This is a genomic window from Nocardia sp. NPDC102475, from assembly GCF_055584605.1.
On record NZ_JBVJLS010000006.1, the window covers coordinates 112693 to 170363 of the forward strand.

Genomic DNA, 57671 nt, shown 5'->3' on the forward strand with positions numbered 1-57671 from the left:
CGACTTCGTCGGGTGCGGTGAAAGTGATGGTCTGGCCCGGGCCGATCTCGTGATCGAAGAGGCCGGGGCGTTTGCTGGTGATGCTGTGTTTCACCGAATCGAGGTTGACCACGGTGAGCACCGCGCCCGGCGTGATCGGGGGCGTGCCGGTGTAGTTCTGATGGTCGATGGTGATGGTGACGGCGGGTATCGGGGCCGGGCCCGATGACGTCGGCGGGGCGATTTCCTCCGACGTGCCGCACCCTGCCGCCCACGCGACGGTGAGCAAACCGATCGCGATCCGATGTCGCCATGGGGCGGTTCGAGTGCTGTTCACCTAGACCGGCTGCCCACAATTCGAGCAGTCATGCTCAAAAGCTATAACAAGTTGGCCAGGTAGCTGAAGCATGCTCGACGGTGTTTAGGCCACGGCCGAAACATGGTGGGGGTACCGCACACTGATTCCTAGGCTGCTGAACAGTGCGGATTCAGGAGTCGGCGATGGTGGACGAAGTAGTGGCGCGGCCCGTATGGCCGGTGCTGGGACGGCTGAACGTCGGTGCGGTGGTGGCCGGGCGGTGGAAACGGTGGTGGCCGAACGGGCTGCGCTGGACGGCGACATCGGCGGCCACGGATCAGCTGCTGCGCGTGGATCCGGTCCTCGCGGTGATGGTGCGAGGTCCGCGGTGATCGCGGGTACCGTGAGGTGCCTGAGCACGACGATGCGGGGCAGCGTATGAAGCGGATCCACTGCACACCAGACGATCTGACGCGGATCCGGATCGGGGCACCACTCGGTGCGATGGGCGAAACGGTGCTGGCCACCCGGGTGGTGCAGCGCACCGACGCGCCGCTGTACGACGGCTGGCGCGGGCAGGTGCGGCGCGCGATGCCGGACAACTTCGGCGTGCTCGCGGATATCTTCCCCGGCGTGCATCACTTCGTCGACCTCATCACACCGACCCGGGGTGCGCGGTCGATGTCGGCCGGAATCGAGGCATTGCATCTGGCCTCCCGAGACGAACTCCGCCGCGAGGTGGAGCATGCCGATCGCCAGCGCGCGCTGACCGAGCACCCGCTCCCCGCGTGGACGCGGAAGCTGTACGACCGCGACAACGCTGCTCGCCGCGATGTCGGGCTCGCCGTGGAGGCATTCCATGCGGTGGCATTCGCCGGTCGGTGGGCGCATATGCAGTCGTATCTCGAGGTGGCGGCCGAGCGGATGGCCCGCACCATTGCCACTGAGGGCGTCGAACGGCTCTTCGCCGGACTGGCGCCCTTCGCGCGGTGGCGGGCGCCCGCCTTGGAGGTGCTCACCCCGATCGAATGCCACGACGAACATCTCGACGGACGCGGCCTGATCATCATTCCCTCGCTATTCATCTGGCCCGGACCGAAGTTGCTGAAATCAACTATGGATAAGGACGCGCCGATGACGCTGGTGGTCCCGGTGCTGCGCGATATCACTGATTTCGCCACGGCATGGGGTCCGCGTGCGACCAACGAAGCGCTCACCGGGCTCCTCGGCCGGACGCGCGCGGCCGCACTGCAGGAGATCGCCGAGGGTTGCACGACGACCGAACTCGCACGCCGACTGGGTGTTTCACCCGCGACGGCCAGTGAACACGCATCGATACTGCGCGAGGCCGGGCTCGTCGAAAGCTGGCGGCATCGCAATTCGATGCGGCATCAGGCGACGACATTGGGTATCGCATTGCTCGACGGTGATCTCGACGGTGGCGTGCGCATCGCTTAGTCCCGCGCCAGTATCGTCGGGCGGGTGCAGCTCATAACCGACCGGAAGACAGTGCTCCGAGTGGGTGGCGGTCTGGTCGCCGGATCGGCGCTGGTCGTCGCGGGTGCCAATATCCGATTGTGGCTGGTATCGGCCGGATATCGGTCCGGACCCGCGGTCGCCCCGACGGTTCCGGTGGTGATCGTGCCGGGCGCGAAGGTCGGGCCCGATGGTGCGCCGATGGCCTATATGCGCGGACGACTCGACGTCGCGATCGAACTGCTGCGGGCCGGAAAGGTACGTGAGATTCTCGTATCCGGTGATGCGGCGGGCACATCCGGCGACGAAATCGCTTCGATGACAAAGTATCTCGCGGACCACGGCATCGATCCGGCGGTGGTGCACTGCGATGGCGAAGGCTTGTCGACCCGAGCGACGTGCGAACGAGCCAAGGATTTGTTCGGCATCGACCGCGCCATCATCGTCACGCAATACCAGCATCTGCCACGGGCGGTCGCATTGTGCCGCGGCGCGGGCATCGATGGCTACGGTGTTGTCGCATATTGTAAGTGCAGGCGAAAAACCCTTGTGCGCAACACTATTCGTGAATGGTTGGCTGCGCCCAAGGCGGTCGCCGCACTGATCTGACGCTGATCAGAGCCTACCGAGGGTCTGGAAGCGCGGGATCCATCGGATCGACCGGACCACCGGGATTCGGGATCGGCGGCGGTCGCATCGGATCCGGCTGTGGCCGAGGATCGGGGATCGGCGGTTCCGGTGTCGGTCCGGGCTGCGGTGGTCTCGGATCCGGCGAGGGGCCGGGTACCGGCTCGGGACCGGGCTCTGGTGGTATCGGATCCGGCGAGGGCCCGGGTACCGGCTCGGGTCCGGGCACCGGCGGTCTCGGATCCGGCGAGGGGCCGGGTACCGGCTCGGGACCAGGCCTCGGCGGAATCGGCTGCGGCGCCGGACCAGGGACCGGCTCCGGTTCCGGATATGGTTCGGGCCCCGGCACCGGTTCGGGCATGGGTTTCGGCGGCACCGGATCCGGGATCGGTGTCGGTGGTACCGGGTCCGGAATCGGCGTCGGCGGGATCGGACTCGGATTCGGTGGCACGGGACGAGTCATGCGCATACCTCCTCGGCACAGCGGTACCCATCCGATTGCGGGTGAATCAGCCCACGGATCCCAAGCGCGGCGACCAACCCGCGCACCGAAGTGTTCCGTTCCCCGGACCGGACGACTACGCTCGATCGGACGATCGAAACCGCTTGATGGGCTGCGGGTTTGAGGCACCAGCCCAACGGGCTGGAGGGGGTATCTCGTGCAGCAGGTTTGTCCGCACGGCGCGCAGCCGATCGCTATCGACCCGATGGTCGGTGATCTCGCGGGCGAGACCAATCGGCTACGTGCGGCCGGTCCGCTCGCACGAATCGATCTACTCGGCGTGCCTGCCTGGACCGTCACCGAATACGCCACCGCCAGGCAGTTGCTCACCGATTCTCGGCTGGTCAAAGACATCAATTCCTGGGCGCTGTGGACCTCGGGGACGGTGACACGGGAATGGCCGCTCATCGGCATGATCGATACCGGACGGTCCATGTTCACCGTGGACGGTGTCGAACATCGGCGGCTGCGCAACAAGACCATGCAGGCGCTGACGCCGCGTCGGCTGGACGCACTGCGTCCGGCGATCGTGCGGCTCACCACCGAACTACTGGACGACCTGGAGCGAACAGGCCGCGACGGCGTGGTCGACCTCGAGACCGAATTCGCCTATCCGCTGCCGATGCGGGTCATCGGTGAGCTGATGGGCGTCGACCGTGCCGATCACGCGATGCTGCTGACCTGGTACAAGGCGTTCTTCTCGGTCCTCACCCCGCAGGACGAGCGGTTGCGGGTGATCGATGAATTGGATGCCTATTTCACCGATCTGGTGCGCAAGAAGACGGTCAAGCCGACCGACGATCTCACCACCGCGCTCATCTTCGCCGCCGACGGCGGTGCGCCGCTGACCGAGAAGGAGGTCGTCGGCAATCTGAAGGCGCTCGTCGCGGCGGGACACGAGACGACCGTCGGACTTCTGCTCAACACCGTCCGCGCCCTGCTGGGCCGCCCGGAGCAATTGCGCGCAATCCGCGACGGTGACTTCGGCTGGCAGCAGGCGATCGAGGAAACGCTGCGCTGGGACACCCGGTGACCCATCTGCTCATGCGCTTCGCCACCGAGGACATCACCGTCGGCGACACCGTGATAGAGCGCGGCGAGGGTGTGGTCATGTCCTATCGCGCCATCGGCCGCGATACCGCGGTGCACGGCGGCGATGCCGACGATTTCGATATCACCCGCCCAACGGTCAATCGCCATCTGGCCTTCGGCCATGGTCCGCATATCTGCCCGGGTGCGGCACTGTCCAGGGTGGAGGCCGGGATCGGTCTGCCCGCGCTGTTCGAGCGTTTTCCCAAGCTGCGATTCGCGGTGCCGGTCGAGGAGATCCGCAATCTACCGGTGCTCACCCAGAACGACCTGGCCGCATTTCCGGTGTACCTCGCCTGATGTGCTCAGTTGGTTCGCGCGGCGTATCCGAGCGGCAGCTTATGCGGCGGACAGTTGATCACCGTATCGTCATCGAGATCCCGGGTTTCCAGGAAGGTGATGCGCCCGGACGACGCGACCAGGGTCAGCGGATAGGTCGGTCCCTTCTCTCGGTCGGCGATGATCGCGTCGAGATTGTCCTCGCATCGGGTGAGGGTGCTTTCGGGATAGTCGAGCATCCATTGCGGGTAGGAGATCGTGGTGTGCACCCGACGATCGCCGAGCCAGATGATGAGCACGGTGGTGGTTCCCGTCGGCTCCACCCAGGCGATCTTGTACAGATCGTCGTTGAGCTGGACCAGCTTCGCCGCCTGATTCTTGGACCAGCGCCCGAACATCGGCCCCATCAGACATCGCGATTCGATCGTCTGCGGACCCCGCACGTACAACTCGAATTTCCAGCCGTTCTCATAGGCGTAGATGAGATGTTTGCCGACAATTCCGGAGAGATCGCCGGTTAGTGCCGAGACCGTGATCGCTGACTGCTGCGCGCTCATCGGTAACTCCTCTCGGTCGACCAACGCGGTCGGGACCTGCGTCTTTGTCGTCAGCCTAATCACTGGCATGAGCATTGCGAGCGGTTTGCCGGGAACGGCGCAATCATGTCCGCACGGCCGCGTAGAGGACCTCGCGCATTCCGGGCAGTGATTCCTGATCCGCGCGCCACACCAGCCGCAGACTCAGATCGGGCACCGGGAAGTCCAAGCGGACGAGTGTGCCGTGCGCGAGGCCATCGGCGACCGCGAACTCCGGCAGCAGGGATATGACGAGTCCGTGTTCGGCCCAGGCCCGCATGACCGGAACCGCACCGGCCTTCACTCGCCGCGGGCCCGAGCCGAGCACCTTTTCACTAGCCATCCAGAACGAACATTCGGGCACATTGACCAGCAGTCGTTCATCGATGAGGTCGGCAGGCGTCAGACCGGACCGCGCCGTCAGCGGATGCGTCGGCGCGGCGACCAGGGCCAGCGGCACCGGATCCAGGTCGAGGAAGGCCAGCGGTTCGGCGGGGGCCGGGAAACCCAGATCACCAACGGCGCCACCGGAATCCAGCAGCAGTGCCGCATCGAGATCGCCGCCGGCCACATCGGCGAGCAGGCCGTCGCGGGCCCGATCCGAGCGCACCTCGACCTCGATATCGGGCCGTCGCTCGGCCAGTCTGGCCAGTACCTGCGGCACATACGCGCCCGCGAGAGTTTCCAGCGCCCCGAGTCGCAGCACCGGCCGATCCTCCCGCACGTCACGCACCGCCTGCTCGGCCTGTTCGAGCAGCCGCCGCGCCCAGCCGGTGAGCCGCTGACCCGCCGGCGTGAGCCGCATGCCCTTGGGGTCGCGCACGAAAAGGGCCACTCCGAGCGCGGTTTCGAGAGTGCGGATCTGCTGGGACACCGATGACGGCGCGAGCTCGAGCGCGATCGCGGCCTCGGTGACCGTGCGGTGGCGCACCACGGCCTCGAAGGTCCGCAGCTGACGTAACTCCATGGCCTGGCCAACAGCGACGCAGCATTCGGATATTCCGAATGCGGCATGCGCCGGGGCCGGTGGAGCCGTCGTGCCCGTCCGGCGAGAGTCGATCGGGTCATCAAACGAGCCGAGGAGCTGTTGCATCGGATGAGCATTCTGCAATCGCGGGCGAGTACGTCCGCCGCGTCGACCAGGGCACTGCTGGGGATATCCCTCGGGTATTTCATGGTGCTGTTGGATATGACGGTGCTTTCGGTCGCCGAGCCGAATCTGGCGGCGTCCCTGCACACCTCGGTCGCCGGTCTGCAATGGGCGACCACCGGCTATACCGTCGCCTTCGCCGCACTGCTGCTCTCGGCGGGCGCGGTCGCCGATCGCCATGGTGCGCCTCGGGTATTCCGTTTCGGCACAGTGGCTTTCGGATTGGTCTCGCTGCTGAGTGCCTTCGCGCCGAACCTGTGGGTGCTGGTCGCGCTGCGGGTGCTGTTGGGTGTCGCGGCGGCAGCGTGCGTGCCCGCATCGATGGCGATGATCACCCAGCTCTATCCGGATCCGGGGCGCCGCGCCCGTGCGATTTCGACGTGGGCGGCGATCAGTGGCGCGGCGGTCGCGGCGGGGCCGATCGTGGGTGGCGCACTGGTCGGGCTGGCCGGGTGGCGGTCGATATTCGTCGTCAATGTTCCCATCGCGATGGTCGTATTGACGCTGAGCATGGGATCCGCGGTGACCTGCGCGCGCGGTGATCGCCGCATCGACTGGGCGGCACAGTTGACCGCGGCCGTCGCTCTGGCGCTGGGCACCGATGCGCTGATCGCGGCGGGTGCGCAGTCGTTGGGGCACACGGCGTGGTCGCTGAGCGGCGCGGTGCTGGCGGCGATCATCTTCATCTATCTCGAACGACGCAGTGCCACACCGGTATTGAATCGGGAACTGTTGCGCGCGGGCCGAGTGCGGGCCGGGCTGCTGGTGGGTGCGGCGGTGAATTTCGCACTCACCGGGGCACTGTTCGTCCTGCCGTTGCTGCTGCAGCGACACCTGAATCCGCTGCAGACCGGGCTCGCCTTCCTGCCGCTCACCGTGCCGTTCGCCGTCATCCCGCCGCTCGCGGGCAAACTCGTGGCTCGCGTGGGACCGCGGCGACCGATCCTGACCGGGCTCGCCCTGCTCGCGGCGGGCGGTGTGGTGCTGGCCGCGGCGGTGTTCTCGGGCCTCGGTTATCCGATGCTGGCGGTCGGTCTGCTGTTGTCGGGATTCGGTGTCGCCTTTGCCCTTCCGGCGCTCGTGGCCGCCATTGTCAACGTGGCGCCCCCGGGAACCGCGGGCGCGGTGGGCGGTCTGCTCAACGCCGTCCGACAAGTTGGCGCGACCCTCGGTGTCGCGATCATGGGTGCGCTCGTCACCCCTGGTATCGGCTGGTCCTTGCTGACCTCCGCAGCGGTCTGTGCACTCGCCTGCATCGTCTTCGGTTACCACCGCACCGCCGAATCCTGACGTCCCGAAGCGGAGTGCGGCCACGAAGTACAGTGTCGAATGGACGCTGAGGTCTGAACGTGTTCAAGGGGGTACATGGCGCGAGCTCATGTAGGGATGGTTGACCAGGCGCGGTTCAGCGGTGCATGGTTGGCCGATGACCGGCGAAGAGGTCCGTGCGGGTGTAAAGCTGACCAATCTCGACGCACCACTGTTCGACGGTGCCGACGCGACGAAGCGTGATCTGATCGACTATCTCGAATTCGTCGGTGATCGGCTGGTCGGGCAACTGCGCGACCGTCCGCTCTCGGTGGTGCGCATCCGGCCTGGCCAGGAACCGTTCATGCAGAAGAACCTGCCGAAGTACACCCCGGACTGGGTACGTCGGGTGACGGTGTGGGCCGAGACATCCAAACGCGAAGTGACCTACGCCCTCTGCGATGACGTGCCCACATTGCTGTGGTTCGGCAATCAGCGCGCGGTCGAATATCACCCGACCCTGCTGCTGGCCGATCACACCGCGGGCCCGACCCACCTGATCCTGGATCTCGATCCACCCGAGGGCGGCCCCTTCCGGCAGGTCGTACTCGCCGCCGAACTGATCAGGCAGGCGCTCGCCGATGACGGACTCGCGGGAGCGGTGAAAACCAGCGGCGCAAAGGGTGTGCACGTCTTCGTGCCGATCCAGCCGCGCATTCCGATCGAGGATGTCGCCGCCGCCACCCGGGCGATCGCGGCCAGGGCCGAACGCATCGATCCGGATCTGGCCACCACCGCATTCATCCGCGAGGACCGCGCGGGCAAGGTTTTCCTGGATTCGACGCGCGCGGGCGGCGCGACCGTCGTCGCGGCCTACAGCCCGCGCGTGCGTCCGGGTGTGCCGGTGTCCTTCCCGATCGAATGGGCACAACTGGCCGATATCAGTCCGGGCGACTTCACCGTGCGCACCGCACCGAAGCAACTGGGCGATCGGGATCCGTGGGCGCGGGAAATGCCCGCGCCGCAGGCCTTGCCCGCTGATCTCATCGAGGAGGGGCACACCATCCCGGTGGCCCGGGTCCAAGCGATGCACGAGGGCAAGCGCCGGGCCCGGGCCCGCAGGCAGAGTTAGCTTTTCAGTGCTCGATGACGGTGCGGAAGTGCGCCGCCCCGTCGGTGATCGCGTCGACGGTGACCAGAGCCCGGAATTCGACGCCGTCATCGGTGACCGTGCAGACCTCCGTCGCGCCGATATCGGCGTCGAGGGAGTTGGGGCAATGTACGTCCTGCGCGGTGTGCCCGGTCTGGTCGGTGAAGTCGATGGCGACCCGCCGGGCGAGCTGTGAACTGGAGATCGCATACATGTCGTCGTCGTCATTGCCCCAGCCCACCGAGGTTTGGGCGAAGCTGCCGACAATGCCGACGATAAGCATGACGATCAACAGCGTCCGGCCGCCGCTGGAGAGCACCAGCGGGCGGGTCGGCGACTGAGCAGGTTCGGGCTCACCCGTCACCCGAGCACCACCCGCCATCGAATCGCCTGTATAAATCGGACCGGATGGGGGCGCCTGCTTATCGCCGAAAACGCCCTTCAGGTACGTCGGGGTCAGCAGGTACGCGTAGGCGGACACCCGCATTTCGATGCGCAGCACCGCCGAAGTGGCCTCGAAGATCGCGCGCGGCATCCGCCCGGTGATCAGGACGATCAGCCACAGAATGAACGAGATGATCCCCCAGCCGGTGGTGAACCAGCCCGACAGCACCAGGATCGGGAAGGCCAGGATGAGCCGGAACAGCACGGCGAGCCGGTTCAACGGCGTGGGCGCGGGGAACAGCAGGCGGATCGGATAGTCCGGCGCGGTCCAGGCGAACGGCGGGTAGTCGTCGACCAGCAACATAGCGTAGCCGTGCACCCGCACGGTGTATTCGTAATACCCGCGCAGGAACTCACCGCACCAGTCGGGCAATCGGCCGAGCACCAGCGCACCGAACCAGCCGCAGACGATCACCACGAAAGCGGCGATGCTCAGGAACCAGAGCACGATCAGCTGGGGTATGGCCAACAGCAGTCGCAGCAGAACGGTCCAGCGGCGGTGTTGCTCCGGCGGAAAGACATCCAGTTCGACCAATGGTTCGCTACTGGTCGGTGATCCTTCTTTCATTACCACGGCGACCCACTCACTTCCTTCGTCCAGCGGAATTGTCCAGAACTCGGATGAGTGAGATCGAATGTAGCCTGCGGATTGCCGATAGATCGGTAACCGCGCCGACCGAGCCGGACCGCGGTGCGACGAGCTCTCTGTTAAGGGATCTTAAATAACCGTATCCGGACAGGCGCAGCCGATGGGCACGGCGCACAATTCCGTTGTCGGAGAGAACAATCCACTCCCGACGGTTCGGGTCCTCAGTGGATCTGGTGAGACAGTTGTCAGCGGAGGAACCAGTGCCCCCACATGTGACCGTGATTCATAGAGTGCGCGGTGTCGACGTCCCCTACTTGGAGCGTATCGACCACAATGCCAATACCGTCACCTACGTTTGCGCGAAGGATCTGATCGACGGAATTCCGCGGCATGCGGCTGCCGCCGTCGAATTACTCGAAGATATGGCGAACGCGCCAGATGCTGTGCACGCGCTCGCGGCTCGATTCGGAAAGCCGGACCGCATTGTCGCGCTGCACGAATTCGATTTGCTGACCGCGGCCCAGTTGCGGAGGGAATTCGATATCGCGGGTGACAGTCCGGAGTATGTGCTCCCGTTTCGCGACAAACTGGTGATGGGTGCGACGGTCGCCACCGCGGGCGTGCCGACTCCCGCCTTCACCCACGTCGGCGATGTCGAATCGATCATGGACTTCGCCGCAGCACACGGCTTTCCGCTCATCGTCAAACCCCGTCTCGGTGCCGGGAGCAAGGACGTCATCCGGCTGAATTCCATCGATGATTGCCCGGCATTGCCCGACCTGAGCGCGGAACCTTTTCTCGTACAACGTTTCTGCCCGGACGAGGTCGGTGCCGTCGACGGCGTGTGGACCGGCAGTGAGCTCGGTCCGTGGCGGGCTTCACAGTATCTCGGCAACTGTCTCGAATTCGCCAATGGTGGTACAACTCTCGGTTATGTCGAGCTCGACGATCCGGAATTGCTCGAGCCGCTGGCGAGCTTCGCCGAGGCTGTGCTCACCGCGCTCAGCGCCGACGTACCGACGGTTTTCCACCTCGAATTCTTCCTCGGTCACGACGGTGCCGCGCCGCGCATCCAGTTCCTCGAAGTGGCCGCGCGGGCCACGGGTGGCGAAACCACACATCTGTGGCGCGAGGTGCACGGATACGACCTGCTCGGTGCGGCGGTCGATATCCAACTGGGCCGGATTCCCGACGCCGATCCGCTCGGTGATGAATCGGTAGTCGGTGAGTTGCTGATCCACCCGCCGGTGGCCCCACCGTGCACCGTGGTGGACATCCAGTTCCACGTACCGCAGCAGCATGCGCCGTATCATGTCTCGGCCCCGCAGCCGGGGACGACCATCACCCAGACATTCGGCTATGCCGATATCGGTGCCGCATTCCGTTTCCGGGGCAACTCCACGGTGGAGGTCATCGACTCACTGCGACGCACCGCGGCCGGATTCCGGATGGATTGCGTGGCATACGATCCGGCCGCCGACCCGGCCGTCGCCTGAGTCGCGGGAACCGATCGTGTCACGGTTCTCGGTTGCCCTGCCGCCGGTCGGCCCGCAGCGTGTGCTGACGCTGATCGCGGCGGCATCCGCCGTCTTCAGCGGAATCTATCTATCCACCGTCGTCCTCTACTTCACCCGGATCGTGCACATCTCGCCGATGCAGGTCGGCATCGGCCTCAGCGTCGCCGGGGCCGTATCCATCGCCGTCTCGATACTGGCAGGAAAGCTGTCGGATCGACGCGGCCCGCTGGGTGTGCTGCGGGTCAGTCTGATCCTTGCGGCCTGCGGCACCCTCGGCTTTCTCACGGTCGGTGAATTCGCGTGGTATCTGGTCGTCATTCCGGCCACGGCGGCCGCGCAGACCTGTGTGCAGCTGATGATCTCGACGATCATCACCCGCGTCGTCACCGATCGAGCCAATGAATTCCGCGCCTACATCCGTTCGATTCTGAATGTGGGCATCGCTATCGGCATCGGCCTATCCGCGGTTGCCGTGCAATGGGATTCGGCGAATTTCTATCACGCGGCCATCGTCATCGGCGCTGGCTGTGCTGCCGGGGCCGCCCTCATGGTCGAGCGGCTGCCGGCCTTGGGGCCGGTGGCGGTGGAGTCCGGTGCGCCAGGACAGCGCTGGGCGGTGCTGCGTGATCGGCCGTATCTGCTGCTCACCGTGTTGGATGGGGTGCTGTCGCTGCAGTACCGGATTCAGTCGGTCGCCATTCCACTGTGGATCATCGGTGCGACGACGGCGCCGCGGTGGTCGATCGCCGCGATCGACATGCTCAATATCTTCATCGTGGTGTTCTTCCAGGTCCGCGCGAGCCGCAGCATCGATACCGCCCGCGCGGGCGGTGCCGCGCTGCGGCGCGCCGGGTGGGCATTCCTGCTGGCCTGCATTGTGCTGGCGGCGGCCGAAGGCCAGTCCGGCTGGCTCGCGGTGCTTATCCTCGCCAGTGGCGCGGCGGTCTTGAGCGTCGGTGAATTGTGGCAGACGGCTGGCGGTTTCGAGGTCTCGAATGCCTTGGCGCCGCCGGCGGCCATCGGTGAGTATCTCGGCGTATTCGGCACCGGGCTCCGATTGGCCGATGCGCTCGGTCCGGTCTTGCTGACCTGGTTGTGCATCGGGATCGGAGTCGCGGGCTGGTATCTCGCGGGACTGATCATGCTGGCCGCCGGTCTGCTCGCACCGGTGATCGTCGCGAAGGCGGAGTCGAGGCGGGAACGGTGTGTCCTCGTGGCAGCATCGTAGGCCGCTACCCGGTGGCCGAGACCGCGGTATCAGCCGGACCGATCGGTAGGACGAAATACAGCTCGCTGCGCCGGGCCACCCCGAGTTTGCGATAGACGCGGGTGAGATGTTGTTCGACGGTGCTGGTGGTGATGGCGAGTTTGTCGGCGATCTCGCGATTGGCCTTGCCGCGGGCCGCCAGCTCCGCCACCCGGCGTTCGGCGGGGCTCAGCGTCGCGAGCCCACCCGGAATCTGGCGCAGTGCGGGCATGGGTTGGGTCGGCTGTGTCGCGGTTTGAGGTTTGCCGTCGAGCAGATCGCGCAGTACCTCGGCGCCGCAGGTTTCGGCGATACGCGCCGCGTCGCGGATCAGTGTGCGAGATCGCTCGTGATCGCCGACGCTGCGGTGTGCCTTGCCGAGTTCGCTGAGAGCTGTGGCCAATTCGACATCGTCACCGCCGGTGCGGGCGATGGCGGCCGACTCACGCAGTAAGCGGAAGGCTTGATAGCGATCGCTGGTTGTGGCGAGCAGCCGCAGTGCGACGCCACCGGAGCGGTGCCGGTCCGCGGTGCCGAGCAATTCGAGATGTCTGGTCGCGAATTCCTGTGCCTGCCGGTGCTCGCCGAGCGCGAGATGGGCGGCGGCAATGTCATTGCGCCACGGCACCAGCCAGGGGAAGTCCATATTCCACCGGTCCATGAGGTAGCCGCAGCGGCGGAAACTGCGCAATGCCTCGTCGGCGCGGCCCGCCGCGAGGTAATGGTGGCCCTGCGCCTGAAGGTACGGCAGGCCGAAGCGCGATTCGAAAATCGTTCGGGGCACCGCCCTTTCGAGCTGGGTTGCGGCCTCGCCATGCCGACCGGCGATGGTCAGCGCGTGCACCATTGTGGCGATCGGCGTGCCGATCCAGAGGCCGAGGTGTTCGGCGGGTACGTAATTCAGTGCCAGCGCCGCATCGCTGATCGCCTCGCGAATGTTGCCCTTGCGCAGCATGGTTTCCGCGCGCAGTCCGGCGAAGATCGACTGCCAGGTCGGGGCGCGGCGGGCATCGGCCTCGGCGAGCAGCGATTCGCACCAGGCCGCCGCGGTATCGAGCCGATTGCTGTAGATCAGGCAGTGCACCGCCGCGACCAGGGTCTCGATCGTGGTCGAGGTGAGGCGATGGCTGGTGAGCAAACGCTGCGCGAGCGTGGCGATCTCGTCGAGCGGATGGGTGAACAGGCCGGTGAGCAGATCCGCGCCGTGGCGATGCGGTGAATGCTGGTCGGTGCGTACCTTGGGCGGCCGCGCCGGGGCCGCGAAGAGTCGCGGATGACGTTGGACGTGCGGGGGATAGGAGTACCGCAGCCAGGCGCGCAGGAAGTCGGTCTCCGGCGTCGCCGCGTCCGGTTCGCCGCTGTTCAATTGGCCGAGAGCGTGATCGGCCTGCTGCACCTGCCCGTGCCACAGCAGATACCTGATGGCGGCGGGCAATTCGTGATATGGCACCCGGCCCGCGCGCAACGCTGCCTTCAACCGGGTGAACTGGCGCGAGCGGGTCGACGGATTGATCCGCCATTCCAGGCAGACCAGCCGGATCGCGATGGTGGCCCGCTCGCCCGCGTCCCGGGTGGCGCGATAGGCCAACTCCAGCCGATCGACCGCCGGTTCGATCTGGTCATTGGTTATCGCATCCTCGGCGGCGGTGCGCAGTACATCGACGGCCCACGGGTAGCCGACGGCACCGGCCTCGACCAGGTGGTCGGCGACGGTGTTCGCCGGAAAACCCCGATGGTGCAGCAGTTCCGCGGCCCGCCCGTGCAACTTCTGCCGGACCTGGTCGGGGGTGTTGCGCAAAATCCGCTCACCGACCTCCGGATGTTCGAAACGCGCGGTTTCGGCGAGTTGCCGGACGACGGCCCGCACCGCGGCCTCGTCCACCTCCAGCAGCTCGGCGACCAGGCCGACCGTGCTCGCGGTGCCGAGCACGGCCATGGCCTGACCGACCCGGGATTTGGCGAAATCGGCCCACTGGTCGCGATGCGCTGGGTTGACGCTGTGTGGCGGGACAGGCTGACACATACTCTGAGCCCTTCGTCGAGGTGGTGAGCCCGACTGAGGGAGAGCACCATCGAAAACGAGCAGCTCGGGTGCACTGAGGATGCGGCATCGTCGCAGCGGGAAGGACGCGTCCACGCGCCCGATGATCCAGCCGGTGAACACAGGTTAATTCGCCCGCCCGATCCTGTCACGACAACTGATCACACCTACCTGATATGAGGTGTTTCAATGCCTTTCGTGTCATTGACTCCCGGCGTGCGCGAATGCGTGCTGGTGGTAGGCCAGACATGCGGCCGAGGTGTCGTCGGCGGCCAGGAAAAGCACAGTGCGTGCCGCGTCGAGAGCACCGCTGTCGCGCGCGCTCACGTACGCATGCACCGGGGCCGCGGAGTACGGATTGTCTACCGAGGGATCGACGCCGACGACCGATTCCGGCGTGCATCCGAGCGCCGCCGCCAGGCGGGCACGGAAGGCAAGGGTCCAGGTAGGTGCCAGCAGCACCGCGCGGCCCTCGGCGAAATCGGCGACGTCCAGTCCTTCGGCGGTCAGGCAGTCGCGCACGGCCACCGCGGCCAATTCGACCAGATCCGCGGCACCGGCCCGGGTGCTCATGGCCGAGCGGCCGTTCGCGCCGGCCTCGCCCATCGCGACCCACGCGGTCGGATCGGCGGGCCCGGTGGTATCGGTGGTGTGCAGCCCACCGAATCCGCCTGCGGTGCCGGATGTTCCGAGCAGGATCGCCGCCGCGCTGGTGCTGTAGGGGAAGCCGTCGACATGACGCTCGGTCGACGGGTGCGTATCACCGGCGACCAGCAGCGCATACGACATATCGCCGCCGACCAGGAAGCATTCGGCGGTCGCGATCGCGTGTAGTAGTCCGGTCCCGCCGTTCATCAGGTCGAAGGAGAATGCGGGCACCCGGCCGGGGGCATATTCCAGGCCGATGCCGACACGCTTCTGGATCAGCGCCGATACCGCGGGTTCGGAGATGTTCTGATCGCGGAAGACCCCGGCATTGATCAGCATTCCGACCTGCTCCGGGGCAATGCCCGCCTGCTCGAGGCAGGAGGTGGCCGCGCGCGTCGCTAGATCGAAATAGCTGCCGGTATCGAGATCGGCATTGATGGCGGCCGCGAGGATGGTGGTCGGCATGGCTCAGGCCTCCAGACGGGAGATGGTGGCGGCGAGGTGTCCGGAGACGATGCCGGATGCCTCCGGAATCATCAGCACCTTGGACCCCTTGGGGATCTTCTGCTGTGCGAGGTATTCGTGCAGGACCACGAAATGCGAGGTCGACGCGGTATTGCCGAAGTCGTGCAGCACATTCAGGGCTTGGGGCATCGGGGTGCCGAAGTGCCGCTCGGTGAGGTGCGAGATGTACTCGATGGCAGGCGCGCTGAACTGGTGGTGGATCCAGTAGTCGAACTTCTCGCTCTCCCAGGTACGCCCGGTCTCCTCGAGGAAGCTGGACATGCGGTTGATGGCCTGCAGATAGCGGCCCTCGTTCTGCATCGCGCGGTTATCGGTGTACAGCGCGATTCCGGGGGCCTGGTCGCTCGGCATGCCGATGCAGTGTTCGGCGCCGTCGGCGGAGGTCATCAGTTCGACGTAGTGGATTTCGTCGTCATCGTCACCGCGATCGTCGAGCATTACCGCGACCGCCGCATCGCCGACGGTCAGTGCGGCGAACTGCGGGTCGTAGGGCTTGTTGATCTCGCGCGCCGCGGTCTCGGCGATCGGCGTGATCTGTTCGCCGCTGACCACCAGCCCATTGCGGACCACACCTGCCTTGATCATGCGATCCAGCACCAGCACCCCGGTCATCATGCCCGCACAGGCATTCGAGACATCGAAATGGCGGGCCTTCGTCGTGCCGATCTCCTTGCCCAGCATGAGCGCGAAAGACGGTGCGTAGCAGAAGATTTCCTTCCCGCGAGTGCGGGTGATGGAGGCGGAGACGACCGCGTCGATCTCGTCGGGGGTGTAATCGGAGTGCGCCAGGCAGTCCTCGATGGCGCGCAGGGCCAGATCGAAGGAGGATTCGTAGCCCTCGTCGCTGGAGTTGTAGACGCGCCGATTCTTGATACCGGTAATCCGTTCCAGGTCAAGGGATCTCGGTACCGCCAGTCCGGCGATGATCTCCTCGGTGGAACGGACGGTGGATGGTGTGTACGAGCCGATGGACTCGAAACGTGTGCGCAGCATTACCCCTGCTTTCTGTGTCGCATTTCTTCCCTGTGTTGCCAGGAGTTCGACGGCGCTGTCGTCGTGGACGCCCTATTCGGGCAGTCCGACCAAACTCGCGCTTACTTCGCACAATTGGCGGGCTCGCGCATCGTCGCGGGCCAGCCGCGACGGTTCGCGCTCGCGGGTCTTGCGGAAGTAGGCACCGGTCACCTCGGCGACGCTCGGATCCGTCGCGAGGAAGGTGAGCGCGGCGGCGCCCTCGGCCGCGGTGATGAAGAACAGGCGTTTGCTCAGCGCGACGATCGGTTGCCCGAACCATGGCAGCGAATTCCAGATGCCGGTCGAGACCGCGCCGGGATGGAAGGCATTGACCGTCACGCCGGTGCCCGCCAGCCGATCGGCCAGTGCGCGGGCATAGAGCACATTGGCCAATTTGGATCGGCTGTACGCCTTTTCGCCCGAATATCCTTCACCGAACCCGAGATCGTCGAAATCGAGGGTCGCACCGTAATGCATCACCGAAGAGGTGAACAGAATGCGCGCGGGGGCGCTCTGCACCAGCAGATCGATGAGCAGTTCGGTGAGCAGGAATCCGCCGAGATGGTTGGTCGCGAAAGTCGCCTCGATACCGTCCTCGGTTTCGGTGCGCGTCTGGTGATAGCCGCCCGCATTATTGGCAAGTACGTCGATGCGGTCGTAGCCGGCTTCGACCGCCTTGGCGAGTTGGCGCACCGACGACTGCGATGCGATATCGCATTCCAGCGTATCGACCGCGCCCGCCCCCGCCGCCAGCACCAATTCCGCACTGTCGGCGAGCTTCTGCGGATTCCGGCCGACCAACACCAGCCGATCGCCCCCCGCGGCGAGCTGTTGCGCGGCTTCGAGACCGATGCCCGAGGTGGCCCCCGTAATCAGGATCGTCTTCATGTGCGATCACCTTGCCATCGATGCCATGGCCGAAATCCGCTCTCGGGGTGGCTTCGGCGAGTTGCCCGATGTGTGCGAACGCACCTGGTGGCCGCGCGCGCTCGATTGATCGCGCAGATCAGCGTGCGCGTGCCGAATTCGGCCCAATGATGCTGCGCCGTAGTTGTAGCCGTCGCGCATGACTGTCGATAGGGGTGGATAGGGGTAGGTCGTTCCATCTGATGGCAACCGGCGCCGAAACCGGATTTCGGCGATTGCGCCGCTGCATGGAATGTCGATATGTGGTTGGACAACACGCACTTTCGGCTCGATCACTACATGTCGATCGGTTCAGTGCGATGCGTCCATCCGGGCGATCTGTCGGGCCAGGGCGTCGGGGTCGGTGAGCAATTTCCTGGCCGGTGTCAGCCAACATTGCGCGAGCAGGTCGTATCCGATTCGACCGATTTCCGCATGCCGAGGCCATTGTGCATACGTCCACGCCGGTTCGTCGTGATATGCGGCGACTCCGCTGAGGTGATTGCCGACGAGTTCGAACTGCAAATCGCGACGCAAACGCATGGCGGCCGGATCGGCTGGTGGCTTCGTGCGCAGGATCTCGACCAGGTCCGCGGCCACCCGCAGCACCCTGGATTCGTTCCACCGCAGGTCATGCCGGTGCGCACGGGGCGCGATCACCCACATTGCCGCAACCGCGACGAGCGCACCGACCAGCGTCTCGATCAGCCGATCGCGGATGGGAACCAGGATCGGCCCAACCAGCGCGCCACCGATCAGCAGCGCCAACGGCGTAATGAAGACGACGGCGATCCCGTAATTCCGCACTACGAACAGATCCGTCAGGAACATCAGCGCCATGAGCACGAGCACGAGGGCGACGCCCGACGGCGCGAGTGCGTGCAGCGCCGCGAACACGATCAGTCCGACGACCGTGCCCCCGACGCGATGCAATGCGCGCACGGTGCCGACAATGCGATCCGGCCCCAGGTTCAGCACCAGGACGGCAGTGATCACGGCCCAGTCCGGTCGGCCGAGGTCCAACAGCACGCTCAGGCCACCCGCGATCACGGCGGCGGCCAGCGTGCGCAGCGCCGTGGTCGCCGCATGCGAGCGGATCGTCAGTGACCGCCGCAGTCGCTGACCGACAGTCGGGCGGGTCATCGGCACCGGCGCGTCGAGCACGTCCGATGCGGAGTCCGCTATCCCGATGAATTGGCGATGTGCGGCCAGCAGCGTCCGGACGATCTCCGAATCCGGTTCGCGGGCAGGCAGACCCGCATCATGAACCGTGGCCCACGCCGAATGCAGCGCCGCGCCCGCCGCGTGTCGCTGGGCGGCCGAAGGTTGCCCGTTCTTCCGGGATTCGACATAGGTATCGACGGCACGCAAGGCCGCCGCCGCCGCGGCGTTTTCCGGCGCACGCGCATCGCGCAGCATCGGACTCATCGAGATCAGCACCGAACTCAGCACGCCGAGCGCGGTATATCCCACGATGACCGGTACCGAAATACCGGCGGCGGCCATCCGCGTCGCCACCGCGCACACCAGCACGAAGAAGAACATGCCCGGCGGTCCGGCCCGCGTCGCGACCATGACATAGCTCGCGATCAGCGCGACAACGGAAAGTGCCGCCACACCGATGATTCCGGCCGTCGCGTGCCATAGATCGCCGATCACGGCACCGAGCGCCGCCGCCGTGAGAAAGCCCGCCCCCGCGATCAGCACTATCCGCCAACGTATTCGGTAGGCGCGTGCCTCGCCGTAGAGCACAGCGAACGCACCCAGTGCGACGATCAACGCCTGCGGCTGATGACCCGCCGCGAGCACGATCAGCGCGGGCAACCCGAATGCGAGCGCGGACCGCGCGGCCACCGGCCACCGCCAACCCGTTTGCGCCGACCCGAGCAGCAGCGCGCGCCGCAGTGGTGGCGTCGGCACCGGATGGTGCGACGGATCGAAGGTCGGGTCGTCCACCAGGCCATTCAACACCAACCGACCATTGGGTTTTGTGTGTCGGGTCACGCGTTCGTCCCGTTTGCTCTAGCGTTGGCAAGGTTGCTGCCGAGAGGGGTTATCGATGCGTACCGGGATGCTGGAGTTAGTGCAGTTGCAGGCGCTCGTCGAGGCGGGCGAGATCGACACGGTGCTGGTGGCAATGACCGATATGCAGGGCCGTTTACAGGGAAAGCGTTGTGCGGCAAGGTTTTTCCTGGACGAGGTGGTCGGGCACGCGACCGAGGCGTGCAATTATCTGCTCGCGGTGGATGTCGATATGACGACGGTCGACGGATACGCCATCTCGTCCTGGGAAACCGGCTACGGCGACTTCGTCCTGCGGCCGGATCTGAGTACCCTGCGGCTGGTGCCGTGGCAGCCGGGAACCGCGCTTGTGCTGTGTGATGTCGAGCACGTGGAACCGGCGCGTCAGCCGGTCACGGTTTCGCCGCGGCAGATATTGCGAGCGCAATTGGCACGGCTCGCCGAACGTGGTCTGCACGCCTACGTCGGGACCGAACTCGAGTTCCTGGTCTTCGACGACAGCTACGAAGACGCGTGGAATTCCGGCTATCGCGATCTGCGGCCCGCCAACCAGTACAACGTCGACTATTCGATGCTCGGGACCGCACGCATCGAGCCACTGCTGCGTCGCATTCGCAATGAAATGGCCGGTGCGGGACTGTATGTCGAATCGGCCAAGGGTGAATGCAATCCGGGTCAGCACGAAATCGCATTCCGCTATGACGAGGCGCTGGTCACCTGCGACAACCACAGCATCTACAAGAACGGCGCCAAGGAGATCGCCGCCCAGGAGGGGCGCAGTCTCAGCTTCATGGCGAAATACAATGAGCGCGAAGGCAATTCGTGTCATATTCATATAAGTCTGCGTGCCGAATCGGGTGCGGCGGTATTCGCGGGTGACGGCCCGCACGGCACCTCCGCACTCATGCGGCATTTCCTCGCCGGACAACTGGATTGCCTGCGCGAGTTCACCTATCTGCTCGCGCCGAATATCAACTCCTACAAGCGATTCGTGCCAGGGAGTTTCGCCCCGACCGCATTGGCCTGGGGACGCGACAACCGGACATGTTCGCTGCGCGTGGTGGGCGAGGATCTGTCCCTGCGCATGGAGAACCGGATCCCGGGCGGCGATGTGAATCCGTATCTGGCCGTCGCCGCGACCATAGCCGCCGGATTGCACGGCATCGAGCACGCGCTCCCGCTCGAGCCGGAGTTCCACGGCAATGCCTACCGGTCCCAGCGCCCGCGGGTGCCGCGTACGCTGCGGGAAGCGGCGCAATTGTTCGGCGAGAGCAAGGTGGCACGGACAGCGTTCGGCGACGACGTGGTGGACCATTATCGGAATGCGGCACAGGTCGAGCTGGACGCCTTCGACGCCGCCGTCACCGATTGGGAGCGAATCCGTGGTTTCGAGCGGCTCTGAGCAGATCCGTCCGGTCATCGGCCTGCCTACCTACCTGGAACAGGCCCGATTCGGCGCCTGGGATGTGCCGAGTGCGGTGCTGCCGCACAACTACCTGCAGTTGGTGGAGCGCGCGGGCGGCATACCGGTGCTGCTGCCGCCCACCGGCGTGGCGCGCGCGGAACTGGTGGATCGACTCGACGGGCTGGTGCTGACCGGCGGCGCCGATATCGATCCGGCGCGCTACGGCGCGCCGCCGGATGCGGCCCTCGGCCCACTTCGCGCCGACCGCGACGATTCGGAGTTCGAACTGTTGGCCCTGGCGCGCGCTGCCGGTTTGCCGATCCTCGCGATCTGTCGCGGTCTGCAACTGGTCAATGTCGCGTTCGGCGGCACCCTGCTCCAGCATCTGCCGGATCTGCTCGGCCACGACGACCACTCCGGCACGCCGGGCGGCTTCCACCCGAACCGGGTCACGACCGTGCCGGACAGCCTGGTCGCCACGGTCGCCGGACCGGAGGTGAAGGTGAATTGCCACCATCACCAGGCCGTCGCCATCCTGGCCGATGGCCTGGTCGCGACCGCACACGCGCCGGACGGCACGATCGAAGCGGCGGAGGCGCCGGACGGTCCGTTCCTGGTGGGTGTGCAGTGGCATCCGGAGGCGGACGCGACCGATACGCGATTGATGCGAGCACTGGTCCAGGCGGCGGCCATCTATCGAAAGGAACGGAATTCGTGACGACAACGCAGGTGGTCAACCCGGCGACCGAGCAGGTCGTCACGACACTCGAACTGGTGAGCGCGGCCGAGACCGATGCGGCCATCGAACGGGCGCAGCGGGCCGGGGCTGATTGGCGCGCGGTCGCGCCGGGGGATCGGGCTCGGCTGCTGCGTCGATTCGCCGAGGCCGTCGACGCGAATCTCGAGCAGCTCGCCCAGCTCGAGGTCGCCAATGCCGGGCACACCATCGGCAATGCGCGCTGGGAGGCGGGCAATGTCCGCGATGTGCTGCATTTCGCCGCCGGTATTCCGGAACGTCTGCTGGGCAACCAGATTCCGGTCGCGGGCGGGGTCGACATCACCTTCCATGAGCCGCTCGGCGTGGTCGGGGTGATCGTGCCGTGGAACTTCCCGATGCCGATCGCGGCGTGGGGATTCGGGCCCGCACTGGCCGCCGGGAATACGGTGGTGCTCAAACCTGCCGAGCTCACGCCGCTCACCGCGATCCGATTGGGTGAGCTCGCGCTCGAAGCCGGTGTGCCGGAAGGGGTTTTCCAGGTACTGCCCGGCAAGGGTTCAGTGGTGGGGCAGCGGTTCGTGACCCATCCCGCCGTGCGAAAGGTGGTATTCACCGGGTCCACCGAGGTGGGCAAGGAGATCATGGCAGGATGTGCGCGCCAGGTGAAGCGGGTGACGCTCGAATTGGGCGGTAAAAGCGCGAATATCGTTTTCGCCGATGCCGATCTGGAGCGTGCGGCGGCGACCGCGCCCTACGGTGTTTTCGACAATGCCGGACAGGATTGCTGTGCGCGCTCGCGAATTCTGGTGCAGCGCAGTGTATTCGACCGGTTCCTGGAATTGCTGGAACCGGCGGTCCGCGGGGTTCGGGTGGGCGATCCTTCGGCGGAGACCACCGAAATGGGGCCGCTGATTTCGGCCGCGCATCGTGCTCGGGTGGCCTCGTTCGTCGAGCCGTCGACCAAGGTGGCATTCACCGGTACGCAGCCCGACGGACCCGGATTCTGGTATCCGCCAACGGTTGTGCTGCCCGACGCGCCATCGGATCGGGTGCTCACCGAAGAGGTGTTCGGGCCGGTGGTCGCGGTGGTTCCGTTCGAGGACGAGGCCGATGCCGTTCGCATTGCCAATGACACCGAATACGGTCTGTCCGGCTCCATCTGGACCAATGATGTGGGTCGTGCGCTGCGGGTGTCTCGCGGTGTGGAAGCCGGGAATCTGTCGGTGAATTCGCATTCCTCGGTGCGGTATTGGACCCCGTTCGGCGGATTCAAACAATCCGGGCTCGGGCGTGAACTCGGACCCGATGCGGCACTTGCCTTTACCGAGACCAAGAACGTCTTCATCGCTACTTAATTAAGGAGATGTGTTGCAGCGCTTACAGGATCGAGTCGCCGTCGTCACCGGCGGTGGGAGCGGTATCGGCCTGGCCACCGTTCGCCGGTTCGCGGCGGAGGGTGCCAAGGTCGTCGTCGCCGATATCGATGCCGCCGCGGGAGAGGCCGCGGCCGGCGAAGTGGGCGGGGTGTTCGTGAAGGTGGACGTCACCGACGAGGCCCAGGTCGAGGCCATGTTCCAGACCGCCGTCGACACCTACGGCGGACTCGATATCGCCTTCAACAATGCCGGAATCTCACCGCCGGAAGACGATTCGATTCTGACCACCGGCATCGACGCCTGGCGTCGGGTGCAGGAGGTCAACCTGACCTCGGTGTATCTGTGCAGCAAATACGCCATCAACCACATGCTGGACCGGGGCAAGGGCTCGGTGATCAATACCGCGTCCTTCGTCGCGGTCATGGGTGCGGCGACCTCGCAGATTTCCTACACCGCATCCAAGGGCGGTGTGCTCGCGATGAGTCGTGAACTCGGAGTGCAGTTCGCGCGCAACGGTATTCGGGTCAACGCGCTGTGTCCCGGACCGGTGAACACGCCGCTGCTGCAGGAGCTGTTCGCGAAGGACCCCGAACGCGCCGCGCGCCGTCTGGTGCACATCCCCGTCGGACGCTTCGCCGAGCCGGAGGAAATCGCCGCGGCCGTCGCATTTCTGGCCAGTGACGACTCCTCGTTCATCACCGCATCGCAGTTCCTGGTGGACGGTGGCATCTCCGGCGCATACGTCACACCGTTGTAAAGGTACGGTTGATTCGGGCGGACCGCTGAGCGGCAAGCCAGGATTCGCCATACATCGCCGATCAGAGGAGGCTCGTGAGATGAGTACGGAAGATGGGCGATCGCCCGGGCTGTTCAGTCACGACGCCCTGACAACCGAACAGTCCGTCCAAACCGACACCGGCGGTTCCGATTTCCGCCCGGTGTTCAGCCGCAGCGACGGCAGCGCACCCGGTTCGTACCCCCAGCCGGATCAAGGAAGCTGAGCACGCGTAGCGCCGCATCAGTGCGGCGCTACGCCTACAGCGATAGCGAGTGCTCGGGTAACGCCACGGCGTTACTCTGCACGCATGGTCGAGAACGGGCAGCTCCCGAGCGCGCAACTATCGGGTACGGCCCGGGTGGAGGCATTCAGCGATGGGGTAATGGCCATCGCAATCACCCTGCTGATCCTGGAGATTCGGGTACCCGAGCACGAACCGGGGCACCTGCTCGAAGCGCTCGGCCACATCTGGCCGTCGTATGTGGCATATCTGGCTTCATTCCTGACCATCGGCATCATCTGGATGAACCACCACAGCTTCTTCGGCCGCCTCCGCCACCTCGACCACGTGATCCGCTGGTGGAACCTGATGCTCCTACTCGGCGTCTCCGTATTGCCTTTCCCCACCGGCCTTCTCGCCGAATATGTGGTGCACGGCGAACAACGCGACGCCGCCGCGGCCGCCGCCGTCTACGGCATCGCGGGCGTCATGATGACCATCCCCTGGGCTCCGCTGTGGTGGCGCTTGGTCCATCACCCCGAACTCTTCGAACCCGGCTACGACGCCGCCTTCGCCCGCCGCGAAACCACCCGCGCCTACCCCGGCATCCTCATCTACGCCATCTGCATAGCCATCGGCCTCTTCTGGCCAGTAGCCGCCCTGATCCTCTACCTGCTCGTAGCCATCTTCTACGCCATCACCAGCCAAGGTTGGGCAAAGCAGTCCGCTGAGGACGCCGAATAGGTAGCAGTTGGCGTGTGATGGAACCGATCACCGGGCTGGTGCGTCCAAGTCAATGGTGAATCACTCGACGATGGCTGATCGGGTGCGGGTGTGGTGTTGCGGCATGGTGAGTCGGAGAATGTCGCTGCGGCCGTAGTGCCTCGATGGCACGCCGATGCCCGTCGTGGCACGCGGGAAGTCGACGGCGCGTCCCGACGTCGAAGAGCCCAGGACGGTCTTCAGGGAGTGTGCATCAGCTGACCGGCGAGGGTGAACAGGCGGCGGCCGAGCCGCATGACAGGGAGCCCCAGCGGAATGAGGATCAGCGTCACGCATAGCACCGCGCCGACGAGCCAGACCACGGCCGCGAGGATCCCGACGACCGTGCCGAGCACGGCTGTCACGAGCCCCAACACCACGCCGAGCAGGCCCTTTAGCAATTGCATCATGACCTCCGGCTCCTATTCTGCGCTTTTTCGAGCGCGATGCCGAGTTCGGGAATGCCGGATTGTGTCCATGCCGCGCCGGGCCGTTTGGTCGGTCTATGCCGCTGCCGATCGACGCGGAGCGGCGGACGAATCAGGCGTGTCCGTCTCGGCCGAATGACACGACAGGGCTTGCAGCAACTGGCTGGCGTTGTGCTGCGTGGCGTCGGCTAGCTCCGCAACGCGTTGCGGAGCGCGCGGAAGCCCGCCAGTTCTGCCCTGCCCGGCGGCGCGTGTTCGCCCGCCTGAAATCCCGGCCCTGCTGGCTGTATCGAATGCGATGGCAGAACCTGGCGTGGGACCTGAATGGGGGTATGCACCGGCCTGGGCATGGGGCGCGTGCCTAGACTGACGGTGGAGAAGGAAGGACCGCTGATGAAGCGAAATCTGAACTGCCCCTGCGGCGAACAGATCGTCGGGACGGATGAGGACGACCTGGTCGAGAAGACCAAGGCGCATCTGGCCGCGAACCACCCGGGTCACGACTATTCCCGGGACGAAATTCTGTTCATAGCGTACTGATCCGCCACACCCGGCTTTTCGTCACCGCTTGTGACAAAAAGCCGGGTGAGGTGGGTTACTTGGGGGAGCCGAGGCGAGCGCCGCCGTCCACGCGTACCACCACGCCGGTGGTGAAGGTGTTGTCGGTGAGGAATTCGATGGCCTTGGCGATATCGTCGGCGGTGCCGATCCGGCCGACCGGGGTCTGGGCCGCGATTCCGGCGAACACCTCGTCGCGGGCGTCCTCGGGGAGGAAGCTCCACCATTCGGTGTCGATCACACCAGGGGATACGGCGTTCACACGTACGGGTGCGAGTTCGACCGCGAGCACGGGAACGATGGCTTCGACACCGGCATTGACGGCGGCCAGTGCGGCGGTTGTCGGCATGGCGCCGCCCGCGGATGCGGCGGAGACCAGCGTGATCGACCCGTCCTGTGCGAGATGCGGCAGCGCCGCCTGAATGGTGGCGACGTGCGGCAGTAGTTTGCCGGAGACGTGGGCCTGCAGATGGTCGAGGCCGAGTTCGCGGAATGGGGTGGTGCCGGACGGCCCGGTTACCGTCACCACCACATGGTCGACTGGCCCGACCTCCGAAAATAATTGTGCCAGTTCATTTTCGGCGCGCGCATCCGCGACCTTGCCGGTGACCTGCGGGCCGAGCTCGGCCAGTGCGGCGGCGAGTCGTTCTTCGTTGCGTCCGGCGATGACGACCTCCGCGCCGTTCGCGGCGAGTCGGCGAGCGGTCGCCAGGCCGATGCCAGAGGTTCCGCCAACGATGACGACTTTGTTGTTCACAAGATCCTCCTGAGGTTCGAACCACGATGGTTTTCGAACCACCGTGCCTCGTTAATATATTCGAGGCACAGTGTCTTGTAAAGTGACCCGCATGACAGGAACCCGCGGTCGACCCCGCAGCGAGGACGCCAGGCGCGCGATCCTGCACACGGCGCTGGAACTCTGCGAGCGGGACGGCTACCAAGACCTGACCATCAAGGCCATCGCGGACGGGGCGGGCGTCGGGCGGCAGACGGTCTACCGCTGGTGGCCGGATAAGGCCTCGATTCTGATCGAGGCGCTGATTGGTTTGGCCGAAGAGCATGCGGCACTGCGGGTTTCGGACGAATCGGTGGATGTGCTCGTCGCCGTCGAGCGCCTGCTGACGGCTACTTTCGACCTCGCGCAGAAAGTGACGGGTCAGGCGCTGGTCGGTCTGATGGCGGACGCGCAGCGCGATCCAGCCCTGTCCGAACGATTGCAGGACACTGTGATCGGCCCGCGACGAGCGACACTGCGCGCGCTGCTCCAGTGCGGTGTCGACGCCGGAAAACTGACCCCGGCCGTCCCGCTGGATCTCATCGTCGATTTTGTCTTCGGTGCCATGTGGTACCGGCTGCTCAGCCACCACGCGCCGGTGAATGCCGCGCTGGCGAAGGAAGTCACGAGCAGCGTCGCGACCATGCTCGCGCCGTGAGATCGCAAACCTGGGCAGTGAATGCCTCGCTCGCGAGGATGAGTGGCGGGTCATTCGTGCGGGGGAGGCCGGTCGGTTCGGGTGCGGGAGAAACTGGATTCGTTATGAGTTCTCCCGGTGTGCTTGCTCGGACCGTGTCCTGGTCGTCGAAGCGGCTGCGCGCGTTGCCGTCAGGTGCGGTCGATATCGTGCTCGCCGTCGCGGTCACGGTGGCCAGCGTCGGGCCCGCGATCGTGATGCGTGCGCCGTGGTGGGTGGTCGGCTGCTGTGTGCTCGCGTCCGCGCCGGTGCTGTGGCGGCGGCGCGCGCCGATTCTGGTATTGCTCGTGGTCGGGCCCGCGATCACCGTGCTGGCCTGTTTGCATGCCATGCCCGCATTGCCGTACGGGACGATCATCTGCGTGTACACGATCGCGGCCTACAGTCCGAATCGGCCGCGGCGGTTCGCGCTGATCAGCGTGAGTGTCGGGATCCTGATCTCGCTGGTCATTCCGAACGAGAGTCCGGATTCCTATGGTTATGCGGCCATGTCGTTCGTCACGGCGTGGGCGCTCGGTACCGGTGTGCGGGCGCGGCGGCTGCAGATCGAGATGTTGGAGGAGCGGGCGCGGCGGCTGCAGATCGAGATGTTGGAGGAGCGGGCGCGGCGGCTCGAGGAGGAGCGGGGTGCGGCGATTGATCGGGAGCGGCTGCGCATCGCGCGGGATATGCACGATATCGTCGGCCATTCGGTCGGGCTGATGATCGTCCAGGCCGAGACCGGGCCGCTGCTGACCCACACGGACCCGGATCGCGCCGATGCCACCTTCGCGGGCATCGCCGATACGGGTCGCGAAGCGGTGCAACAGCTTCGGTGCAGTCTCGGTGCTTTGCGCGGCACCGATGATCCGCCGCACCAGCCCGGGATCGAGGCGATTCCCGATCTGGTGGCGATGTCGCGGCGCAGTGGGCTGGTCGTGTCGTTCGACGAATTCGGTGCGCGCCGTGTGGTTTCCGGTGATATCGGAGTCACGGCGTATCGGGTGGTGCAGGAAGCGTTGACGAATACGATGAAGCATGCGGGAGCCACCGATGTGCGAGTGTCGTTGCGGTGGTTCGAGGATCGGCTGATGGTGCGGGTGTCCGATGATGGTCCGGCAGGTGTGGTCGACTGTGGTGGCATCGGCTCTGCCCTGGGGCATGGTTTGGTCGGGATGCGAGAGCGCGTCACCAGCGCAGGCGGGCGGTTGCAGTATGGGCGTTCGGCAAGTCTTACCGGTGGCTTCGAAGTAACCGCCGAACTTCCTATCGCACAGGGGAATTGAGCATGCGCGTGCTCGTCGTCGACGACCAGGACCTGTTCCGTGCCGGCTTCCGGCTGATCCTGGACACCCAGCCCGATATCACCGTGATCGGTGAGGCCGCCGATGGACTCGAGGCCGTCGAGCAGGCTCTCGAACTACAGCCGGACGTCGTGGTCATGGACGTGCGAATGCCGCGCATGGACGGCGTTGCCGCAACCGCCCGAATCTGCGCCGAGACCAGCGCAAAAGTGTTGGTACTGACCATGTTCCACCTGGACGAATACGTCTACGCTGCCCTGCGCGCCGGCGCCAGCGGATTCCTGCTGAAAGACCTACGCCGCGAACAACTGGTCGAAGCCGTACGCGTAATCGCAGCAGGCGACGCACTCCTCGCCCCAACCGTCACCCGCCGACTCATCGCCGACCTGGCCCACCGCGGCCACCCCCGCCCCGACCTCACCCGCCAACTCGAAACCCTCACCGACCGCGAACGCGAAATCCTGCGCCACCTGGCCCGCGGCCTCTCCAACGCCGAACTAGCCGCCACCCTCGTCCTCAGCGAACACACCGTGAAATCCCACATCAGCTCCGTCCTCACCAAACTGGCCCTCCGCGACCGCGCCCAAGCCGTCGTCTTCGCCTACGAATCCGGCCTGACAGTCCCCGGCCGCGACTGAACCGCCGCTGTCGTCAGTACTCTTCGTGCCGTTCGCCGATCGTCTCATGGGTTTCGATCGATCAGCATTGGGCCCCTCCCTCCGACGTCAGATTGCATGTGGTGCAGCCGAGTACGCGGCAGCGTCCATCGAAACGGCCGTCTCCGGAGCGAGTTTTCGGCCCCTCCGCAGGAGCGAGGTGGGGTTCGCTCGTTTGGGCGATGTGGGGGAGGGGGTGGGCCGGAAATATCGGAGAGCATCCGATCGAATGTGGAGCTCTCGATGAAGCGTTACTCGGTCCTGGCAGCCATCGTGGTGTCGGCACTGCTGTGGTACCTCGGCACCGGCCTACATCCGTTGCCCGGCTCGGTTTTTCTCGCGCCACTGCCGGTGCTGCTGGTAGCTCCGCGGGTAGGTGCGGCCGCGGCCTTCTTTGCGGGATTCCTGGCCTGGGGTGGGAGCGGATTGCGGTATTGGCCGTACTTCATCGACACGATCGAGCAACCTGTACTCGTCACGGTGCTGCTGCTGGGCGGAACCGCCGCTGTATTCGGCGGGTTAGTGGTGATGACGCGTGCATTGTCGCTGCGTGGCCGTGCGGGTCTGGCGGTGCTCGCGCTGCCAACTGGCTGGGTCACATTCGAATTCCTGGTATCGCTCGCCGGACAGTTCGGTGCCTGGTGGAGCATCGCTTACACCCAGTTCGAGCTGCTACCACTGATGCAGACAGCGGCACTGACCGGTCCGTGGGGAATCACGTTCCTCATCATGCTGGTACCCGCGACCGTGGCGGCACTTACTGCACCCGAAGTCACTGGCGCGCAACGACTGCGCTTCGCAAGCGCGACGGCCCTGCTACTTGTTGCAGTCGGTGCATTCGGCTGGTGGCGCTTGGCCGTTGCACCGGACCGGGATACCGTGCGCGTCGGGCTGCTCGCGGTTTCCCAACCGCCGGAATACATTCCGGTGAACTCGGTGGACGGTCGCGATATGGTCGCGCGTGTGGTGAGCGAGATCGATCGGCTCGCAGATCAGGGCGCGCGAGTGGTGGTGCTTCCCGAAAAAGCTTGGACCGCAGATGAATCGACGTTGTCAACACTATCCGGTCCGCTCACCGAGGTCGCCACGCGGCGCGGTATCCATGTCGTCGCGGGACTCGTGAAAACCACCGCCGGAACCGGTGTCAACGCCGCCATCGCCTACCCGTCGGGCGTCGAATATGCCAAGCACCGCCTGATCCCGGGTCTGGAGGACGACCTCGAGCCGGGTACCGCATGGCAGCGCATTCCGGGCGAACCTTGGGCGCTGGCAGTGTGTTTCGACCTCGATGGTCCGGATCTGGTGCGCGAGAACCGGAATCGCGGGGCAACATTACTGCTGGTCCCGGCTCTGGATTTCACCGACGATCACTGGTTGCACAGCCGTATGGCCGTCATGCGCGGCATCGAATCCGGTGTCGGCATCGCGCGCGCACCTCAACTCGGCGAACTCGTGGCCAGTGATTCCCGCGGCCATATCCTGGCGGCGGCGCGGACCGACGTCACGGTGACCCGATCGGTGCTCGCCACGATCCCGCTGGACTCGGATAAGACGGTCTACGCGCGATTCGGCGACTGGTTCGCATGGCTGTCCGTGGCTGTGTTCGCGGCATCAGCGGTGGGCTCGTTTCGGGCGGCGATCGCGCCCAGCATCGGCCTCCGGCGACGGCTGATTACGAACAGCATTCGTCGTCCAAAAATGCAAGTGTGACCATGCTCACATTTGTCTGAGATCTCGCAGGTGGCGGCGGTCCCGTCACCGGCCCGGCGGACCCGCCGCTTGTTTGCCCAGTTTGGAACCTGGGTACCGGTTAATTCCGTGCCTGCACTCGGAAATACCGGATCGGGCCGGTCGAACGAATCGAGGCCCGTGACTTGGGCTGGTGAGGAGGCGCAGGTGACGGATCGCGAATCGGAGAAGAAAACGCTACGCCGATCGGTCGCCGCCTCCGCGATGGGCAATGCCACCGAATGGTTCGACTACGGCGTCTACGCCGCGACCGCTACCTACCTCACCGACGCATTCTTCCCGGGCGAACTCGGCACCCTCGGCACCATGCTCGGCTTCGCCATCTCCTTCCTACTGCGCCCGCTCGGCGGCATGGTCTGGGGACCGCTCGGCGACCGACTCGGCCGAAAAGTGGTGCTGGCCACCACAATTCTGTTGATGGCCGCTGCTACCGGATGTATCGGCTTGATCCCGACCCATGCCCAGATCGGTTGGTTCGCACCGGTTCTGCTCATTGCCCTGCGCGTCGTGCAAGGCTTCTCGACCGGCGGCGAATACGGCGGTGCCGCAACATATCTGGCCGAATGCGCCAACGACCGCAAGCGCGGATTCCTCGGCAGCTTCCTGGAATTCGGAACCCTCGGCGGGTTCGTCGGCGGCTCGGCGGTCGTGCTGCTGTGTCAGCTCGTCTTCGGTTCGGATGCGATGCACGACTGGGGGTGGCGCGTGCCGTTCCTGTTCGCGGTGCCGCTCGGCCTGATCGGCTGGTACCTGCGCTCGCATCTGAACGAGTCGCCCGTGTTCACCGAGGTGGCCGATCAACCGCACCCGCCGGGCGGCGTGTGGGAGGTACTGACCACATACCGCCGCGAAACCTTGACGCTGATCGGCCTGGTGGTCGCCCTGAACGTGGTGAACTACACCCTGCTCACCTATCAGCCGACCTACCTGCAGAACACCATCGGCGTCGGCGAATCGACCACCACCGCGATGATGCTGATCGGGCAGTTGGTGATGATGATCGTGCTGCCGTTCTTCGGCAGGTTGTCCGACCGGGTGGGCCGCCGGCCGCTCTGGCTGGTCTCGCTGGTCGGACTCGCGATACTCGCGCTGCCCATGTACTGGCTGATGGGGCAGGGAACCGGTTGGGCCATAACCGGATTCATCGTGCTCGGCCTGCTGTATGTCCCCCAGTTGGCGACGATCAGCTCGACCTTCCCGGCGATCTTCCCGACGCATGTGCGCTATGCGGGGTTCGCCCTCGGCTACAACATCTCCACCGCCGCATTCGGCGGCACCGCACCGCTGGTCAACGAGGCCGCGATCGAATCGACCGGCTGGTCGCTGTTCCCGGCCGCGTATATGGTGGGCGCCAGCCTGATCGGACTCGTCGCCTGGTCGTTCCTGCGCGAGACCGCGGGAACCTCGTTGCGCGGCACTGTCGTTCCCGATGCGCAGCAAGTGACGCCGCCGATCGCGGCACAGCCGGTCTGAACCTGGGAATCTGCCGAGCACACATCCGTGCGGGTAGTGTCGGCATTGCCGACGGATTGCTGAATTCGCGTTCCGCGAGTCGGTAACCGTGGGCAGACACCTATCGGATTGGAGACGCTCGTGCAGATTCAGGTCAACACCGGCAGCAATATCCACGGCGGCGCATCGCTGGCCGAGCGCGTGGAATCGACGCTCTCCTCGACACTCGACCGCTTCGGTGAGCAGCTCACCCGACTCGAAGTTCATCTGACCGATCTGAACGCCGATAAAGGCGGTCCGGACGATAAGCAGTGCGTACTGGAGGCCCGGATATCCGGTCAGCCTCCGGTCGCCGTAACGCACCGCGCGGCTACGGTCGAAGAGGCCTATACCGGTGCCGCCGACGCCATGGCCAACCTCCTCGACAGTCGCTTCGGCCGCCTGCATCACACGAAGGGTGGCGAATCCATCAGGCACTTGCGCGTCGAATAATAGACAACATCGACCATATTCCCACCAGTGGGAATCGGCATACGATATCGGCGCAGCAGGTTACCCAGCCGCTCGTGGTCGTAACCATTCTCATAGGTAAGTCCGCCGCGCCCCGAACTTGTTGATACCGAACAGATTAAAAAGCCCACACCGGCACGGAACTCGTGTGTAATACCGATCGGTAACTGGTGTATGGGGGCTGATGAGGGTCCGGTGATGCATGTGAATGCCGTCGATATCGCACCTCGATCGGAGGGTCCGGTCAACCGTCGGCGTACGGGAGCTTTCTGGTTCGGTCTGGTGTTGACGGTGCTCGGCACCGGCCTGCACCTTCCGATGTATCTCATGGCCCGCGACATGGGATATCGGTTGGCGGGCATGCCCATGGACGGCGCCATGATCACCGGGATGATCCTGATCGTGATCGGCTTGGGCGTCACCACGTACGGCCTGTTCCCGCAGCGCGCGGTGCACGACACGGTGGCCGGACTGCGGGTGCGGGCCCTCGACGACGCGCCGATCAATCGCGTGCACGTGGTGCTGCTGCTGATCATGGCCGCCGCGATCACCATCGACGTGATGAAGCCGACGACCCTGGCCTTCGTCGTTCCGGGTGTCGGTGCGGAATACCACCTGCGCACCCCGGCGAGCCCGCATCTGGATGCGCTACCGGTGGCGCTGCTGCCGCTGTCCGGTATCACCGGCACGGTGCTGGGGTCGTTCCTGTGGGGTTGGCTCGGTGATCGCATCGGCCGCAAGGCGGCGATCCTGCTGGCCGGAATCTTCTTCGTGGGAACCGCGATCTGCGGCGCGATGCCGAGCTTCGAGCTGAATGTCGCGATGTGCTTCATCATGGGCCTGAGTGCGGGCGGGATGCTGCCGATCGCCTTCACGCTGCTCTCGGAGACCATCCCGGCGCGCCACCGCGGTTGGCTGCTGGTGCTGGTCGGCGGCGATATCGCGGGGGCCTACGTCATCACCAGCTGGCTGTCCTCGACGATCGGCGAGACCTACGGCTGGCGCAGCATGTGGCTGATCGGCTTGCCCACCGGACTGCTGCTGGTGCTGCTGGTCCGCTGGATTCCGGAGTCGCCGCGGTTCCTGATGGCCATCGGCAGGCACCGCGAGGCCGAAGAGGTGCTGCGCACATACAATGCCGAGGTCATCGAGGTCGAGCAGCCGCAAGCCGCTGCCGAGGATGATCTGCAGGGCGGGTTCGGTCAGCTGCTGCGCCGTCCCTTCGCCGGAATGACCATCGTGCTGGCGCTTTTGGGACTCGGGGTCGGACTGGTCACCTACGGCTTCCAGCTGTGGCTGCCGACGAATCTGCGCAGCCTCGGATTCACCGGCGTCACCGCCGACAAGATCCTGCGTGACTCCGCGCTGATCGGTTTCCCGCTGAACTTCCTGGTCGCCTACTGCTATCACCGTTCGACCAAATGGACGCTGATCACGCTCAGCACGCTGCTCGCCGTCGCGCTCGGCGGTTTCGTAATCCTCGGTGACCATGTCGCCGACAACACCACGCTGCTGTATGCCCTTCTCGTGGTGCCGATCTGGGGTTCCAGCTCGGTGGTCGCGGTCATCGTCGCCTATGGCGCGGAGGTCTACCCGACCCGGATCAGGTCCCGCGGCAGCGGGGTCGCGGCGGCCATGACCAAGGCGGGCGGTGTGCTGGTCATCGCGCTGGTGGTGCTCGCCGTGGCCACGCCGTCGATCACCGTGACCGCACTGATCAGCGCGGCGCCGATCGCGATCGCGGCGGTGGTGGCCGTCGGGTTCATCGTCGAAACCCGGCGCAAGCCATTGGAAGAGATCACCGCCGAGGAGTTGGGCGTCGCGGCGGCATGATCGACACTGCAACTGCGTTGGAGCCCGCACTAACCGGCTCGATGCGCGATCGCCTGATAGCGGCCACAGTTCAACTCATCTCGACGGAAGGACTCGCCTCGTTGACCGTGCGTCGCGTGGCGCGGATATGCGGGGTCTCGACCATGGCGATCTACTCCAACTTCAGCGGTATGCCGGGCTTGATCCAGGCGGTCGGCTCGGAAGGTTTCGCACAATTGGTCGCGCGGCTGGCCGAATGCGAGGTCAGCGACGATCCGATCGCCGAAATCCTGGTGCTCGGCTTCATCTTTCGGGATGAGGCGGTGCGCAAACCCGAACTGTTCCGGCTGATGTTCGCCACCGAGTCGCCGAAGGCCGAGGTGAAGGTGCACCGCGGCAATGTGCTGGCCGATGGCAGCGATTCCGACTTCGAGAACTTCGCGGAGAGCTTCGATTTCGTGGTGCGCGCGACCCGGCGGGCGCTGGAGGCGAATCTGTTGCACAGCGCGAACGAGCGCTCGGCCGCTGCGCAGTTCTGGACCGGGTTGTACGGGTTCGTCCAGTTGGATATGGCCGGCCTGTATGGCGATCAAGGCGTATCGGAGGTGCTGTTGCCCTCGATCGTCAATATTCTGATCGGTATGGGTGCCGAACGCGCGACGATCGAGCGGTCGGTGGCGCGTGCCCTCGCGCAGGTCACCGCGCTGACCGGCCCGCACACGTGATCAGCCACGGAGTTTGACCGCGAGGCGCTGGGCGCGGGCCATGGCTCGCTCGGCGAAACCGTTGCGCTTGGGCAGCAATTCGAGTTGCAGCAGCAGTTCGTTCAGATCCCAGGTGGCCTTGCTGCGCCAGATGAGTCCGGAGCGGAACTGCCAGATGTCGACCACGAACAGGTCGAATTTCTTGTTGGTGCCTGCGAATCCGGGCGGATCGATCATGCCGAGGTGGGTGCCCGTCATCCGCCACGGCACGATCGCCGCCAGCGCGTCCGCGGTGACGACCGGCTCGAAGACGGTCGTGTAATTGACATCTGGGAATGCCCGCTTGGTGTCGTGGACGAACTTCGCGACCCCGGCGCGGCCGATGATCAGCTCGCCTTCGGACGGGTCCAGCCAGCGGGTGTCCTCGGTGACGCAGGCCGCCACCGCCTCGCCGTCGCCGGTGTTCCAACCGGCGATGTAGCGGTCGACGAACTCGCGCAGCCAATCGGTGTTCTCGATGGGCTCGGCGGCCGGGTCGAGGGCGAATTCACCAGAGTTCATGGCCGACACCGTACTTGGATAACAATGTCATCGGTTCGAATTACATTGTTATTCGAACCGATGACATTGTTATTCTTGGAGTCCGCTGCGAGGTGCGCGGACGTATAACGGTGTCAGCCCCGGCGATAACAATGTAATGGCCTGTCGGATAACACTGTAATTTCACTATGTGGACCCCGATCGGCCCTCGTTGCAACAGGTTTCAGCCATTTTGCGCTGCCGATCGAATATCGAAAGTAAGCTGCCTACCGTTCAATGCTCAGGGTAGAAATCGAGGACTGCGCAATGTCCGATGCAGCAATCGTCGGTATCGGCTGTCGATTTCCGGGTGGAATCGACGGACCGGGCGCCTTTTGGGATTTCCTGATCCGCAAGGGCGACGGCATCGTCGAGGTACCGCCGGATCGCTGGAGCCTCGACAAATTCTACGATCCGGATCCGGACGCGCCCGGCCGGATGTACACCCGCAGTGGCGGATTCCTGACCCAGTCGCTGTGGGAGTTCGACGCCGACTTCTTCGGCATCTCCCAGCGCGAGGCCTCGATCATGGACCCGCAGCAGCGGTTGCTGCTCGAGGTCGCGTGGGAGGCGCTCGACGATAGCGGAATGGCCGGACGGATCGCGGGCCGCGATATCGGCGTCTTCGTCGGCGGTTTCATGAACGACAATGCGGTGGGCCGCAACGTGGTCCGCTCCGCGATCAACAGCCACACCCCGACGAGCTCGTCGCACACCCTGCTCTCGGCGCGCATCGCCTTCCTGCTCGACCTGCACGGCCCGACCATGACCATCGACACCGCCTGCTCGTCGTCGCTGGTGGCACTGCATCAGGCCGTCCGCTCACTGGCGCTCGGCGAATGCAGCTCCGCCATCGTCGGCGGCGCCAATGCCATGCTGCAGCCGGAAACCTTTATCTCCATGTGCAAGGGCCGATTCCTGTCCGTCGACGGTCGCTGCAAATCGTTCGACGCCGCCGCCGACGGCTACGGCCGCGGCGAGGGCGCGGGTGTGGTGATCCTCAAGCCGCTCGAGGCCGCGGTACGCGACGGTGACCGCATCTATGCGGTGGTGCGCGGTAGCGGCGTGAACCAGGACGGCCGCACCTTGGCCATTCCGGTCCCGAATCCCGTTGCGCAGGAAGAACTTGCCCGGCGCGTGCACACCAGCGCGGGCATCGCACCGCATGAGATCGGCTACGTCGAGGCGCACGGCACCGGGACACCGGTCGGCGATCCGGCGGAGATGACGGCCCTCGGCAGGGTGTACGGCGCGATCGACGGCCGAACCGAGCCGCTGCCGGTCGGGTCGGTCAAGAACAATATCGGCCACACCGAGGCGGCAGCGGGCGTCGCCGGAGTCATCAAGGCCGCGTTGACCGTTCACCATCGGACGATCGCGCCGCAGGCCCGGCTGGACCAGCTCAATCCCGAGATCCCGTTCGACGAACTGCGGCTTCGGGTGCCGATGGCGACCGAACCGCTGGTCCGGCCGCTGGTGGCGGTCAACAGCTTCGGCTACGGCGGCACCAACGCGCATGCGCTCATCGGCCGCGCGCCAACTACCGTCGAAACCCGTTCCGACACAAAGGCAATGCGGCTGTCGATCCTGCCGCTGTCGGCGCGCAGCGAACCGGCGTTGCGCGCACTCGCCGCAGGGCTGTTGGCGGCGGCCGACACCGAACCGCTCGACACCCTGACCGAGGCAGCCTGGGTGCGCCGCGCGCATCACCCGTTGCGAACCGCCCTCCGCTACGGCGATTCCGGCGAATTGCGTTCCCAGCTGGCGGAATTCGCCGCTGGCGGTGGTCAGCCGCCCGCTCGAGCCATCGCGGAGGGCCACACCGATCCGGTATTCGTCTTCAGCGGTATGGGGCCGCAGTGGTGGGCCATGGGCCGCGGCCTGCTCGCGGGCGAAGGCCCGGCAGCCGAACTGGCGCGCGAAATCGATAGGGAATTCACCGAACTCGCGGGCTGGTCGATCCTCGAGGAGATGGGCCGCGACGAGGCGGACTCCCGGATCTCGCGCACCGAGATCGCACAACCGGCGAACTTCCTGCTCCAGGCCGCGCTGACGGCAGATCTCGCCGAGTTCGGCATTAGACCGGCCGTCACGGTGGGTCACAGCGTCGGCGAGGTAACCGCGGCCTATGTGTCTGGTGCGCTGTCGCTGACCGAGGCCGTCACGGTCAGTTATCACCGCTCCCGCCTGCAGGCCACCACTGCGGGGACCGGCGGCATGTTGGCGGTCGGGCTGACCGAGGCCGAGGCGCGCGAACTGCTGACAGACCTCGACGGCGTGTGTATCGCCGCCGTGAACAGCCCGTCGGCGGTCACCTTGGCCGGGGACAGTCAGGTACTGGTGGATCTCGGCGAACATCTCACTGCCGATGGCATTTTCGCCAAGGCGCTACGTGTCGAAGTCCCCTACCACAGCCATCTGATGGACCCGATCCTCGATGATCTGCGCACCGCACTGGCGACGCTCGCACCGGCGGATACCACCGTTCCCGCCTACTCGACGGTCACCGGTACGCAAGCGAAGCAACAGGATTGGGGTCCGGAATACTGGGCCCGCAATGTTCGCGACCAGGTCCGGTTCGCGGACGCGATCGGCGAGCTGCTCGATGCCGGACACCGGGTCTTCCTGGAAGTCGGCCCGCACCCTGTGCTGAGCGGAAGTATTCGAGAAATCCTTGTGCAGCAAGGCATTACCGGTGCCGCCATCAACACGCTGACCCGTGGCGGAGATGACACCGAGAACATACTGACCGCGATAGGCGAGTTGTACCGGGCGGGTTCGTTGGACGGTGACCGCCTGCCCAGCGCGATCGATCCGGGTGCCGGGCACGTCGACCTGCCGCACTATCCGTGGCAGCGCCGGTTCGTGTGGACCCAGGAGCCGGAAACGGAGCTGGATCGGATCGGCACCCCGAACGGATTCGCCATGCTCGGCGATCGCACTGCCTCGGTGGCCACGGAATGGGAAGTCCAACTGTCGGTTTCGAACCTGCCATGGCTGCGCGACCACGTCGTGGCCGGTGCCGTGGTGCTGCCGGGAGCGGCCTACCTGGACGCCGCCATGAGCGCCATCGCGCTACGCACCGGCCGGGATTCGTTCGGGCTCGAATCCGTCGAATTCATCAGCCCGCTGGTCGTAGACGAGCACGATGTGCCGGTAGTGCGGATCGGCGTGGAAGAGAGCACCCGCCGGTTCACGATCCAGTCCCGGCCCGCAGGTGGTGGCGGATGGACGCTCAACGCGCACGGCCGTCTCATCGAGGCGGACACCGACGCTACGACCGTCGCCATCGCGCCGCCGGCGGATTCGGTGGAGGTCGCGGTCGAGGAGCTGTACGAGAGCATAGCCGAGCGCGGACTCCGCTACGGCCCGGCCTTCCGGCTGCTGAGCCGGGTCTGGGTCGGTACGGATAGGGTTGTCGCACAGCTCGATTCGTCCGCAACGATCGGGCAGCGGCATCTCGCCCACCCCGCGATTGTCGATTCAGCCCTACAGTGCTTCGCCGCGCTGTACGCGAGAACGGCTGCGACACAGCGGAATTCCGGAACGGATGCCGAGGTGGTCGTGCCTGCCGCGATTGCTGGGATCCGTTGGACCGGACCGATTCCGGTCGATCCAGTCGTGGTTCTCACCCGCGTACCCGGCAATCCGCTGCGCGCCGATATCCGCATCGCGTCCGCGAGCGGCGAAGTCGCACTAACGATGTCGGGGGTGCAGTTCCGCGCTCTCACACCGCAGTCGGCTCTCTCCGAACAGCTCGACGGGCTGTTCTACGAGCCGGTGTGGGAGATCGTGACGGACTCCGCCGAACCGACGGTGCAAGATCTGCCCGGTGATGAGGAGTTCCTGCTCGTCGTCAACCTCGGTGCGGAAATCTCCCAGCGGGCCAAGGAAATCGCCAATGTGCGGATCCGGGCCGAGGTGGTGACGGTGGGTGAGCATGCCTCGGACAGCGTACAGTTGCTCGATCTGCTGCGTACCGCGCATTCCCGGCCCGAGGTCGAGCGCCTGCGGCTCGTTGTCGTCGCCGGGTCCGAACTCGACGGCATGCGCAATGTGTACGGGCTCGCACAGGTCGCCCAGGCGATCAAGGCCCTGCTGTCCGACGAGCTGCCCCTCGTGGTCCACGCCGTCGTGGTCACCGAACATGCGTTGTGCCTGCCGATCGACCGGTTCGCCCGGCTCGAGCATTCGGTACTGACCGGGGCGCGTCGCGAACTGCTCAACGAACTTCCGGCCGGACAGTGGCGACTGGTGGATACCGAACCCGCGTCCGCGGCGGCCGACATCCTCGAGCAGATCTACACCGACACCGCCATCGACGAGGTGGCGCTGCGTGCGGGCGCGCGCTGGACGATCCGTTGGCGACAGACCCTCACCGACCGGCTGGCCGGATGGGATGTGCCGCGGCCGCTCACCGATCCAGAACAGTCCTTCCGGCTCGATATCCCACGCTCGCGACTGCTGCCGGAACTCGCACTGCGCACCTGCGATCGGGTTGCGCCGGGACCCGACGAGGTCGAGATTCGGATGCAGGCGGTCGGCCTGAACTACAAGGACACCCTCAAGGTGCTGGGTGTGCTCACCGAAAAGGAGCTGGACGGAACATTCTTCGGCACCGAGATCGGCATGGACGGTTATGGCGTCGTGACACGGGTCGGCAGCAATATCTCCGATATCGCGCCGGGAGACGAGATTTCGGTCGTGGCACCGGGAATCGTGCAGCGCTACGTGACGATCCGGCCGGACACCGGCGCGACCACTCGGATGGACATCTTCCCGCCCGGCACCTTCGATCCGCTGCACTGCACCTCGGTAATGCCGCTGTTCACCGCCGAAATCGGGCTCGGCGAACTGGCGCGGGTGCGGCCGGGCGAAACGGTGCTGATCCACGGCGCGGCGGGCGGTATGGGCATGGCCGCCGTCCAAGTCGCGCTGCGCATGGGGGCGCGGGTGATCGCCACCGCCGGTACCGAGGAGCGGCGCGCCCGGGTGCGGGCGCTCGGCGCGCACGAGGTGCTCGGTTCCCGGTCGATCGGCTTCGTCGACGAGGTGCTGCGCTTGACCGACGGTGCGGGCGTCGATGTCGTCTACAGTTCCGCGCCCGGCGAGATCCTGCAGCAGAACTTCCGGGTCGCGGGCGAATTCGGCCGCATCGTAGATATCGGCAAGGCCGATATCTACGGCTCGGGCACCATCGACCTGCGCCCCTTCGACCGGAATCTGGCATTCTTCGCCGTCGATATCGACCGCATCCTGGCTCGGCGACCCGCGCAGGTGCGCCGGGCGGCGCGGCGCGTGGTGGACGCGATGTTCCACGGCGAGTACGCCGCATTGCCGAACACACCGTTCGCACTCGACCAGCTGACCTCGGCATTCGAAACGGTTGCGCGCTCCGCCCAGATCGGCCGGGTGGTGCTCGATCTGCGCGAAGAACATCCGGCGGTACGTCATATCCCGGGCGAATTCGAATTCGACCCCGCCGCAAGCTATCTGGTGACCGGCGGCTTCGGGGCGTTCGGTCTGGCCACCGCACGTCAGCTGGTGCGTGCCGGCGTGCGTCACCTGGTGCTCGTCGGTCGCAGTGGCGCGTCCACCGATGCCGCGCGAGAACAGTTGGCGCGGTTCGGGAACGAGGGTGTCGACGTGCGCGAGGAGCGCGTCGATATCGCCGACTACGACGCGGTCGCCGATCTCGTCGCGCGCATCCAGGTCGGCGGTGCGCCGCTGCGCGGTGTCATCCATGCCGCGGGCGTTGTCAACAACACCGAGATTCCGGAGGTCACCGCGGAATCGCTGCGCGAGATCTTCGATCCGAAAGTGATCGGCGCGACCAATCTCGATCGGGCCACCACCGCTGCGGGCGTCGAGCTCGACCTGTTCGTGTTGTACTCCTCGGCCAGCGGTATTGCCGGGCTTTCGCCCCAATTGGGTTATGCGTCAGCCAATTCCGCGCTCGACGCACTCGCCTGGACCCGGCGCGCACAGGGCAAGCCCGCACTGTCGGTGGACTGGGGGTTCATGCGCGGCGACGGCGGTATGGCCGACTCCCGGGCGGTATCCCGCTACGCCGAGATGACCGGATACGGCTCGCTGGATATGGATTTCGCGACCCTGCTACTACGCGAATGTCTGCGTTTCGACCTCACCCAGCTCGCCCTGCTCGACATCGACTGGGCGCAGTGGGCACTCGCGCACCGCTCGTCGGCGCGCGCGCCGCGGTTCGTCGAACTGGTCACCGCCGCGGGCGGCGGCGCGGCGGGAACGAGCGCGCTACGTGCCGAAATTTTGGCGCTGGAACCGGAATTCCGCGGCGAGGTGGTCGCCTGCCTGCTCGCCGAACAACTCGCGGTCGTCCTCGGCGTCGATGCGGACACCGTGGATCTGGCGACTCCGACCATGGAATTGGGGCTGGATTCGCTGATGGCCATGGAATTCGGTGCACGCGTCGTGAAAAGCCTCGGCGTCAAGATGTCGGTCCTCTCGATCGGGGCCGGACTCTCGCTGGCGGGCCTCGGCGTCAAGATCGCCGCTCAGATCGCGCACGAAGAAGCAAGTACCGAAACGACAGCAGCGTGAGGACTACTGCATGACAACTGAGAGCATCGATCCCCGTGCGCTCGCCCGTGCCCTGATGGCCAAGCACGATGCGGGCAATGGTGCCGGTACAAATCGTGCCGGCACGGCGACGGCGCCGGGACCCGAACGCGGTGCTGCCGATGTGCGGACCGCTCGCGGCCCGAGCCCGCAGACCTCCTTCCGCGATCATCCGGGTGTGCTCGAGGCCAACGAGAAGTTCGCCGCCTTCGACGCCTGGACGCGCGAGGCCGGTGTGCTCAATCCCTACTATCTGCCGCACGACGGCATCAGCGGGGCGGTGACCAGCTTCGCGGACCGGGACATGCTGAACTTCAGCAGTTTCGGCTATCTGGACTTGGCCGCCGAGCCGCGCGTGCATGCCGCCGCCATTGCCGCGATCGGCCGCTACGGGACATCCGCGGCCGCGGTCCGGATGGTTGCGGGGGAGCTACCGCTCTACGGCGAGCTGGAACGCGAGCTCGCGCGGATCTACGACACCGAGGCCGCCATCGTGACGGCCAGTGGCTTCCTCACCAATGCGGCGGCCGTCGCCTTCCTGCTCGGAAAGCGCGATATCGCGGTCTGCGACTCACTGATCCACAACAGCATCGTCTCCGGTACCGAATGGGCGGGCTGCAAACGAGTCACCTTCCGGCACAACGATCCCGAATCGCTGGACGCGATCCTGGCGATGTCGCGGCGCAGCTTCGATCGGGCCCTCGTGCTGATCGAAGGTGTGTACAGCATGGACGGTGATGTGGTCCGGCTGCCCGAAATCATCGAGGTGGCAAGGAAATACGACTGCTCGATCATGATCGACGAGGCGCATTCGTTCGGTGTCCTCGGCGAGCGCGGGCTCGGTGCGCGCGAGCTGTTCGACCTGCCCGGCGATGCTGTCGATGTCTGGATGGGCACACTGTCGAAGGCGCTCGGCAGCGTCGGCGGCTACCTGGCGGCCAATCGCGAACTCGTCGAAGGGTTCAAGTACTCCGCCGCTGGTCTGAGCATGTACACGGCCTCACCCGCGCCGTCCGCGGTGGCGGCGGCACTGGAGGGTCTGGCCGTGCTGCACGACGAGCCGCAACGCGTCGCGGCACTGCGGCACAACGCCGAGTACTTCCATCGCCGGGCCCGCGATCTCGGCTTCGACACCGGCAACGGCCAGGCCACACCGATCACTCCGATCATCACCGGCGCGAACGAACCCGCGGTGCGTGCCTCGATGGAACTGCTGGAGCGCAATGTGATGGCCAATGCCATCGGACATCCGGTGGTCCCCGAGGGCGAGGCGCGATTGCGGTTCTTCATCAACTGCCGTCATACCGAGGCGCAGCTCGACCATGCGTTGGACACCCTGCGGTCGGTGTTCGACGGTCTCACCACGGAAGAGAGTCACCACTCGTGAAATTGCCGGCCAGTTCTTCTCTGTTGCGAAAAGCGTTGGTGCCATTGGCATCGGTGACGCTGATGGCGGTGCTGTTCGTACCGGCCCACTCGGCCATGATCGCCCCGGTCGAGACCGATCCGAACAGTCCGCTGGCGAGCCGGTTCCATTTCACCGAGATGCCGATCGCGCTGCCGCCGGGGCTGCCCGAGCGCAAGATCCGGCATATCGAGCCACGGTACGAGCATGTCGTCGCCTGGATGTCCTCGGTCAACTCCGCGGCGGCCATCAACGATATCGACGGCAACGGCCGTGCCGATGATCTGTGCCTGGTCGATTCCCGATCCGACACGGTGATCGTGACGCCGACGCCGGACAGCGACACCAGCCGCTACGCGCCGTTCGTACTCGATCCGGCCCCGCTGCCGACCGACGACCGGATGGCCCCGACCGGCTGTGTCCCAGGCGATTTCGACCACTCCGGGCGCATCGGTCTGATGGTGTATTACGGCGGCCGTACCCCGATCCTGTACCTGCCGCGCGCGGGTGCCAAGCATCTGGACAACAAGGCATTCCGGCCGGTGGAAATGGTGGAACCGCCTGCCACCAAGGACGGCAGCTATCAGGGCGCGCGCTGGTTCACCCTGGCCGCCTCCGTCGCCGACTTCGACGGTGACGGCAACCCTGATGTCTACCTCGGAAACTATTTCCCGGACAGCGATTTCATCGGTCCGGACGGTCAGCACAGCTTGACCCTCAACGAATCGTTCTCCAAAGCGACCAATGCCGGGACCGACCGAATCCTCACCTTCCAGCAGGGCACCGGCGGTGCCGAGCCGACCGCGGTGTACCGCGAGGTGGTCGATGCGCTCCCGGAGGGAAAGGCGAACGGCTGGACGCTGGCATCGGCCACCCAGGACCTCACCGGCGATCAACTACCCGAGCTGTATGTCGCCAACGATATGGGCCCGGATCGCCTGTTCGTGAACAAGTCGGCGCCGGGACACATCAGCTTCGGCGCGGCCGAAGGTGAACGCGGCCCGACGGACCCGAAGTCCTTTGTGCTCGGCCATGATTCGTTCAAGGGCATGGGCGCGGACTTCGCCGATCTCGACGGCGACGGCATGCCCGATCTGTTCGTCAGCAATATCGCGCAGCGCTGGGGCATCGTCGAAGCCAACCTCGCCTTCTACAACACCGCAGCCGATCCGAAACAAGCTGCGGCGCAACTGGAGTCGGGGATCGCCCCGTTCAAGAACCGGGCCGTGGAGAAGGGCATCGCCTGGGACGGCTGGTGCTGGGATACCAAGGTCGCCGACTTCGACAACAGCGGCCGACCACAGATCGTGCAGACCAACGGCATGTTCAAGGGTTCGAGCACGCGTTGGCCGCAGGTGCAGGAAATGGCCACGATGAACGACGACTTCAGCAAGTACCCGTGGGCTTGGCCGAAATTCACCGAGGAATCGGACCTGGCGGGCAATAACCGGATCGGTTTCTTCGCCCAGGACGACAGCGGCAAGTTCACCAATATCTCGCCCGCCCTGGACACCTTCGCGGCGACACCCACCCGCGGCATCGCGGTCGGTGACTCGACCGGAACCGGCAACCTCAGCTTCGCGGTCGCCAGGCAGTGGGAAGCGCCGGTCTTCTACCGCAACGACGCTCCGCATCCCGGGCAGTACCTCGGCCTGCGACTGTTGACCCCACCGACCACCGCTGCCGCCGGCGAGACAACGGTCGCAGGCAAGCCGGTGCTCGGGTCTGCGGCCCTCGGCGCCGAAGTCACCGTGACGATGCCGGACGGCAAAACCCATGTGGCACAGGTCGACGGCGGCAGTGGGCACGCGGGTAAACGGTCCACCGATATCCACGTCGGACTCGGCGATATCGATCCCACTACCGCGCTGTCTGTACAACTCGCGTGGCGCGATAACCATGGCGCCGTGCACACCCAGCAGCTGCAACTGCGACCGGGGCAACACACCCTCGTTCTCGACTCCGATGCCCGGGAGGTGCACCAGTGAGTGTTCAAGGAAACGGCATACATTCGAACGGAACAGCCGTCGTCGAAAGCACCAACGGCTCCGCGCCCGAGCCCGAGCCGACACCGGCGCAGGCCTGGCGGCGCAAGTGGTTGGGCGTCAATATCGAAGGACGTGATCCGCGCTATCTCGCACTGCGCAACTTCGCGGCCTCGCTGACGATCTTCAATATCCTGGGCTTCCTGTGGCTCGGATTCGAGCAGCCGTGGCTGTGGCCGTTCCTCAGTGCGGGTACCGCGTACGTGGTGGAGATGATCCTGGAAACGCTGGCGGCGTGGGCCTATCGCCGCCCGGCGGGCTACCGGGGCAACGGACTTCGCGGGCTGATCGTGTTCCTGCTGCCCGCGCACATCACCGGTGTGGCCTTCAACTTCCTGATGTACGCGGCAGACCAGTTCCTGCCGATCATGTTCGGCATCACGGTCGCGGTCGGCACGAAGTGGGTGCTGCGGGCCAAGGTCAACGGCAAGGTCAAGCACTTCATGAACCCGTCGAACTTCGGGATCGTGGTCGCGCTGCTGGTCTTCCCGACGATCGCCGTTGTCGGTCCGTACCACTTCGTCGAGAACGTCTCGGGTCCGGCCGACGCGCTGATCGTGCTCGGTCTGCTCGGCGCGGGCACCATGCTCAACGCCAAGCTGACCAAGAAGACACCGCTGATCATGGCCTGGCTCGGTGCGTATGTGCTGCAGGCGGTGGTGCGCGGCCTGCTGGACAGCAATATCTCGATTATCGCGGCGCTGCTGCCGATGACCGGTATCGCCTTCGTGCTCTACACCAACTACATGATCACCGACCCGGCGACGACACCGTTCGCCAAGCGCGATCAGATCATCTTCGGCGCCTCGGTCGGTCTGATGTACGGCGTGCTGATGGCCATGCACGTCTCGTTCGGCTTGTTCTTCGCGCTGGTGATCGTCTGCGCGAGTCGCGGAATGTTCTGGTGGAGTCGGAATATTCGGGAGTGGCTTGCCAATCGCGCGACCGTCGTCGCGGTGGACGTCCAGGAGGCGGCACCTGAGTTGGATGAACTGGCGGCGGTTGAGTCGAGTGAGCCGGTGGCAACTGAATCGGATGAGCCTGTGGCGGTTGAGTCCCGAGAGCTGGTGATAGCTGAGTCGGGTGAGCTGGCGGCAGTCGAGTCCGGCGATCCGGCGGTGGTCGAGCCTGGCGATCCGGCGGTGGTTGATTCGAGCGAGCCGGTGGTGGTTGAGTCGGGTGAGCCAGTGGTAGCTGAATCGGGCGAGCCGGTGGCGGTTGAGTCCGGCGATCCGGCGGTGGCCGAGTCGGGCGAGCTGGCGGCGGTTGAGTCCGGCGATCCGGCGGTGGCCGAGTCGGGCGAGCTGGCGGCGGTTGAGTCCGACGATCCGGTGGTAGCCGAGTCGGGCGAGCCGGTGGTAGCCGAGTCGGATGAGCCGGTGGTAGCCGAGTCGGGCGAATCGGTGGCGGTTGAGTCCGGCGATCCTGTGGCGGTTGAGTCGGGTGAGCCAGTGGTAGCTGAGTTGGATGAGCCGGTGGTAGCCGAGTCGGGCGAATCGGTGTCGGTTGAGTCGGACGATCCGGTGGCAGTCGAGCCTGGCGATCCGGCGGAAGTCGAACCGGAGAAGGAACCGGCGCGGTCCTGATAGCTGAAACCAACACCACCGCAACAGAATCGAAGGTCATATGCCATCGCTGATCGGACCACTTCGCTCCACTCTGCTCGGCACGAATATCGAGCAGGAACCGCTGAAACGGCCCGGCTTCGCCACGCCGAGCCCGGCGACCGCCGCCGAACTAGAGCGGGTCGCCACCCATCTGTCCACGAGCATCCACGTCGCCGTATGCAGTAAGAACAATGCGGAGTTGATCGAGCAGATCCAACAGCTGCCCGAGCAGTACCAGGGCTTCGCATTCGAGGGCGCCGCAACTGGTCTCGCGGCCGTCGACTCGATCACCCCGTTCAGCCATCGCGCCGCGGACCTGTTCACCGGTCCCGCGGCCAAGCACGACCTGACCATGTATGTCGGCGTCGGTCTTGCGATGGGCAAGATTCCGAAACCGATTTGGAAGAAGGTCTTTCCGAAGCATCCGGTGTACCGCTGGCTCGCGATCGACGGATACGGCTTCTACAACGCTTTCTTCCGCACCGAGAAATACATCGACCGCCAGCACGTCGACCAGCGGTACCCATCCTGGATGGGGGACACCGCACCATTGAAACGGGCTGCTGATCAGGGCATCGGGCGCGCACTCTGGTTCATCGGCGGCGGCTCGGTCGAGGGTGTCGCGGCGCGGATCGCGGAGTTCGACCCGAGCAGGCATGCCGACCTGTGGAACGGCATCGGCATCGCGACCACCTTCGCCGGTGGTGTGGAAGTCGCCGACCTGGAAGCGATTCGGTCACTGGTGCCGCAGTTCCATCGGCAGTTGGCGGCGGGATCGACCATGGTCGCGAAGATCCGGCAGCAGGCCGACAGCGCCACCCCGCACACCGAGGTCGCGGTGCGGACCTATACCGGCCGCACCATCGACGAGGCCGCGGCCTTGATCGATAAGGCGTTCGTCGGCATACCGGAGGACGGTACCGCCACCAGTTATCACGCCTGGCGCGACCGTCTCGGTGAGCTCGCCGTACCCGGTGGGAGCTGAAAATGACTGTGCGCTGGACGGATAAGCATGTGATCGTCACCGGCGGCTCCGATGGCATCGGAGCCGCCGTGGCCGCCGCGTTCGCCATGCGCGGCGCGCGCGTCTCGGTCATCGCCCGGCGGGAGGCGCCGCTGCGCGCCACCGCCGAGCGGATCGGTGCCGACTGGCGCACCGCCGATGTGACCGACCGAACGGGGCTCGCGGTCGCCGTAAAAGAACTCGAGGAACGCAACGGAGACTGCGCGGTGATCGCCTGCTGCGCGGGTCTCACCCTGCCCGGACTGTTCCTCGATATCGACAGCGATGAATTCGGCATCCAGAGCGATGCGAACTATCTCGGCTCGGTCAACGCCATTCGATGTGTACTGCCCGGCATGGTCGAACGTGGCGAAGGGCGTGTCCTGCTGACCAGCTCGACGGCGGCCTTCCTCGGCATCCCCGGATATTCGAGCTACGGGCCGACCAAGGCGAGCGTCCGTCAGCTCGGGCTGTGCCTGCGCTACGAAGTCGAGCCATCCGGGGTGACGGTATCCGTGCTGTATCCGGCCGACACCGACACTCCCGGACTCGCCAGGGAGAACCTGCGTAAACCGGCCGAGACCAAGGCCATTACCGGTTCGATCAAGCCGATGCCTGCCGAGAAGGTCGGCGAAGCGGCGGTACGTGGCCTGGCGCGGGGCCGCCATCACATCACGGTGGATCCGCTGACCACCTTCTTCATGCGGTGGGCCAATCTTCCGGAGGATCTGTCCCGTCCGTTCTTCCGCCGCAGTATCGCCCGCGCACGTCGACATGCACAGCAGGAGCAGACCTGATGTCCACCACAGTCAGCGGCGGGGAAGCCTCGTTGCGTGCGCAATTGCGCCGCATCTTCACCGCGGGCCCCGGCGAGGAGGGGCGCCCGCTGCCGCTGCGCACGAAGATCAACTACGCACTGTGGCTGACCCGCCCCGAAATCGCGCCGATGTCCGGTGCGGTCATGGTGGCCGATGTCCTGTTCAGCGCGCACACCGCAGCCGAGATCTGGTCGGCGCCGATGATCGTGGCCGCGGTGATGCTGGCCGCCGCGATTCAACTGTTGCACGTCGCCAATTGCCTGGCCGATCGCTGGGTGGACGTCGAATACAAATCCAAGTTCTCCCGCATGGTTCGAGATCTCGGCGTGCGATTCGTAGCCTGGCAGATCTACCTCACCACCGCGGGCATCGGCGTCGGGGCCGTCTACCTCGCCGTGGCGACCGGGCATCTCGATCTGCTGCTGATCATTCCGGTCGGCACCCTGTTGCTGCTCGAATATTCGTTGCCACCTTGGCATTTCAAGGCCGCCGGATTCTGGCAGATTCCCTGGACCTACATCATGACCATGGTTTTTCCCGGCGTGGTCGTGCTCCGGCTGTACGACCGGCCGATCGAAATACCTGCGCTCATCGCCATTCTCGGCTTGGGGCTGACGACCACCGGAGTTTTCGTCGCGAACACCGCCGAAGACATCCCGGAAGACACCGAGCACGGATTCCGGACCTCGGTGGTGGCGCTCGGTCTGCGCGTCTCGCTGTTCGAGTCGATGACGCGGGTCACCGCCGGCGCCGCACTCGTGGCCGGGTCCGTCGTCGCCATGGTGGGATTTACCTGGACATTGCTCGTGTATGCCGTTGGCGTGTCGATCGTTATCGCCTACCTGGGCCGGACCCAGCTCGGTACCTGGGGCAAGCCGCTGGACGACGCCATGCCGCTCGTCCGATCGCAGGCGAAGCTGTTCGTATACATGGTCGCGCTCGTCGCTTGGGCGGCCGTCGTTCCGGCTGCCGCGGTGTTCTGCCAACGATGAGCGGATCGCGAAAGACCATGGAGCCACGATCATCATGACCATCGAGATTCGCTCCGACCGCGAGGCTCTGCTCGTCGAACTGGTCGATGAGCACGGCCGCGCAATCGGAGCACGTTCTGTGGCCGAGGCACACCGCCCGCCCGGACAGCTGCACCGCGCCTTCTCGGTACTGCTGTACGACGCGTCCGGACGGATCTTGCTGCAGCGTCGTGCGGCAGTCAAAACCCGCTTCCCGCAACGTTTTTCGAACACGTGCTGTGGTCATCCCGCACCCGGCCAGGATGTGGTCGCCGCGGCATCGATCCGGCTCACGGAGGAGCTGAACCTGACCGTCACGGAGTTGACCGAGGCGGGCATCTACCGCTATCGGGCCGCCGACCCACGCGGCAATCAGGTGGAGCACGAATGGGATCACGTGCTGGTCGGCGTCATATCCGGTGACCTGCCCCACCCCAACCCGGCCGAGGTCTCCGAATGCGCCTGGGCCGACCCCACCGAGCTGCTCGGACGTATCTCGACGGCACCCGACTCCTATACTCCTTGGCTGCGAGGTGTCCTCGAGATCGCCACGCGTGCAGCCGATTTCACTCATGCAGACATCAGGAAGGGCCTCAACCAGGGACGCGGTTAGCGGATCTTCCTAACGTACGCGGAAGCGATGACCAATCACGTCGTCGGCGTGGACGCCGACGGTGTCCGGGGGACCTGCTACGGGTTCGTCGAGTGGACGATGCGCGGTCAACCGAACCTCATCGACCGGTCACGAACGCTCCACCGTGACCGGTTGATTCAGCAGAACGGTTCATGAAAACATCGGACGAGAATGCGCTGGTGGAGAGGTCCTCTCGACGTATGCCGCCCCTAATACATTCTCGGCTGATAGTGGAACGTGGGGGCGGGGCGCGCAGTGGATTTCATGGCTTCCAGTTTGTTTCGCGTAGCCAGGTTGCCAGGTCCATCAGGTTCGGGTGCTCCGTGCGCAGTGCCGCGAGATCCAGTGGTTCGTCGGGGCGCTCGTTGAAGTAGCTGAACATCTTCGCTACTTGCTCGTCGAATGCGCGGACCTGTTCGATCGGCACCTGGAAGCTGCGAGCGGGTACTCCTGCTGTGCGGCCGAAGGTTTCGGCGATCTGCGGTGGGGTCAGCCGGTCGCCTGCGATGGGGACCGTGCGGCCGAGGTAGTCCGCGGGCCGGTCGAAGGCGATGGCGGCGAAGGCGCCGATATCGTGTACCGAGATCAGTGATACCGGGATATCCGCTCGGACAGCGAGATTCAGCACGAGCCCGTTTTCATCGACCACTGGACGGTTGTACGAGTTGAAATTGTCCATGAAGAAGACCGGGCGCAACACTGTGGCCGGAAGGCCCAGCGATTCGATGTGCCCTTCGATCGTCTGCTTGGCCGCGTAGTACTCGACACCCGAATCCTCGCCCGCACCCTTCAGCGAGCTGTACACCAGATGCTCGATGCCGGACTCCGCGGCGATCTCGCCCACCGCCTTGCCCCGCCGCTCTTCGGCCGCGATGCCCTCGGCGGTGATGTGCGCGCCGGTCATCATGGTCAGCATCAGGAAGACGCCGTAGGCGCCGTCCATGGCCGCCCGCACCGACGCGATGTCGTCCAGATCGCCTTCGATGAGATCGGCACCGCTTTCGCGCAACCCCTGGGCCGCAGGCGACTCCAGATCACGCACGAATGCGTGGACTTCCCAACCGTTTTCGAGCAGTCGTGCAGTTGTCGCCCGGCCTTGCTGTCCGGTCGCACCGATCACGAGAACCGGTCCCTTGTCGCCCGTCATGTCAAACTCCTTGTGCTGGGTGATCGTTTCTCGATCTCCTGTTGCACTCGACGCTAGAGACGGGCGGCGGCGCGGTCCTGTTACCGATGCTGCTACCCACAGAGGGCAGGCAATCCTAGCGGCCATGTCAGCACGCCGCTACCCACGATGGGATCTCGATGACCGACAACCATCGCGCCGAACTCGCTGACTTTCTCAAGGCGAACCGCTCCCGGTTGCGACCTACCGATGTCGGTCTGCCCGGGGATCTGGTCCCGGGCCGGCGGCGCACCCCGGGTCTGCGCCGCGAAGAGGTTGCTGAGTTGGCCGGGGTAAGTCTCACCTGGTACACCTGGCTGGAACAGGGCCGCAAGATCGCCGCGAGCCCGCAGGTGATGGACGCGCTCGCGCGGGCGTTGTGCTTGGATCCGGTGCAGCACAGGCATTTGCGGCGCCTCGCCGGGCTCGCCGACCCCGCCGTGAATTATCAAGCCGGAGGGGAGATCTCGCGCCTGCAACGCCTGGTGGATGCGTTGTATCCCACGCTGGCGGTGATCCACGATGCCCGCCTGGATTTCGTGGTCTGGAACAGCGCGTTCAGCCGGATCCGCACCGACCCGGCCGAACTCGCACCGGAGCGCAGGAACCTGCTGTGGTGGATTTTCACCGATGCCCGCAACCGGGTCATGATGCGCCGCTGGGAGCCCGCGGCGCGTGCCATTCTCAGCCAGTTCCGCGCCGTGGTCGGCAGGGCGCCGGGCGATGAACGCCTTTCCCTGGTTGTCGCCGAATTGTCCGCTGCCAGTACAGAATTCCGAACCTGGTGGGCGGAGTACCAGGTGCAGGACTTCCGCCCGACCGTCATCGGCCTCGACCATCCCGAGGCGGGCCCGATCGACTTGGAGCTGTATCAGATGCGCCTGGTGGAGAACCCGGAACTGCTGCTGGTGGTTCAGCTTCCGGCAACCGACGACGACCGCGAACGCATCCGCACCTACCTGAACGCATAGGAGGTCCGATTGCAGAGTGCGGAGCCGGTGCGACTGGCCGGGGTGACATCTCGGTTTGGGGACCCGCCGATCAACGATACTTGAAGGTTCACACACGATTGCTCGGTCCATGGGGACCGTCAAGCCCACCCGCCAGGTTGGTCAGCACCCGGAGTTGGATTCCCGCCTGCTCGTGCAGCACAGCAGGTCGCCGACCGGTTCGGGCGCCCCGAGCGGAGCGATCGGCACTGTGGCCACCCAGGCGTGCGGCGATGGGCGGCCGAGCGGTCGAAAGTGTTCGGCGGCAAGGCGATACACGAACAATTGCACCGTGCGCAGCGCATCCGGCCACTCGTACTCGATCGCATGCACCCGGTTTCCGCCGCCCGGTCCCAGAATTCGCTCGCGGTCGGCATCGGTGGTATCGCCATTCGTCCAGGCCATCGCCCGTGGACACTGCCGGGGAAACCAATAGCTCGGCGCATTCCTGGCGACGACGGCCCACACGTATGCCTCGGGTGCCGCGCTGTCGCCGCGATCCGCGGGACAAAGCGCTCGATCGTCGGGTCTTCGGAGAAGTGCAATACCTGACCCGGCTCGGGGTACACCTCAGTCGTCTTCCGGCCAACTGTCTTCGATAATCAGTCTGCCGGATTGCATTGCCTGCGTGTACTGTTCGGCGACCACCGGGGCGGGGTAGGTGGGCCAGTAGGAGATGGCGCCGGTGGGTTTGTCGATGACGCAGACCGAACCGCCGATGGTCGGGGGTAGTGGGGGGTTGTGTGGGTCGATACCCGGTGGGGGCGGGAAGATGGCGACGACGGTGAACCCCGCGTCGAATTCGGTGAGCAGGTTGTTGATGCCGTCATCGGTGGCCAGGTAGTGATCGGCGAGGCGTTGTGCCTCGGCGAGATCCACCGGGGTGCTCGCCTCGGTGGGGTAGGCATGGATATCCATATCAGAGAATTTACGGCCAAAGGCGAACGGGCCGTGGTCATTCGAAGTGGACGGTGGCGATCATCCGGCGGGCCAGGGTTTCCGGATCGGAGCTGTCACCGAGTGCCGAATCCTGTAGTGCCCCTTCGCGCCACAGAGCTGCGAAGCCGTGGACCAGCGACCAGGCGGCGAGACGGGTGGCTTGTTGCTGCTCAACGGTGTTGTCGGGCTGCATGACCGAGACTCCGGAGCGCAGCGCCGCACCTGCCGCCGTGCGGGCGGCGACCAGGCGCTCGTCGTCGGCGTGCAGGAGTTCGCGCCGGAACATCACATCGAAATGGCCGGGATGTTCGCGGGCGAAGCGCGTGTAGGCGACCGCGACCTCGCGGAATTCCGGTCCGGCCGCGGCCAGCTGCTCGGCGAGCAGGTCGAAACCTTCGATGGCGAGTGCGGTCAATAGCCCCGCCCGATCGCCGAAGTGGTGCGCGGGGGCCGCGTGCGAGACGTCGGCCCGGCGGGCCAGCCCGCGCAGGGATACCGCGTCGACACCGTCGGTCGCGATCTGATCGGCGGCCGCGGCCAGGATGGTGGCCCGCAGATCGCCGTGGTGATAGCTGTCCTTCGCCATGTCTCGATGGTCGCCCAAAATCTAGCCATTGACAAGTTTCCCGCTCAGACCTAATCTAGTCACTGTCAAGATTTGGTGCTCGACCCACAGGAGACTCTGATGGCACCGCTGGTTGTACTCATCGTCATCGCCGGACTCGCTCGGTTCATCGGCTGGCTCGGCAACCTCGGTTGGCTCGACTCCTGGCCGCACGCCGCCGCACTCGGGCTGGCCGCGATGTTCGCCCTCACCTCGAGCGCGCACTTCGTCGAGCCGAAGCGCGGGGCACTGATCGCCATGGTGCCACCGCGGCTGCCCAATCCGGCGGGCTGGGTGACCTTCACCGGCTTGCTCGAAATCGGCGGCGCGATCGGGCTTTTGATCCCGCCCATCGCCAAACTGGCCGCTGTGGGCCTGATCCTGCTGCTGATCGTGATGTTCCCCGCGAATATCCGTGCGGCACGGGCGGATATCGGCATCAAGACCATGCCGCTGCCGCTACGCACCATCGTGCAGGGCATCTTCCTCGGCGCGGGCGCGCTCGTCCTGCTCGGCTGATCACCGAAACCAGCGTCGGCACACCGAATTCCGGTGTGCCGACGCGCTGTTGTGCCAGCGCCTCACGGGTTGCTGGTGTCGTATGTTGCGGCCAGCAGCACCGCGAAGTTCCCTTGATACCGACCTGGGACAGCTGCGCGGCCCGACGCGTGCGGAGGCCAGCGTTCCGCAGCGCAATGACGTGCGGGTTCGCAGCGGTATCCTCCGACGGGCACGGTTGCGCCGCCGAGAGGATATCGATGTCATCACTGATTCCCGCGACACTCGGCTGGCTGGTGCTCGGCTACGTCGGCGCCATCACGCTGGGTCGGCTGATGTTGTTGCGGGACACGATCATCGATCAGCTCATCAATCGCAACCTGCTCTGGAGCATCGCCGCCCTGCTGTGCTACCGATGCGCCCAGGCGAGTGTCACCAGTCCGGTCTACGTCCTCGCGCTGGGATGCGTGGAAATGACAACCATGCACCTGTTTGTCATAGCCCGATACCTTCTCGCCGAGACCGATTCGACAGTGGTGTGGCAGCGGCTGCGTCGGTGCGGTTTCGTCGCCGCGGCCGCCACCGTCGTCATGTTGCTCGCCGGGATGATGGCACAGGACAACGGACGACCGGTCGATCTGAGTGCACACGGGCCCGCGGCGATCTTCGGGATCGCCTATGCCGCACCGCTTGCGGTCAATATGGTCGTTTTCCTGCTCTCGGGCATCCACGAGCTGCGCTTGGGCGACCTCAGCGCCAAGATGCAGGTGGTCTGCTGGATTCTGGGCATCAGCGGCGGCTTCGTCTTGAGTAATCAGGCACTTTCCACCGCGCAGTTGCTGACGGGGCGACCCGCCCTCGGTCCGCATTTGCCGCGTGGAGAACTCGATTTCGTGCTCTGCGTGACCCTCAACGTGACCCTGCTCGCCATCCCTTTGCTCAGCGCGCTGCTCACGCTGGCCGGTTGGGATCGCGACGCTCGAATCTGTCGCCGACTGCGGCCGCTGTGGCGCGACCTCACCGCGGCGGTCCCGGAGATCGTGCTGCCCGCCGACGCACGACACGGTGCGGATTCGGTCACCCGGCTGTTCCGCATGACCGTGGAAATCCGCGATGCACTGCTGCACCTCGGTTCCTACCTCCCCGCCGAGACCACGCATCCGCATGACGAGACCGAATCGGATTGGGAGATAACCAATTACGCACACCGTTTGGCCCACGCCGTGCGCGCCAGAAAGGCGGGCGAACCCCCGGTCGCCATCGGATCCGGCTCCCGGCTACCCGTGATCGCACACGATTTCGATGCCGAACTCCGGCATCTGCTCGGCCTCGCACGCGCCTGGCCGAAAACCGCACTGCGATGATCGGATGCCGCGGAACATGTATCCCATGACCTACAAGATCGTTTCTCGGCAGTTCGATGTCGATGTGGACGGCTCATCGCTGACCGGCTATCTGGCGCGCCCGGAGGGCGACAGCACATTTCCGGCCGTCTTGGTCGGCGCCGAGCTGTGGGGACTCACCGAGGACGCGCGCCGGATCGTCGATCGGGTCGCCGAACTCGGCTATGTGGCCTTCGTGGTGAACGTCTATCACCGCTCGGGTCCGGAAACGGCTGCGGGACTGGCCGAGACCGACGAGAACCGGACGCGTGCCTTCGGCCTGCTCGGCGAGCTCACCCGCGATGGTGTCGAGGCCGACTTCCGGGCGGCTATCGCCTATGCCCGCGAACACGGCGGTGCCACCGACAAGACCGGTGTGCTCGGCTTCAGCCTCGGCGGCCATCTGGCCTACTTCGCGGCCACCCGACTGGACCTGGATGCCGCGGCCATTTTCTACCCCGGCTGGCTGACCACCGCGGGCACCGCGCTGAGCAGGCCGGAGCCGCTGCTGGCCGCGACCGAGAACATCGCCAAGGGTGATGTGCGGCTGCTGCTGTTCTTCGCCGAACTCGATCACGTCATCGATGCCGAACAGCGCGAACAAGTCGAGTCGGCCTTGAATCAGGCCGGTGTGCGGCACGAATCGGTGGTCTACCCGGGCGCGAAGCACGCCTTCTTCTTCCCCGACCGGGAACCGTACGACGAAGCCGCCGCCGCGGATTCGTGGCAGCGCACCGCCGACCTGTTCGCCACCGAATTGGGCTGAGCCCGAACCGGATACGACGAGAGCCCGACCGGCCCTGTCTCCCCCTCCGAAGACAGGCCCGATCGGGCTGTAATAAATATCCCTCGGAGAGCTTGACAGGGCCTTAAAGGAGCCTTAATGGAGATGCGTCAAGCGGATCAGTGCCGCTTGGCGCCGAGCTGGGCCAGGAATTCCGCATTGGTCGGAGCCTGACGCAGGCCCTCCAGGAGCAGGTCCGTGGCCTGCTGACCGTCCACTGCGGCGAGGGTGCGGCGCAACAGGTGGGTGGCTGTCAATTCGTCCGGGGTGAGCAGCAATTCGTCCTTACGGGTGCTGGACTGCGCGATATCGATGGCGGGAAAGACCCGGCGGTTCGCGGTCGCGCGATCCAGTTTCAGCTCGGCATTGCCGGTGCTCTTGTACTCCTCGAAGATCACGGTGTC

At 65.5% G+C, this 57671-nt stretch carries 53 protein-coding genes and 1 pseudogene (2 of these 54 only partly in view); 36 read left to right on the forward strand and 18 right to left on the reverse strand.

The genetic code is table 11. From position 1 onward, the window contains the following. Positions 1 to 316: the 5' portion of a cupredoxin domain-containing protein gene (locus ACZ60G_RS13210; RefSeq protein WP_465810091.1), read on the reverse strand. Its footprint begins 77 nt before the window's first position; the window shows 316 of its 393 coding nt (coding positions 1–316); its start codon is at positions 314 to 316; the stop codon falls past the left edge of the window. 164 nt (positions 317 to 480) lie between these two features. Between ACZ60G_RS13210 and ACZ60G_RS13215 the strand changes: the two genes are divergently transcribed. Genes ACZ60G_RS13215 through ACZ60G_RS13225 form a run of 3 tightly spaced genes read left to right on the forward strand, consistent with a single transcriptional unit; the run spans position 481 to position 2362 of the window. Next, positions 481 to 669, forward strand: a complete 189-nt coding sequence (locus ACZ60G_RS13215; protein ID WP_465810093.1) for a hypothetical protein — start codon at positions 481 to 483, stop codon at positions 667 to 669. Between the two features lie 16 nt (positions 670 to 685). Further along, complete coding sequence (locus tag ACZ60G_RS13220) at positions 686 to 1735, forward strand: ArsR/SmtB family transcription factor (protein ID WP_465810095.1); 1050 nt, start codon at positions 686 to 688, stop codon at positions 1733 to 1735. 24 nt (positions 1736 to 1759) lie between these two features. Beyond that, positions 1760 to 2362: a SanA/YdcF family protein gene (locus ACZ60G_RS13225; protein ID WP_465810097.1), complete on the forward strand. Its 603-nt coding sequence runs from the start codon at positions 1760 to 1762 to the stop codon at positions 2360 to 2362. Positions 2363 to 2375: 13 nt separating this feature from the next. On the opposite strand, the gene ACZ60G_RS13230 is transcribed toward ACZ60G_RS13225, so the two are convergent. Then, complete coding sequence (locus ACZ60G_RS13230; protein WP_465810099.1) at positions 2376 to 2843, reverse strand: hypothetical protein; 468 nt, start codon at positions 2841 to 2843, stop codon at positions 2376 to 2378. 196 nt (positions 2844 to 3039) lie between these two features. On the opposite strand from ACZ60G_RS13230, the gene ACZ60G_RS13235 reads away from it, so the two are divergent. Both ACZ60G_RS13235 and ACZ60G_RS13240 read left to right on the forward strand, forming a co-directional pair. Beyond that, entirely contained in the window at positions 3040 to 3915 is an 876-nt protein-coding gene (locus ACZ60G_RS13235) for a cytochrome P450 family protein (RefSeq protein ID WP_465810101.1), read from the forward strand. After that, positions 3912 to 4271 carry a cytochrome P450 gene (locus ACZ60G_RS13240; protein WP_465810103.1) on the forward strand — a complete coding sequence of 120 codons (360 nt, stop codon included), beginning with the start codon at positions 3912 to 3914 and terminating at the stop codon, positions 4269 to 4271. Before ACZ60G_RS13235 ends, ACZ60G_RS13240 begins: the two co-directional genes overlap by 4 nt. A 5-nt stretch (positions 4272 to 4276) precedes the next feature. Here ACZ60G_RS13240 and ACZ60G_RS13245 read toward each other — a convergent pair whose 3' ends face one another. Both ACZ60G_RS13245 and ACZ60G_RS13250 read right to left on the reverse strand, forming a co-directional pair. After that, on the reverse strand, positions 4277 to 4807 hold the full coding sequence (locus ACZ60G_RS13245; RefSeq protein ID WP_063046467.1) for a phenolic acid decarboxylase: 531 nt from the start codon (positions 4805 to 4807) through the stop codon (positions 4277 to 4279). A 103-nt stretch (positions 4808 to 4910) separates the two neighbouring features. Next, positions 4911 to 5792, reverse strand: a complete 882-nt coding sequence (locus ACZ60G_RS13250; protein ID WP_465810105.1) for a LysR family transcriptional regulator — start codon at positions 5790 to 5792, stop codon at positions 4911 to 4913. Between the two features lie 129 nt (positions 5793 to 5921). Here ACZ60G_RS13250 and ACZ60G_RS13255 point away from each other — a divergent pair, with 129 nt between their 5' ends. Then, the gene (locus ACZ60G_RS13255) at positions 5922 to 7265 is read left to right on the forward strand and encodes an MFS transporter (protein ID WP_465810107.1); all 1344 of its coding nucleotides are present in this window, start codon (positions 5922 to 5924) and stop codon (positions 7263 to 7265) included. Positions 7266 to 7401: 136 nt separating this feature from the next. Beyond that, the gene (locus ACZ60G_RS13260; RefSeq protein WP_465810109.1) at positions 7402 to 8355 is read left to right on the forward strand and encodes a DNA polymerase domain-containing protein; all 954 of its coding nucleotides are present in this window, start codon (positions 7402 to 7404) and stop codon (positions 8353 to 8355) included. A 4-nt stretch (positions 8356 to 8359) separates the two neighbouring features. On the opposite strand, the gene ACZ60G_RS13265 is transcribed toward ACZ60G_RS13260, so the two are convergent. Then, positions 8360 to 9385, reverse strand: coding sequence for a DUF4389 domain-containing protein (locus ACZ60G_RS13265; RefSeq protein WP_465810111.1), 1026 nt, complete (start codon positions 9383 to 9385; stop codon positions 8360 to 8362). Positions 9386 to 9684: 299 nt separating this feature from the next. Here ACZ60G_RS13265 and ACZ60G_RS13270 point away from each other — a divergent pair, with 299 nt between their 5' ends. Both ACZ60G_RS13270 and ACZ60G_RS13275 read left to right on the forward strand, forming a co-directional pair. Next, positions 9685 to 10902: an ATP-grasp domain-containing protein gene (locus tag ACZ60G_RS13270; protein ID WP_465810113.1), complete on the forward strand. Its 1218-nt coding sequence runs from the start codon at positions 9685 to 9687 to the stop codon at positions 10900 to 10902. Positions 10903 to 10918: 16 nt separating this feature from the next. Further along, the gene (locus ACZ60G_RS13275; RefSeq protein ID WP_465810115.1) at positions 10919 to 12151 is read left to right on the forward strand and encodes an MFS transporter; all 1233 of its coding nucleotides are present in this window, start codon (positions 10919 to 10921) and stop codon (positions 12149 to 12151) included. 4 nt (positions 12152 to 12155) lie between these two features. On the opposite strand, the gene ACZ60G_RS13280 is transcribed toward ACZ60G_RS13275, so the two are convergent. From ACZ60G_RS13280 to ACZ60G_RS13300, 5 genes are all read right to left on the reverse strand, one after another. Further along, positions 12156 to 14192, reverse strand: coding sequence for a LuxR C-terminal-related transcriptional regulator (locus ACZ60G_RS13280; RefSeq protein ID WP_465810117.1), 2037 nt, complete (start codon positions 14190 to 14192; stop codon positions 12156 to 12158). 219 nt (positions 14193 to 14411) lie between these two features. Next, positions 14412 to 15323: a beta-ketoacyl-[acyl-carrier-protein] synthase family protein gene (locus ACZ60G_RS13285; RefSeq protein WP_465810119.1), complete on the reverse strand. Its 912-nt coding sequence runs from the start codon at positions 15321 to 15323 to the stop codon at positions 14412 to 14414. 3 nt (positions 15324 to 15326) lie between these two features. Next, entirely contained in the window at positions 15327 to 16376 is a 1050-nt protein-coding gene (locus ACZ60G_RS13290) for a 3-oxoacyl-ACP synthase III family protein (protein WP_465810121.1), read from the reverse strand. A 72-nt stretch (positions 16377 to 16448) separates the two neighbouring features. Then, complete coding sequence (locus tag ACZ60G_RS13295) at positions 16449 to 17285, reverse strand: SDR family oxidoreductase (RefSeq protein ID WP_465810123.1); 837 nt, start codon at positions 17283 to 17285, stop codon at positions 16449 to 16451. A gap of 330 nt (positions 17286 to 17615) precedes the next feature. Next, positions 17616 to 19259, reverse strand: a complete 1644-nt coding sequence (locus ACZ60G_RS13300; RefSeq protein WP_465810125.1) for an FUSC family protein — start codon at positions 19257 to 19259, stop codon at positions 17616 to 17618. Between the two features lie 103 nt (positions 19260 to 19362). Here ACZ60G_RS13300 and ACZ60G_RS13305 point away from each other — a divergent pair, with 103 nt between their 5' ends. The 6 genes from ACZ60G_RS13305 (at position 19363) to ACZ60G_RS13330 (ending at position 24566) form a co-directional block, all read left to right on the forward strand. Continuing rightward, positions 19363 to 20727 carry a glutamine synthetase family protein gene (locus tag ACZ60G_RS13305; protein ID WP_465810127.1) on the forward strand — a complete coding sequence of 455 codons (1365 nt, stop codon included), beginning with the start codon at positions 19363 to 19365 and terminating at the stop codon, positions 20725 to 20727. Beyond that, positions 20708 to 21448 carry a gamma-glutamyl-gamma-aminobutyrate hydrolase family protein gene (locus ACZ60G_RS13310; protein WP_465810129.1) on the forward strand — a complete coding sequence of 247 codons (741 nt, stop codon included), beginning with the start codon at positions 20708 to 20710 and terminating at the stop codon, positions 21446 to 21448. The genes ACZ60G_RS13305 and ACZ60G_RS13310 overlap by 20 nt, the downstream gene beginning before the upstream one ends. Next, a complete protein-coding gene (locus ACZ60G_RS13315; RefSeq protein ID WP_465810131.1) occupies positions 21445 to 22803 on the forward strand; it encodes an aldehyde dehydrogenase family protein in 1359 nt (452 codons plus the stop codon). Before ACZ60G_RS13310 ends, ACZ60G_RS13315 begins: the two co-directional genes overlap by 4 nt. A 10-nt stretch (positions 22804 to 22813) precedes the next feature. Next, entirely contained in the window at positions 22814 to 23581 is a 768-nt protein-coding gene (locus ACZ60G_RS13320) for a 3-oxoacyl-ACP reductase (protein ID WP_433601863.1), read from the forward strand. 79 nt (positions 23582 to 23660) lie between these two features. Next, positions 23661 to 23825: a hypothetical protein gene (locus ACZ60G_RS13325; RefSeq protein WP_465810133.1), complete on the forward strand. Its 165-nt coding sequence runs from the start codon at positions 23661 to 23663 to the stop codon at positions 23823 to 23825. 84 nt (positions 23826 to 23909) lie between these two features. Beyond that, a complete protein-coding gene (locus ACZ60G_RS13330) occupies positions 23910 to 24566 on the forward strand; it encodes a TMEM175 family protein (RefSeq protein ID WP_465810135.1) in 657 nt (218 codons plus the stop codon). Positions 24567 to 24784: 218 nt separating this feature from the next. On the opposite strand, the gene ACZ60G_RS13335 is transcribed toward ACZ60G_RS13330, so the two are convergent. Further along, the gene (locus tag ACZ60G_RS13335) at positions 24785 to 24991 is read right to left on the reverse strand and encodes a hypothetical protein (protein ID WP_063046497.1); all 207 of its coding nucleotides are present in this window, start codon (positions 24989 to 24991) and stop codon (positions 24785 to 24787) included. A gap of 414 nt (positions 24992 to 25405) precedes the next feature. Here ACZ60G_RS13335 and ACZ60G_RS13340 point away from each other — a divergent pair, with 414 nt between their 5' ends. Further along, the gene (locus ACZ60G_RS13340) at positions 25406 to 25552 is read left to right on the forward strand and encodes a DUF1059 domain-containing protein (protein ID WP_063813334.1); all 147 of its coding nucleotides are present in this window, start codon (positions 25406 to 25408) and stop codon (positions 25550 to 25552) included. Positions 25553 to 25607: 55 nt separating this feature from the next. On the opposite strand, the gene ACZ60G_RS13345 is transcribed toward ACZ60G_RS13340, so the two are convergent. Then, on the reverse strand, positions 25608 to 26327 hold the full coding sequence (locus tag ACZ60G_RS13345) for an SDR family oxidoreductase (protein ID WP_465810137.1): 720 nt from the start codon (positions 26325 to 26327) through the stop codon (positions 25608 to 25610). A 91-nt stretch (positions 26328 to 26418) separates the two neighbouring features. Here ACZ60G_RS13345 and ACZ60G_RS13350 point away from each other — a divergent pair, with 91 nt between their 5' ends. The 8 genes from ACZ60G_RS13350 (at position 26419) to ACZ60G_RS13385 (ending at position 35229) form a co-directional block, all read left to right on the forward strand. Beyond that, a complete protein-coding gene (locus ACZ60G_RS13350; RefSeq protein WP_465810139.1) occupies positions 26419 to 27003 on the forward strand; it encodes a TetR/AcrR family transcriptional regulator in 585 nt (194 codons plus the stop codon). A 104-nt stretch (positions 27004 to 27107) separates the two neighbouring features. Then, positions 27108 to 28307 carry a sensor histidine kinase gene (locus ACZ60G_RS13355; RefSeq protein ID WP_465810141.1) on the forward strand — a complete coding sequence of 400 codons (1200 nt, stop codon included), beginning with the start codon at positions 27108 to 27110 and terminating at the stop codon, positions 28305 to 28307. Further along, positions 28304 to 28963: a response regulator gene (locus tag ACZ60G_RS13360; protein WP_465810143.1), complete on the forward strand. Its 660-nt coding sequence runs from the start codon at positions 28304 to 28306 to the stop codon at positions 28961 to 28963. Before ACZ60G_RS13355 ends, ACZ60G_RS13360 begins: the two co-directional genes overlap by 4 nt. A 261-nt stretch (positions 28964 to 29224) precedes the next feature. Next, complete coding sequence (locus tag ACZ60G_RS13365) at positions 29225 to 30691, forward strand: nitrilase-related carbon-nitrogen hydrolase (protein WP_465810145.1); 1467 nt, start codon at positions 29225 to 29227, stop codon at positions 30689 to 30691. Positions 30692 to 30934: 243 nt separating this feature from the next. Next, positions 30935 to 32203, forward strand: coding sequence for an MFS transporter (locus tag ACZ60G_RS13370; RefSeq protein WP_465810554.1), 1269 nt, complete (start codon positions 30935 to 30937; stop codon positions 32201 to 32203). Between the two features lie 120 nt (positions 32204 to 32323). Further along, on the forward strand, positions 32324 to 32674 hold the full coding sequence (locus ACZ60G_RS13375; RefSeq protein WP_327101367.1) for an HPF/RaiA family ribosome-associated protein: 351 nt from the start codon (positions 32324 to 32326) through the stop codon (positions 32672 to 32674). A gap of 216 nt (positions 32675 to 32890) precedes the next feature. After that, positions 32891 to 34525 (forward strand): MFS transporter, encoded by a 1635-nt coding sequence (locus ACZ60G_RS13380; protein WP_465810556.1) that lies wholly within the window; start codon positions 32891 to 32893, stop codon positions 34523 to 34525. Further along, positions 34522 to 35229: a TetR/AcrR family transcriptional regulator gene (locus ACZ60G_RS13385; RefSeq protein WP_465810148.1), complete on the forward strand. Its 708-nt coding sequence runs from the start codon at positions 34522 to 34524 to the stop codon at positions 35227 to 35229. The genes ACZ60G_RS13380 and ACZ60G_RS13385 overlap by 4 nt, the downstream gene beginning before the upstream one ends. On the opposite strand, the gene ACZ60G_RS13390 is transcribed toward ACZ60G_RS13385, so the two are convergent. Next, positions 35230 to 35769 carry an ester cyclase gene (locus tag ACZ60G_RS13390; protein WP_465810150.1) on the reverse strand — a complete coding sequence of 180 codons (540 nt, stop codon included), beginning with the start codon at positions 35767 to 35769 and terminating at the stop codon, positions 35230 to 35232. Positions 35770 to 36054: 285 nt separating this feature from the next. On the opposite strand from ACZ60G_RS13390, the gene ACZ60G_RS13395 reads away from it, so the two are divergent. Genes ACZ60G_RS13395 through idi form a run of 8 tightly spaced genes read left to right on the forward strand, consistent with a single transcriptional unit; the run spans position 36055 to position 50885 of the window. Next, the gene (locus ACZ60G_RS13395; RefSeq protein WP_465810152.1) at positions 36055 to 42366 is read left to right on the forward strand and encodes a type I polyketide synthase; all 6312 of its coding nucleotides are present in this window, start codon (positions 36055 to 36057) and stop codon (positions 42364 to 42366) included. A gap of 10 nt (positions 42367 to 42376) precedes the next feature. Then, positions 42377 to 43771 carry an aminotransferase class I/II-fold pyridoxal phosphate-dependent enzyme gene (locus tag ACZ60G_RS13400; protein WP_465810154.1) on the forward strand — a complete coding sequence of 465 codons (1395 nt, stop codon included), beginning with the start codon at positions 42377 to 42379 and terminating at the stop codon, positions 43769 to 43771. A 38-nt stretch (positions 43772 to 43809) separates the two neighbouring features. Continuing rightward, positions 43810 to 45777 carry a CRTAC1 family protein gene (locus ACZ60G_RS13405; protein WP_465810156.1) on the forward strand — a complete coding sequence of 656 codons (1968 nt, stop codon included), beginning with the start codon at positions 43810 to 43812 and terminating at the stop codon, positions 45775 to 45777. Continuing rightward, positions 45774 to 47420: a hypothetical protein gene (locus ACZ60G_RS13410; RefSeq protein ID WP_465810158.1), complete on the forward strand. Its 1647-nt coding sequence runs from the start codon at positions 45774 to 45776 to the stop codon at positions 47418 to 47420. Before ACZ60G_RS13405 ends, ACZ60G_RS13410 begins: the two co-directional genes overlap by 4 nt. A 40-nt stretch (positions 47421 to 47460) precedes the next feature. Beyond that, a complete protein-coding gene (locus tag ACZ60G_RS13415; protein WP_465810160.1) occupies positions 47461 to 48426 on the forward strand; it encodes a DUF1702 family protein in 966 nt (321 codons plus the stop codon). A 2-nt stretch (positions 48427 to 48428) separates the two neighbouring features. After that, positions 48429 to 49241 carry an SDR family oxidoreductase gene (locus ACZ60G_RS13420; RefSeq protein ID WP_465810162.1) on the forward strand — a complete coding sequence of 271 codons (813 nt, stop codon included), beginning with the start codon at positions 48429 to 48431 and terminating at the stop codon, positions 49239 to 49241. Then, the gene (locus tag ACZ60G_RS13425) at positions 49241 to 50254 is read left to right on the forward strand and encodes a UbiA prenyltransferase family protein (RefSeq protein ID WP_465810164.1); all 1014 of its coding nucleotides are present in this window, start codon (positions 49241 to 49243) and stop codon (positions 50252 to 50254) included. The genes ACZ60G_RS13420 and ACZ60G_RS13425 overlap by 1 nt, the downstream gene beginning before the upstream one ends. A 34-nt stretch (positions 50255 to 50288) precedes the next feature. Next, positions 50289 to 50885: an isopentenyl-diphosphate Delta-isomerase gene (idi, locus tag ACZ60G_RS13430; protein ID WP_465810166.1), complete on the forward strand. Its 597-nt coding sequence runs from the start codon at positions 50289 to 50291 to the stop codon at positions 50883 to 50885. A 283-nt stretch (positions 50886 to 51168) separates the two neighbouring features. Here idi and ACZ60G_RS13435 read toward each other — a convergent pair whose 3' ends face one another. Continuing rightward, positions 51169 to 52053, reverse strand: coding sequence for an NmrA/HSCARG family protein (locus ACZ60G_RS13435; RefSeq protein ID WP_465810168.1), 885 nt, complete (start codon positions 52051 to 52053; stop codon positions 51169 to 51171). A gap of 158 nt (positions 52054 to 52211) precedes the next feature. Here ACZ60G_RS13435 and ACZ60G_RS13440 point away from each other — a divergent pair, with 158 nt between their 5' ends. Further along, positions 52212 to 53042, forward strand: coding sequence for a helix-turn-helix transcriptional regulator (locus ACZ60G_RS13440; protein WP_465810170.1), 831 nt, complete (start codon positions 52212 to 52214; stop codon positions 53040 to 53042). Between the two features lie 141 nt (positions 53043 to 53183). Here the strand turns inward: ACZ60G_RS13440 and ACZ60G_RS13445 are convergent, their stop codons facing one another. From ACZ60G_RS13445 to ACZ60G_RS13455, 3 genes are all read right to left on the reverse strand, one after another. After that, the gene (locus ACZ60G_RS13445) at positions 53184 to 53528 is read right to left on the reverse strand and encodes a DUF6886 family protein (protein ID WP_465810172.1); all 345 of its coding nucleotides are present in this window, start codon (positions 53526 to 53528) and stop codon (positions 53184 to 53186) included. A gap of 102 nt (positions 53529 to 53630) precedes the next feature. Continuing rightward, complete coding sequence (locus ACZ60G_RS13450) at positions 53631 to 53978, reverse strand: hypothetical protein (protein WP_465810174.1); 348 nt, start codon at positions 53976 to 53978, stop codon at positions 53631 to 53633. 37 nt (positions 53979 to 54015) lie between these two features. Beyond that, complete coding sequence (locus ACZ60G_RS13455; RefSeq protein WP_465810176.1) at positions 54016 to 54585, reverse strand: TetR/AcrR family transcriptional regulator; 570 nt, start codon at positions 54583 to 54585, stop codon at positions 54016 to 54018. 99 nt (positions 54586 to 54684) lie between these two features. On the opposite strand from ACZ60G_RS13455, the gene ACZ60G_RS13460 reads away from it, so the two are divergent. From ACZ60G_RS13460 to ACZ60G_RS13470, 3 genes are all read left to right on the forward strand, one after another. Next, positions 54685 to 55122 carry a DoxX family protein gene (locus ACZ60G_RS13460; RefSeq protein WP_465810178.1) on the forward strand — a complete coding sequence of 146 codons (438 nt, stop codon included), beginning with the start codon at positions 54685 to 54687 and terminating at the stop codon, positions 55120 to 55122. Between the two features lie 239 nt (positions 55123 to 55361). Beyond that, positions 55362 to 56465 (forward strand): MAB_1171c family putative transporter, encoded by a 1104-nt coding sequence (locus ACZ60G_RS13465; protein WP_465810180.1) that lies wholly within the window; start codon positions 55362 to 55364, stop codon positions 56463 to 56465. A gap of 25 nt (positions 56466 to 56490) precedes the next feature. Then, entirely contained in the window at positions 56491 to 57249 is a 759-nt protein-coding gene (locus ACZ60G_RS13470) for a dienelactone hydrolase family protein (RefSeq protein WP_465810182.1), read from the forward strand. Between the two features lie 137 nt (positions 57250 to 57386). On the opposite strand, the pseudogene ACZ60G_RS13475 reads toward ACZ60G_RS13470, so the two are convergent. Next, a pseudogene (locus tag ACZ60G_RS13475) lies at positions 57387 to 57671 on the reverse strand (transcription termination factor Rho, short form); its annotated part runs 858 nt beyond the window's last position; the annotation flags it as partial.

Coding starts and splice junctions, on each gene's coding strand:
- ACZ60G_RS13215 (WP_465810093.1), top strand. CDS start 481: ATGGTGGACGAAGTAGTGGCGCGGCCCGTATGGCCGGTGCTGGGACGG.
- ACZ60G_RS13230 (WP_465810099.1), bottom strand. CDS start 2,843: ATGACTCGTCCCGTGCCACCGAATCCGAGTCCGATCCCGCCGACGCCG.
- ACZ60G_RS13245 (WP_063046467.1), bottom strand. CDS start 4,807: ATGAGCGCGCAGCAGTCAGCGATCACGGTCTCGGCACTAACCGGCGAT.
- ACZ60G_RS13250 (WP_465810105.1), bottom strand. CDS start 5,792: ATGGAGTTACGTCAGCTGCGGACCTTCGAGGCCGTGGTGCGCCACCGC.
- ACZ60G_RS13255 (WP_465810107.1), top strand. CDS start 5,922: ATGAGCATTCTGCAATCGCGGGCGAGTACGTCCGCCGCGTCGACCAGG.
- ACZ60G_RS13260 (WP_465810109.1), top strand. CDS start 7,402: ATGACCGGCGAAGAGGTCCGTGCGGGTGTAAAGCTGACCAATCTCGAC.
- ACZ60G_RS13265 (WP_465810111.1), bottom strand. CDS start 9,385: ATGAAAGAAGGATCACCGACCAGTAGCGAACCATTGGTCGAACTGGAT.
- ACZ60G_RS13280 (WP_465810117.1), bottom strand. CDS start 14,192: ATGTGTCAGCCTGTCCCGCCACACAGCGTCAACCCAGCGCATCGCGAC.
- ACZ60G_RS13285 (WP_465810119.1), bottom strand. CDS start 15,323: ATGCCGACCACCATCCTCGCGGCCGCCATCAATGCCGATCTCGATACC.
- ACZ60G_RS13290 (WP_465810121.1), bottom strand. CDS start 16,376: ATGCTGCGCACACGTTTCGAGTCCATCGGCTCGTACACACCATCCACC.
- ACZ60G_RS13295 (WP_465810123.1), bottom strand. CDS start 17,285: ATGAAGACGATCCTGATTACGGGGGCCACCTCGGGCATCGGTCTCGAA.
- ACZ60G_RS13305 (WP_465810127.1), top strand. CDS start 19,363: ATGCGTACCGGGATGCTGGAGTTAGTGCAGTTGCAGGCGCTCGTCGAG.
- ACZ60G_RS13325 (WP_465810133.1), top strand. CDS start 23,661: ATGAGTACGGAAGATGGGCGATCGCCCGGGCTGTTCAGTCACGACGCC.
- ACZ60G_RS13330 (WP_465810135.1), top strand. CDS start 23,910: ATGGTCGAGAACGGGCAGCTCCCGAGCGCGCAACTATCGGGTACGGCC.
- ACZ60G_RS13335 (WP_063046497.1), bottom strand. CDS start 24,991: ATGCAATTGCTAAAGGGCCTGCTCGGCGTGGTGTTGGGGCTCGTGACA.
- ACZ60G_RS13340 (WP_063813334.1), top strand. CDS start 25,406: ATGAAGCGAAATCTGAACTGCCCCTGCGGCGAACAGATCGTCGGGACG.
- ACZ60G_RS13350 (WP_465810139.1), top strand. CDS start 26,419: ATGACAGGAACCCGCGGTCGACCCCGCAGCGAGGACGCCAGGCGCGCG.
- ACZ60G_RS13355 (WP_465810141.1), top strand. CDS start 27,108: ATGAGTTCTCCCGGTGTGCTTGCTCGGACCGTGTCCTGGTCGTCGAAG.
- ACZ60G_RS13365 (WP_465810145.1), top strand. CDS start 29,225: ATGAAGCGTTACTCGGTCCTGGCAGCCATCGTGGTGTCGGCACTGCTG.
- ACZ60G_RS13370 (WP_465810554.1), top strand. CDS start 30,935: ATGGGCAATGCCACCGAATGGTTCGACTACGGCGTCTACGCCGCGACC.
- ACZ60G_RS13380 (WP_465810556.1), top strand. CDS start 32,891: ATGCATGTGAATGCCGTCGATATCGCACCTCGATCGGAGGGTCCGGTC.
- ACZ60G_RS13385 (WP_465810148.1), top strand. CDS start 34,522: ATGATCGACACTGCAACTGCGTTGGAGCCCGCACTAACCGGCTCGATG.
- ACZ60G_RS13390 (WP_465810150.1), bottom strand. CDS start 35,769: ATGAACTCTGGTGAATTCGCCCTCGACCCGGCCGCCGAGCCCATCGAG.
- ACZ60G_RS13395 (WP_465810152.1), top strand. CDS start 36,055: ATGTCCGATGCAGCAATCGTCGGTATCGGCTGTCGATTTCCGGGTGGA.
- ACZ60G_RS13400 (WP_465810154.1), top strand. CDS start 42,377: ATGACAACTGAGAGCATCGATCCCCGTGCGCTCGCCCGTGCCCTGATG.
- ACZ60G_RS13415 (WP_465810160.1), top strand. CDS start 47,461: ATGCCATCGCTGATCGGACCACTTCGCTCCACTCTGCTCGGCACGAAT.
- ACZ60G_RS13420 (WP_465810162.1), top strand. CDS start 48,429: ATGACTGTGCGCTGGACGGATAAGCATGTGATCGTCACCGGCGGCTCC.
- ACZ60G_RS13425 (WP_465810164.1), top strand. CDS start 49,241: ATGTCCACCACAGTCAGCGGCGGGGAAGCCTCGTTGCGTGCGCAATTG.
- idi (WP_465810166.1), top strand. CDS start 50,289: ATGACCATCGAGATTCGCTCCGACCGCGAGGCTCTGCTCGTCGAACTG.
- ACZ60G_RS13435 (WP_465810168.1), bottom strand. CDS start 52,053: ATGACGGGCGACAAGGGACCGGTTCTCGTGATCGGTGCGACCGGACAG.
- ACZ60G_RS13440 (WP_465810170.1), top strand. CDS start 52,212: ATGACCGACAACCATCGCGCCGAACTCGCTGACTTTCTCAAGGCGAAC.
- ACZ60G_RS13450 (WP_465810174.1), bottom strand. CDS start 53,978: ATGGATATCCATGCCTACCCCACCGAGGCGAGCACCCCGGTGGATCTC.
- ACZ60G_RS13455 (WP_465810176.1), bottom strand. CDS start 54,585: ATGGCGAAGGACAGCTATCACCACGGCGATCTGCGGGCCACCATCCTG.
- ACZ60G_RS13460 (WP_465810178.1), top strand. CDS start 54,685: ATGGCACCGCTGGTTGTACTCATCGTCATCGCCGGACTCGCTCGGTTC.
- ACZ60G_RS13465 (WP_465810180.1), top strand. CDS start 55,362: ATGTCATCACTGATTCCCGCGACACTCGGCTGGCTGGTGCTCGGCTAC.
- ACZ60G_RS13470 (WP_465810182.1), top strand. CDS start 56,491: ATGACCTACAAGATCGTTTCTCGGCAGTTCGATGTCGATGTGGACGGC.